51 protein-coding genes and 1 rRNA gene (1 of these 52 cut by a window edge) are annotated in these 56,815 nt (G+C 72.2%); 19 read left to right on the top strand and 33 right to left on the bottom strand.

Features of this window, described 5'->3' with window-relative positions; translation table 11 throughout:
* Positions 1-14: the end of a hypothetical protein gene (locus ABTZ99_RS23405; RefSeq protein ID WP_499613888.1), read on the top strand. 157 nt of this gene lie to the left of the window's left edge; the window shows 14 of its 171 coding nt (coding positions 158-171); the start codon falls outside the window, past its left edge; its stop codon occupies positions 12-14.
* A 429-nt stretch (positions 15-443) separates the two neighbouring features.
* On the opposite strand, the gene ABTZ99_RS23400 is transcribed toward ABTZ99_RS23405, so the two are convergent.
* On the bottom strand, positions 444-3,338 hold the full coding sequence (locus tag ABTZ99_RS23400) for an AfsR/SARP family transcriptional regulator (RefSeq protein WP_499613885.1): 2,895 nt from the start codon (positions 3,336-3,338) through the stop codon (positions 444-446).
* A 161-nt stretch (positions 3,339-3,499) separates the two neighbouring features.
* Here ABTZ99_RS23400 and ABTZ99_RS23395 point away from each other — a divergent pair, with 161 nt between their 5' ends.
* Positions 3,500-3,964: a hypothetical protein gene (locus tag ABTZ99_RS23395; RefSeq protein WP_498785845.1), complete on the top strand. Its 465-nt coding sequence runs from the start codon at positions 3,500-3,502 to the stop codon at positions 3,962-3,964.
* Between the two features lie 196 nt (positions 3,965-4,160).
* Here ABTZ99_RS23395 and ABTZ99_RS23390 read toward each other — a convergent pair whose 3' ends face one another.
* Positions 4,161-4,607, bottom strand: coding sequence for a peptidase inhibitor family I36 protein (locus ABTZ99_RS23390; RefSeq protein WP_498785843.1), 447 nt, complete (start codon positions 4,605-4,607; stop codon positions 4,161-4,163).
* 162 nt (positions 4,608-4,769) lie between these two features.
* Complete coding sequence (locus ABTZ99_RS23385; RefSeq protein ID WP_499613881.1) at positions 4,770-5,720, bottom strand: helix-turn-helix transcriptional regulator; 951 nt, start codon at positions 5,718-5,720, stop codon at positions 4,770-4,772.
* Positions 5,721-5,821: 101 nt separating this feature from the next.
* Here ABTZ99_RS23385 and ABTZ99_RS23380 point away from each other — a divergent pair, with 101 nt between their 5' ends.
* On the top strand, positions 5,822-6,556 hold the full coding sequence (locus ABTZ99_RS23380; protein WP_499613879.1) for an alpha/beta fold hydrolase: 735 nt from the start codon (positions 5,822-5,824) through the stop codon (positions 6,554-6,556).
* 199 nt (positions 6,557-6,755) lie between these two features.
* Positions 6,756-7,271 (top strand): lytic polysaccharide monooxygenase auxiliary activity family 9 protein, encoded by a 516-nt coding sequence (locus ABTZ99_RS23375; RefSeq protein ID WP_498785837.1) that lies wholly within the window; start codon positions 6,756-6,758, stop codon positions 7,269-7,271.
* Positions 7,272-7,389: 118 nt separating this feature from the next.
* Here the strand turns inward: ABTZ99_RS23375 and ABTZ99_RS23370 are convergent, their stop codons facing one another.
* From ABTZ99_RS23370 to ABTZ99_RS23360, 3 genes are all read right to left on the bottom strand, one after another.
* Positions 7,390-8,118: an SDR family NAD(P)-dependent oxidoreductase gene (locus ABTZ99_RS23370; protein ID WP_498785835.1), complete on the bottom strand. Its 729-nt coding sequence runs from the start codon at positions 8,116-8,118 to the stop codon at positions 7,390-7,392.
* Positions 8,119-8,450: 332 nt separating this feature from the next.
* Complete coding sequence (locus ABTZ99_RS23365) at positions 8,451-9,089, bottom strand: UdgX family uracil-DNA binding protein (protein WP_499613876.1); 639 nt, start codon at positions 9,087-9,089, stop codon at positions 8,451-8,453.
* Positions 9,073-9,255: a CsbD family protein gene (locus tag ABTZ99_RS23360; protein ID WP_053719160.1), complete on the bottom strand. Its 183-nt coding sequence runs from the start codon at positions 9,253-9,255 to the stop codon at positions 9,073-9,075. Before ABTZ99_RS23360 ends, ABTZ99_RS23365 begins: the two co-directional genes overlap by 17 nt.
* Before the next feature lie 73 nt (positions 9,256-9,328).
* On the opposite strand from ABTZ99_RS23360, the gene ABTZ99_RS23355 reads away from it, so the two are divergent.
* The gene (locus ABTZ99_RS23355; protein WP_499613873.1) at positions 9,329-9,688 is read left to right on the top strand and encodes a VOC family protein; all 360 of its coding nucleotides are present in this window, start codon (positions 9,329-9,331) and stop codon (positions 9,686-9,688) included.
* Positions 9,689-9,922: 234 nt separating this feature from the next.
* The gene (locus ABTZ99_RS23350) at positions 9,923-10,438 is read left to right on the top strand and encodes an ANTAR domain-containing protein (protein WP_499613870.1); all 516 of its coding nucleotides are present in this window, start codon (positions 9,923-9,925) and stop codon (positions 10,436-10,438) included.
* On the opposite strand, the gene treZ is transcribed toward ABTZ99_RS23350, so the two are convergent.
* From treZ to ABTZ99_RS23320, 6 genes are all read right to left on the bottom strand, one after another.
* Entirely contained in the window at positions 10,398-12,143 is a 1,746-nt protein-coding gene (gene treZ / locus ABTZ99_RS23345) for a malto-oligosyltrehalose trehalohydrolase (protein ID WP_498784193.1), read from the bottom strand. The genes ABTZ99_RS23350 and treZ overlap by 41 nt on opposite strands.
* 77 nt (positions 12,144-12,220) lie before the next feature.
* The gene (treY, locus tag ABTZ99_RS23340) at positions 12,221-14,419 is read right to left on the bottom strand and encodes a malto-oligosyltrehalose synthase (RefSeq protein WP_499613941.1); all 2,199 of its coding nucleotides are present in this window, start codon (positions 14,417-14,419) and stop codon (positions 12,221-12,223) included.
* A 125-nt stretch (positions 14,420-14,544) separates the two neighbouring features.
* The gene (gene glgX, locus ABTZ99_RS23335; protein WP_498784195.1) at positions 14,545-16,668 is read right to left on the bottom strand and encodes a glycogen debranching protein GlgX; all 2,124 of its coding nucleotides are present in this window, start codon (positions 16,666-16,668) and stop codon (positions 14,545-14,547) included.
* A gap of 49 nt (positions 16,669-16,717) precedes the next feature.
* A complete protein-coding gene (locus ABTZ99_RS23330) occupies positions 16,718-17,056 on the bottom strand; it encodes a hypothetical protein (protein ID WP_499613866.1) in 339 nt (112 codons plus the stop codon).
* Positions 17,057-17,144: 88 nt separating this feature from the next.
* Positions 17,145-19,052 carry a 4-alpha-glucanotransferase gene (gene malQ, locus ABTZ99_RS23325; protein ID WP_499613864.1) on the bottom strand — a complete coding sequence of 636 codons (1,908 nt, stop codon included), beginning with the start codon at positions 19,050-19,052 and terminating at the stop codon, positions 17,145-17,147.
* A 121-nt stretch (positions 19,053-19,173) separates the two neighbouring features.
* Complete coding sequence (locus ABTZ99_RS23320; RefSeq protein ID WP_499613938.1) at positions 19,174-20,097, bottom strand: LacI family DNA-binding transcriptional regulator; 924 nt, start codon at positions 20,095-20,097, stop codon at positions 19,174-19,176.
* Positions 20,098-20,206: 109 nt separating this feature from the next.
* Here ABTZ99_RS23320 and ABTZ99_RS23315 point away from each other — a divergent pair, with 109 nt between their 5' ends.
* Positions 20,207-20,671 (top strand): peroxiredoxin, encoded by a 465-nt coding sequence (locus ABTZ99_RS23315; RefSeq protein ID WP_499613861.1) that lies wholly within the window; start codon positions 20,207-20,209, stop codon positions 20,669-20,671.
* A 9-nt stretch (positions 20,672-20,680) separates the two neighbouring features.
* Here the strand turns inward: ABTZ99_RS23315 and ABTZ99_RS23310 are convergent, their stop codons facing one another.
* From ABTZ99_RS23310 to ABTZ99_RS23280, 7 genes are all read right to left on the bottom strand, one after another.
* On the bottom strand, positions 20,681-21,262 hold the full coding sequence (locus tag ABTZ99_RS23310; protein WP_498784204.1) for a TetR/AcrR family transcriptional regulator: 582 nt from the start codon (positions 21,260-21,262) through the stop codon (positions 20,681-20,683).
* 2 nt (positions 21,263-21,264) lie between these two features.
* Positions 21,265-22,215 carry an LLM class F420-dependent oxidoreductase gene (locus tag ABTZ99_RS23305; RefSeq protein WP_498784206.1) on the bottom strand — a complete coding sequence of 317 codons (951 nt, stop codon included), beginning with the start codon at positions 22,213-22,215 and terminating at the stop codon, positions 21,265-21,267.
* 279 nt (positions 22,216-22,494) lie between these two features.
* Positions 22,495-23,436, bottom strand: coding sequence for a M23 family metallopeptidase (locus ABTZ99_RS23300; RefSeq protein ID WP_498784208.1), 942 nt, complete (start codon positions 23,434-23,436; stop codon positions 22,495-22,497).
* Between the two features lie 291 nt (positions 23,437-23,727).
* Positions 23,728-25,842 (bottom strand): transglycosylase domain-containing protein, encoded by a 2,115-nt coding sequence (locus ABTZ99_RS23295; RefSeq protein WP_498784210.1) that lies wholly within the window; start codon positions 25,840-25,842, stop codon positions 23,728-23,730.
* Between the two features lie 431 nt (positions 25,843-26,273).
* On the bottom strand, positions 26,274-27,347 hold the full coding sequence (locus ABTZ99_RS23290) for a PfkB family carbohydrate kinase (protein WP_499613856.1): 1,074 nt from the start codon (positions 27,345-27,347) through the stop codon (positions 26,274-26,276).
* A gap of 22 nt (positions 27,348-27,369) precedes the next feature.
* Positions 27,370-28,068: an RNA polymerase sigma factor ShbA gene (gene shbA, locus ABTZ99_RS23285; protein ID WP_498784214.1), complete on the bottom strand. Its 699-nt coding sequence runs from the start codon at positions 28,066-28,068 to the stop codon at positions 27,370-27,372.
* Between the two features lie 178 nt (positions 28,069-28,246).
* The gene (locus ABTZ99_RS23280) at positions 28,247-29,494 is read right to left on the bottom strand and encodes a class I SAM-dependent methyltransferase (protein WP_499613853.1); all 1,248 of its coding nucleotides are present in this window, start codon (positions 29,492-29,494) and stop codon (positions 28,247-28,249) included.
* Between the two features lie 221 nt (positions 29,495-29,715).
* Between ABTZ99_RS23280 and ABTZ99_RS23275 the strand changes: the two genes are divergently transcribed.
* From ABTZ99_RS23275 to ABTZ99_RS23265, 3 genes are read left to right on the top strand one after another with little or no spacing between them, the layout of a single operon-like run.
* Positions 29,716-30,561 carry an alpha/beta fold hydrolase gene (locus ABTZ99_RS23275; protein WP_498784216.1) on the top strand — a complete coding sequence of 282 codons (846 nt, stop codon included), beginning with the start codon at positions 29,716-29,718 and terminating at the stop codon, positions 30,559-30,561.
* A 37-nt stretch (positions 30,562-30,598) separates the two neighbouring features.
* Positions 30,599-30,784 carry a helix-turn-helix domain-containing protein gene (locus tag ABTZ99_RS23270; RefSeq protein WP_498784218.1) on the top strand — a complete coding sequence of 62 codons (186 nt, stop codon included), beginning with the start codon at positions 30,599-30,601 and terminating at the stop codon, positions 30,782-30,784.
* A gap of 4 nt (positions 30,785-30,788) precedes the next feature.
* Positions 30,789-31,379: a nucleotidyltransferase family protein gene (locus tag ABTZ99_RS23265; protein ID WP_499613850.1), complete on the top strand. Its 591-nt coding sequence runs from the start codon at positions 30,789-30,791 to the stop codon at positions 31,377-31,379.
* A 73-nt stretch (positions 31,380-31,452) separates the two neighbouring features.
* On the opposite strand, the gene ABTZ99_RS23260 is transcribed toward ABTZ99_RS23265, so the two are convergent.
* Entirely contained in the window at positions 31,453-32,076 is a 624-nt protein-coding gene (locus ABTZ99_RS23260; RefSeq protein WP_498784222.1) for a hypothetical protein, read from the bottom strand.
* A 22-nt stretch (positions 32,077-32,098) separates the two neighbouring features.
* A complete protein-coding gene (locus ABTZ99_RS23255; protein WP_499613848.1) occupies positions 32,099-32,917 on the bottom strand; it encodes a lysozyme in 819 nt (272 codons plus the stop codon).
* Positions 32,918-33,220: 303 nt separating this feature from the next.
* Between ABTZ99_RS23255 and ABTZ99_RS23250 the strand changes: the two genes are divergently transcribed.
* A complete protein-coding gene (locus ABTZ99_RS23250; RefSeq protein WP_499613846.1) occupies positions 33,221-33,610 on the top strand; it encodes a hypothetical protein in 390 nt (129 codons plus the stop codon).
* Between the two features lie 134 nt (positions 33,611-33,744).
* A complete protein-coding gene (locus ABTZ99_RS23245; RefSeq protein WP_498784228.1) occupies positions 33,745-35,877 on the top strand; it encodes a transglycosylase domain-containing protein in 2,133 nt (710 codons plus the stop codon).
* 726 nt (positions 35,878-36,603) lie between these two features.
* Here the strand turns inward: ABTZ99_RS23245 and ABTZ99_RS23240 are convergent.
* The gene (locus ABTZ99_RS23240) at positions 36,604-37,368 is read right to left on the bottom strand and encodes a DeoR/GlpR family DNA-binding transcription regulator (protein WP_498784230.1); all 765 of its coding nucleotides are present in this window, start codon (positions 37,366-37,368) and stop codon (positions 36,604-36,606) included.
* Between the two features lie 103 nt (positions 37,369-37,471).
* Here ABTZ99_RS23240 and ABTZ99_RS23235 point away from each other — a divergent pair, with 103 nt between their 5' ends.
* Together ABTZ99_RS23235 and ABTZ99_RS23230 are read left to right on the top strand one after the other, a co-directional pair.
* Positions 37,472-38,212 carry an SIS domain-containing protein gene (locus ABTZ99_RS23235; RefSeq protein ID WP_498784232.1) on the top strand — a complete coding sequence of 247 codons (741 nt, stop codon included), beginning with the start codon at positions 37,472-37,474 and terminating at the stop codon, positions 38,210-38,212.
* Between the two features lie 86 nt (positions 38,213-38,298).
* Positions 38,299-39,843 (top strand): penicillin-binding transpeptidase domain-containing protein, encoded by a 1,545-nt coding sequence (locus ABTZ99_RS23230; protein WP_499613842.1) that lies wholly within the window; start codon positions 38,299-38,301, stop codon positions 39,841-39,843.
* Positions 39,844-39,880: 37 nt separating this feature from the next.
* On the opposite strand, the gene ABTZ99_RS23225 is transcribed toward ABTZ99_RS23230, so the two are convergent.
* The 4 genes from ABTZ99_RS23225 to ABTZ99_RS23210 all read right to left on the bottom strand — a co-directional run bounded on the left by ABTZ99_RS23225 (position 39,881) and on the right by ABTZ99_RS23210 (position 45,032).
* Positions 39,881-41,761 (bottom strand): ABC transporter ATP-binding protein, encoded by a 1,881-nt coding sequence (locus ABTZ99_RS23225; RefSeq protein WP_499613839.1) that lies wholly within the window; start codon positions 41,759-41,761, stop codon positions 39,881-39,883.
* A 373-nt stretch (positions 41,762-42,134) separates the two neighbouring features.
* Positions 42,135-42,950 carry an enoyl-CoA hydratase/isomerase family protein gene (locus ABTZ99_RS23220; protein WP_499613836.1) on the bottom strand — a complete coding sequence of 272 codons (816 nt, stop codon included), beginning with the start codon at positions 42,948-42,950 and terminating at the stop codon, positions 42,135-42,137.
* Positions 42,951-43,016: 66 nt separating this feature from the next.
* Positions 43,017-43,226: a helix-turn-helix domain-containing protein gene (locus ABTZ99_RS23215; RefSeq protein WP_015103570.1), complete on the bottom strand. Its 210-nt coding sequence runs from the start codon at positions 43,224-43,226 to the stop codon at positions 43,017-43,019.
* Positions 43,227-43,403: 177 nt separating this feature from the next.
* On the bottom strand, positions 43,404-45,032 hold the full coding sequence (locus tag ABTZ99_RS23210; RefSeq protein WP_498784239.1) for an ABC-F family ATP-binding cassette domain-containing protein: 1,629 nt from the start codon (positions 45,030-45,032) through the stop codon (positions 43,404-43,406).
* A gap of 143 nt (positions 45,033-45,175) precedes the next feature.
* Here ABTZ99_RS23210 and ABTZ99_RS23205 point away from each other — a divergent pair, with 143 nt between their 5' ends.
* Both ABTZ99_RS23205 and ABTZ99_RS23200 read left to right on the top strand, forming a co-directional pair.
* Positions 45,176-45,949, top strand: coding sequence for an SDR family oxidoreductase (locus tag ABTZ99_RS23205; RefSeq protein ID WP_498784241.1), 774 nt, complete (start codon positions 45,176-45,178; stop codon positions 45,947-45,949).
* 128 nt (positions 45,950-46,077) lie between these two features.
* On the top strand, positions 46,078-46,425 hold the full coding sequence (locus tag ABTZ99_RS23200; RefSeq protein ID WP_498784243.1) for a hypothetical protein: 348 nt from the start codon (positions 46,078-46,080) through the stop codon (positions 46,423-46,425).
* 111 nt (positions 46,426-46,536) lie between these two features.
* Here ABTZ99_RS23200 and ABTZ99_RS23195 read toward each other — a convergent pair whose 3' ends face one another.
* Genes ABTZ99_RS23195 through ABTZ99_RS23180 form a run of 4 tightly spaced genes read right to left on the bottom strand, consistent with a single transcriptional unit; the run spans position 46,537 to position 48,817 of the window.
* Complete coding sequence (locus ABTZ99_RS23195) at positions 46,537-47,052, bottom strand: SigE family RNA polymerase sigma factor (protein ID WP_498784245.1); 516 nt, start codon at positions 47,050-47,052, stop codon at positions 46,537-46,539.
* 4 nt (positions 47,053-47,056) lie between these two features.
* Positions 47,057-47,467, bottom strand: coding sequence for a hypothetical protein (locus ABTZ99_RS23190; RefSeq protein ID WP_498784246.1), 411 nt, complete (start codon positions 47,465-47,467; stop codon positions 47,057-47,059).
* Between the two features lie 50 nt (positions 47,468-47,517).
* The gene (locus ABTZ99_RS23185) at positions 47,518-48,228 is read right to left on the bottom strand and encodes an acVLRF1 family peptidyl-tRNA hydrolase (protein WP_498784248.1); all 711 of its coding nucleotides are present in this window, start codon (positions 48,226-48,228) and stop codon (positions 47,518-47,520) included.
* Positions 48,229-48,241: 13 nt separating this feature from the next.
* Complete coding sequence (locus ABTZ99_RS23180; protein ID WP_498784250.1) at positions 48,242-48,817, bottom strand: hypothetical protein; 576 nt, start codon at positions 48,815-48,817, stop codon at positions 48,242-48,244.
* Between the two features lie 308 nt (positions 48,818-49,125).
* On the opposite strand from ABTZ99_RS23180, the gene ABTZ99_RS23175 reads away from it, so the two are divergent.
* Complete coding sequence (locus tag ABTZ99_RS23175) at positions 49,126-50,103, top strand: helix-turn-helix domain-containing protein (RefSeq protein ID WP_077005242.1); 978 nt, start codon at positions 49,126-49,128, stop codon at positions 50,101-50,103.
* Positions 50,104-50,164: 61 nt separating this feature from the next.
* On the opposite strand, the gene ABTZ99_RS23170 is transcribed toward ABTZ99_RS23175, so the two are convergent.
* Both ABTZ99_RS23170 and ABTZ99_RS23165 read right to left on the bottom strand, forming a co-directional pair.
* On the bottom strand, positions 50,165-52,954 hold the full coding sequence (locus tag ABTZ99_RS23170) for a S8 family serine peptidase (protein WP_498784252.1): 2,790 nt from the start codon (positions 52,952-52,954) through the stop codon (positions 50,165-50,167).
* 144 nt (positions 52,955-53,098) lie between these two features.
* Positions 53,099-54,667: a deoxyguanosinetriphosphate triphosphohydrolase family protein gene (locus tag ABTZ99_RS23165; protein WP_498784254.1), complete on the bottom strand. Its 1,569-nt coding sequence runs from the start codon at positions 54,665-54,667 to the stop codon at positions 53,099-53,101.
* Between the two features lie 93 nt (positions 54,668-54,760).
* On the opposite strand from ABTZ99_RS23165, the gene ABTZ99_RS23160 reads away from it, so the two are divergent.
* Positions 54,761-55,075, top strand: a complete 315-nt coding sequence (locus ABTZ99_RS23160) for a hypothetical protein (protein WP_498784256.1) — start codon at positions 54,761-54,763, stop codon at positions 55,073-55,075.
* Between the two features lies 1 nt (position 55,076).
* Positions 55,077-56,672, top strand: coding sequence for a WXG100-like domain-containing protein (locus tag ABTZ99_RS23155; RefSeq protein ID WP_499613825.1), 1,596 nt, complete (start codon positions 55,077-55,079; stop codon positions 56,670-56,672).
* Between the two features lie 49 nt (positions 56,673-56,721).
* Here ABTZ99_RS23155 and rrf read toward each other — a convergent pair.
* Positions 56,722-56,815: ribosomal RNA gene (gene rrf / locus ABTZ99_RS23150) — 5S ribosomal RNA — on the bottom strand; the annotation flags it as partial.

The raw sequence follows: 56,815 nt of genomic DNA, 5'->3' as shown, positions 1-56,815 counted from the left end.
CGCGAACCGGCTGAGCCCCGGACCGGCAGGCCGCCACCACGATCAGGTGCCACCCGAGGCCGCGGCCAACGCAAGTGGACTGCGACCGCGTCACCCGCCAGGCACCATGGCCGCATGTCGGATCTTCACTGGGACGAGGTCTGGAGCTTCTTCGATCCCGACCTGATGGGGTCGCTTCCCGACGTGTTCGTCCTGGATGCGTCGGTGGAGGACTGGCAAGCGGTGTTCGACCTGGTCCAGGCGCGTGGTTGGCGGTGGGAGTTCGTCCAGGGCGGCACAGCGCTGCCGCTGCCCCCGGCCGCCGAGGCACTCTCCCGCCCGGCCGGTGCGGAAGTGGTGGAACTGAAGGTCTGGCCGGTTCCGGGGGTGCTCGCGATCTTCCGCCCCACATCGGTGAGCTGCGCCTTGCGGCCGAGCCGCTGTGCCGTGGTGCGCTCTCGACCTCACGCGAACCGGATCCGCAGTTCGTCTCTGCCGGTCGCGCTGTCGGTGGAGCTCGACCGGTCGAGCTCGTCGAGTTGCTGCTGGACGCGGTCGGCGTCGGCGGTGCGGCCCTGTTGCCGGTAGAGCTCCAGGGCCTCCTGCCAGGACGCGCGGGCTTGTTCGCGCAGGCCGACGGCGGTCTGGGGGTGGCCCAGGTTGTCGAGGTTGTGGGCGACCTCGGCGGTGTTGCCGAGCTCGCGGAAGAGCGGGATGGCCCGCTGGTAGTGGTCGATGGCCTCGTGGTGGTGGCCGGCGTGGTGCTCGATGTACCCCAAGGCGTCCTGGCTGTACGCCTCGCCCTCGGCGTTGTGGTGGCGCCGGTGCAGGTCGAGGGCGGTGCGGCAGTGCTCGCGAGCGGTGTCGTGGTCGCCCAGGCGGGCGGTGTACCACCCCACCGCGTTGAGCAGGAGGGCTTCGCGCAAGGACTCGCCGAGGTCCCGGTAGAGGGACAAGGCGCGGCAGGCGTGTTCCAAGGCTTCGCGAAGGTCTCCGCGTCGCTCTAGAGCGCGGGAGAGGACGTGGTGCGTGTGGGCCTGTTGGACGCGGTCGTCGTGGTGTTCGGCGAGGGTGAGTGCCCGGCGCAGGTGTGCGGCAGCGTGTTCGTGCCGATCGAGGTTGGCGTGGGCGAAGCCGAGCAGTCGGTGGGCGAGGATGCCCGCGGTGGGATCGGGCAGGTGGTCGGCGGCGTCGACGGCGGCCTGCCACGCGGTCAGGTCGTCATGGCGGTGCCCGCGCTGCCGGTAGAACTTGCTCGCGGCCCAGGCCAGGTGCCACACGGCACCGTGGTGGCCGAGGGAGGCGGCGGTTCGCTGGGCGGCCGACAGGTGTGGCCGGTGGGCGTCCAGCCAGGCCGTGGCCGCCGGGCGGTCCCGCAGCGGGCGGGGGTGGGAACCGGGTGCGGGCGGGTCGAGCCGGATCGGGAGGCGGTTGGTGTTCAGGAGCTGGGCGGCGGCGTGGGCGGTGTGCCGGTAGAAGTCCACGAGCCGTTCCAGGGCGGCCTGGCGCGCTCGCTCCGGTGATTCGTCACGGGCGGTGGAGGCCGCGTAGGCGCGGATCAGGTCGTGCATGGCGTAGCGGTCGCCGGGTGCGCGGGTGAGCAGGGACGCGTCGACGAGCGCGCGCAGCGCGGCGCGGGTGTCGCGGACGGGCAGTCCGGTCAGGGCCGCGGCGGCGGGCGGGTCGACGTCGGGGCCGAAGGCGGTGCCCAGCAGGCCGAAGGTGGTGCGCTGCCGTTCGGTGAGGTGGCGCAGGGACCAGGACAGGACGGCGGGGAGGCTGACCGCCGGGTCGTCGGAGTCCAGGGCGCCCGGACCCAGCTCGCGCAGCTCGGTGACGAGGTCGTCCAGCAGTTCGGGGTCGGTGCGGATGTGCGCGGCGACCAGGCCGAGCGCCAACGGGAACCCGCCGCACAGGCCGATCAGCTCGGTCACCGCCCGTTCGGCCGTGGCGCGGACGTCGCCGAGGGCGGCGTGGACCAGGGCGCGGGCCTCCGTCTCGGACAGCACGTCGAGCCGGACGGGACGGGCGCTGTGCCGGGTGAGCAGCGCGGGCAGCCGGTGCCGGCTCGTGACCAGGACGGTGCAGGCGCTCCCACCGGGCAGGAGGGGGACGACCTGCTCGGACGTGGCGGCGTTGTCCAGCAGGACGAGCAGGCGCTTGCCGGTGCTCCGGGTGCGGTAGAGCGCGGCGAGGGCGTCGAGGTCGCGCGGGTGGTGGTCGCGGTCCACACCCAGGGCGGTCAGGAAGTCCGCGAGGACGTCGGTCACCTGCTTGGGGTCACCGGGGCCGAAGCCGCCGAGGTCGACGTGCAGCTGCCCGTCGGGGAAGCGGTGCAGGTTTCGGTGGGCCCAGGTGAGGGCCAGCCAGGACTTGCCGATGCCGCCGGAGCCGCTGATCACGCAGGTCACGGCCGTCCCGAGGTCGGCGAGCGCGAGGTCGAGCTCGACCAGCTCGGCGGTGCGACCGGTGAACAGCGCGGGCGCGGCGGGGAGTTGGTGCGGTGTCTCCCGCGTCCCGCTGGTTCCCGCCGCTGTTCCGGACAGGGGCGGGCCGGACGGTGTGGGGCCGGGCAGGATTGGGCCGGGTAACGCAGGACCGGGTAAAGCGCCGGGTAACGCAGGACCGGGCAGCTCGGGGTCTGCGGCCAGGATCCGCAGGTGCAGACCCCGCAGCGGTGGTCCGGGGTCTGCACCCAACTCGGCGACCAGCCGCTCCCGCAGCAGCCGGTAGTGCTCCAAGGCGTCGGACGTGCGGCCCGCTTGGTGCAGGGCCAGCAGGTACTGGCCGGCGATCCGTTCGTCCAGCGGGTGTTCGGCGACGCGCGTGGTCAGCCCCGCCACCAAGTCGTCCCCGCGCCCGAGCCGCAGCAGCACGTCGGCCAGGTCGCACTCGGCGTCGAGGCGTTCCCGGTGCAGGCGGTCGCGTTCACCCTCGGACCAGTCGCCGACCAGACCGGTCATGGCGTCCCCGCGCCACAGCCCCAGGGCTTCCCCGAGCAGTTCCGCCGCCCGGCGGTCGTCCTCGGCGCGGGCGCGTGCGCGGAGGTCGCGGAAGCGGTGCAGGTCGACCGTCGACGGTGCGACCGCCAGGACGTAGCCGCCCGAGCGCCGCACGAGGGGCGCGGTGCTCGCGGCCAGCACCTGGCGCAACCTGGACACGTAGTTCACCAGCGTTTCGCGGGCCCGCAGCGGCGGCTGCTCGCCCCACACCCGGTGGATCAGCCGGTCGACCGAGACCACCTGGCCCGCGTCCACCGCCAGCGCCGCCAGCACGCACCGCTGTCGAGCCGGCCCGAGGTCGACCGGTTCGCCGTCCACGAGCGCGAACACCGCGCCAAGAAGGCGGAACTCCGCCATCCGCCGCTCCTCCCCCGTGCAACCGCTCGGCGGTGCATGGCTATCGCGCTGAGCAGCGCATTGTGGGGAATCACGGGCAATTCACCCGAACGGCCCCGCACGATCGCCGACGTGCCGTCCGGGCCGCGGGCGACACGTCAGAGGACGAGGAGAGGGGCACGATGAGGAAGACGAACATCCTGGCGCGGGGCCTGGCGGTGCTGTTCCTGTCGGTGGTCGCCGCGATCTCACTGGTCGCACCCGCGAGCGCCGCGCCGACCGCCGACGCGGTGGACGCGGGCGGCCCGGTCCCGGCCGCCGGTTCCACCGTCGCGCCGCTGCAGTTGATCAGCTACATCAGCAACGAGACCTCCATCTCGATCGGGGTGTCGAAGGACAACGTCGCCGGTTCCTACCAGGCGCTCCTGCCGGCTCACCGGCGCACGGACGGCAGTCCGCTCTACTGGAGCCGCGCCCTGTCCTTCTACGTCGGCGCCGGCGGCTACTGCGCGGACGCGTGGTTCTACGACGCGGGCGCCTGGCACCCGTACGTGACGGTCAAGGGCCCCTTGGAGTACTTCGTCCCCCAGACCGTCATCGGTGAAAGCGTCGCGCGGTGGGCGGTGCGGAACCACCGGCGCTGCTGACGCCGCCGCTCCGGGGGTGCGGGTGGTCTTCCCGGTGGACGCCGGGAAGACCACCCGCCGCGCGATCGGCGGCCGGCTCGACATGGGTGCCGCTGTCCGCCCTGACCGTGCGGACTGGCAGATCGTCTACCTGCGACCCGAAAGCCGGTCCCGAACCGCGGTTCGCCGAACGGGCGACCTCCCGGATGGCGGTCGGTCAGCACGTTCCTGACGACGCCACGCTGTGCGACTGGTTCCGGTTGGCGTGGACGCCCAGATCCGGGACTTGCTGTCCCGGTTGGATGACCCACCGCTGCTCTCCCTCACAGCCCGGGAGGATGTAGAGGCGGACGGTTCCGGACCTGCGGTTCCAGGCCGACACCGCCTCCTGCTTGACGCACACGCCACTACCGGTGCCGGTGCCCTTGAACTCCCAACAGGTGGGCTGGCTGGAACCGTACTCCGGGATGGATGTGGTGTGGTCCGACACCGCCGAGCCCGTGGCCCAGCCATAGGAGAGGTAGTACAGGCAGAACTCGCCTACCTCGCACACCCCGTTGCGGGTGGGTGCCGCGTTCGCGACACCTGCCGGCGGGACCACCATCAGGGCTCCCATCACGACGGCGACCAGCGCGCGGGCGAGTCTCTTCCCCTTGCCACCCATGTCTCGTTCTCCCCTCTGCGATCCGGGCCCCCTGGCCCGGGCGCTCGATCGTCGTGCACGACCGGCGGGCAGGGCGGTCGAACGGGCCGCTGTCACTCGTACGCCGCGCGGACAGGACACCCGCTGTCCTGTGCGGTTGTCCCAGCGAGCGTTGGCGCCGAGTTACGGCTGCGGTTCTGCCGGTTCTCGTTGTGCTGCTTCGGCGAGCTGGTCAGCCAACGTCTTGAGAGCGTGCCGCAGCTCGTCGGGTTGGTGGATGGTGAAGGGCCATTGGAGGGAGGCGAGCAGGTGAGCCATGCCGTCCAGTCGTTCCGCTCGGGCGCGCATGAGGACGCCGGTGGTGTTCGCGGTGAGGGTTGCCGCCGAGCGAGGCAGTCGGCGGGCGATGGCGTCGATGGGTCCGTGGATGGTCACCTCGACTTGCCAGTGGTAGGGCACTTGCGCCAGGGCCGAGGCCAGGTGGGCGGCGGCGTCGAAGCTGTCCGGGGCGGTGAAGTCGCGGGCTTGGGGGGCGACGGACGTGATGCGGTCGATGCGGAAGGTTCGCAGGGTGCCTCGGAGGTGGTCGTGGCCGACGAGGTACCAGCGGCCGCTGTGGAAGACCACGCCGTAGGGGTCGACTTCGCGTTCGGTGTGCTGCCGGCGCCACGACTGGTAGCTGATGCTGACCGCGGTGCTGGTGCGGGTGGCTTGGGCCAGGGCGAGCAGGATGCCGGTGCCCGGAGCCTGCCCGATCACGGCGTTGGCGGTGAACGCGACGGATTCGCGGATCGCGTTGAGCGGTTCGCGCAGTGTCTGCGGCAGTACCCGCTCGATCTTCGCCAGCGCGCCTGTGGTGGCCACTGTGGTGCCGATGCCGACGCGTTCCGCGGCGACCAGGCCCAGGACGACGGCCAGTGCCTCGTCGTTGGTGAGGACCAGGGGTGGCATCCGGTATCCGCGGGCCAGTCGGTAGCCGCCGTGGCGGCCGCGTTCTGCTTCCACCGGGATACCGAGGTCGCGGAGGTGCGCGGTGTACCGGCGCACTGTGCGGACATCGGTGCCGAGGCGGTCGGCCAGCTCGGCTCCGGTGAGTCGGACGTGGGACTGGAGGAGCTCCAGCAGCGTCAGCACGCGAGTGAGCGGATGCGACATGGATCACCGACCGTTTCAGGGCAGATTCTGTCCTGTATCGACCTTACGCTCCCGCGGACATCGCACTTCAGGGAGATCACATGGCTACTTTCGTATTGGTTCCCGGCGCCTGGCTCGGGGCGTGGGCTTGGGACGAGACTGCTCGCCTACTGCGGGAGCGCGGCCACACCGCGGTGGCGGTGACGCTGACGGGCCTGGCCGACCGGGCCGACCTGGGCGGTCCCCAGACGGATCTGGACACCCACATCCGCGACCTCACCGATCTTGTCGAAGGGCAGGACCTGCGCGACGTCACGCTGGTGGCCCACAGCTACGCGGCCGCCCCGGTCACCGGGGCCGCAGGACGTCTCGACGATCGGCTGGAGCGCGTGGTGTACGTCGACAGCGCCCCGTTCGCGGCGGGAATGTGCATGCTCGACCTCATGCCGCCGCAGGTCGCCGACCAGCTGCGCGAGCAGGTCACCGCCTTCGGGGACGGGTGGCGGCTGGCGATGCCGCCGATCGACGTTCTCGGCATGTCCAGCAGCCTCGACGGGCTCGACGAAGGCCGGCGGGAGCGCCTGCTCGGGTGCGCCACTCCTCAGCCGTTCGGCACCTTCACCCAGCGCCTCGCCGAGGCTGCCGACCCTGGTCCGGGAGTGGACCGCGTCCTGATCGCCTGCCACGACTTCAAGGCCCTGCTCGATGCCGGGATCCCGATGCTGGCCTTCCTGAACCAGCCGCCCTGGCGACGCTTCGACCTGCCCACAGGGCATTGGCCGATGCTCTCGGCACCCGCCGAACTCGCCGACGTCCTCGACTCGGCCGTCTCCTGACCCCACCGGATCCGGTACAGCCGCATGTTCGCCCGGACAGGACAACCCGCCCAGTCCGTGCGCGGTTGACGGTTGTCATCGGGCAATCACAGAGAGTATGGTCTAGACCTGCCGCCGCGTTTGGGTGAACGCTCCACCCAGCGCACTCGGGTTGGCGTTCGCCACAAGCGTTTCCGCCCATCCGATCAGAGGAGTCCACATGTCACTCCGCCGAAGGATCGCCGCGGTGGCGGCAGGCGTGCTCGCCGCGCCCCTCGTGACGGTCGCCCTGCCCTCGGCGCCCGCGTACGCGCACGGGTACGTGTCGTCACCGGCCAGCCGTCAGGCGCAGTGCGCCCGAGGCGTCGTCTCGTGCGGCGACATCAAGTGGGAGCCGCAGAGCGTCGAAGGCCCGAAGGGCCTGCGCAGCTGCAACGGCGGCGTCGCCCGGTTCGCCGAGCTGAACGACAACAGCAAGGGCTGGCAGGTCGCGAACACCGGCCGGACCGTCACCTTCACCTGGACCTTCACCGCACGGCACCGCACCGCGAACTACGAGTACTACGTCAGCGGCAGGCGGGTCGGCTTCGTCGACGGCGGCATGCAGCAGCCCCCGGCCACCGTGTCGCACACGGTGAACCTGGGCGCGTCCGGCCGTCAGACGGTGCTCGCCATCTGGAACATCGGCGACACCTCCAACGCGTTCTACGCCTGCATCGACGTGAACGCGAGCTAACGACCGCAGAAGTCCCGGCACGCGGGAGTCCTGCGTCCACGCACCCCGGGTTCGACGCCCGCCGACCCTGCGCCGAGCGTCGACTCCGGGGTGCGCCTGAACGCAGGACTCCCGGCTGTCAGACGGTGAAGCCGCCGTCGACGTGCAACTGCGCGCCCGTCACGTAACGCGCCTCCTCGGACGCGAGGAACGCCACCGCCGCCGCGATCTCCGACGGCTCCGCGTAACGCCCCACCGCCGTGAACCCGCGCACGACGTCGGAACCGGCGCCGTCCGCCGGGTTCGAGGCGGTGTCCGTCGCACCGGGGTGCACCAGGTTCACCGTGATCCCCCGCGGCCCCAACTCCCGCGCCAACGCCTTCGTCATCCCCACCAACGCCGCCTTCGACGCCGCGTACAGCGAGAACCCGGGGAACACCGCCCGCTCGGACACGTTGCTGCCGATGGCGATCACCCGACCGCCGTCGCCGAGGTGCGGCAGCGCCGCCTTGACCGCCACGAACGCCGCCCGCACGTTCACGTCGAACGTCCGGTCGAACTCGGCCACCCCCAGCTCCTCCACCGGCCCGACGATGAACTCGCCCGCGTTGTTCACCAGCACGTCCAACCGCCCCAGCACCGCGACGGTCTCCTCCACCGCCGCGACCACCGCGTCGGCGTCACCGCTGTCCGCCCGCACGGCCACTACCCGCCGCCCCAACTCCTTCACCCGGTCGACCACGTCACCCGGACTGGTCCGGTAGGTGATCGCGACGTCCGCGCCCAACTCCGCCAACCGCACCGCGGTCGCCGCGCCGATACCCCTGCTGCCGCCCGTGACCAGGGCGACCTTGCCTTCGAAGTTCATGCCACGATCGTGTCGCGCCGGCGCATTCCAGTCCGGCGGGAATCGGACGCCGCGCTGCACGCCCCGGCCGAGCCCGAATATCCGTTGCACGCGTCGCGCGCCCTCGCATAGGTTCGTGGCACACGAGGAAGGAGGTGGTCCGAAGTTGAATAGCTATAGGACTCGTCGTGAGGTGGCTGTCCGCTAGGACCGACCTTTCCCAGGTGGTCTGGGCGAATCCCAGGCAGCCACCCGGCCCCCGTGACCCCGAGCCCAGTCCAGCTCGGCCCGCACCTGGTGCGGGAAGCGGTCAGGGGGCCGTTTCACTTTCCCCGGCACGTCGGCACCGGCACTCAGCCCAGGTGGGCGCGCACGACCTTCAGGTCGGCGAGGAAGCCCCGGTACGCCTCGTCGCGGTCGGGGGCGCGGAGCACCGCCGACGGGTGCACGGTCGCGATCACGTCGTAGTCCTCGACCCGCTCGACCCGGCCACGGCGTTCGCTGACCTTGAACGCGCTGCCCAGCACCGCCTTGGCCGCCGTCGCGCCCAGGCACACCACCAACGTGGGCCGGACCTGCGCCAACTCGGCGTGCAGCCACGGCAGGCAGGCCACCACCTCGCCGCGCGACGGCGTCTTGTGGATGCGCCGCTTCCCGCGCTCGGCGGGCACGAACTTGAAGTGCTTCACCGCGTTGGTCAGGTAGACGCCCTCACGGGCCAGGTCGGCCTCGTCCAGCGCCTTGTCCAGCAGTCGGCCCGCCGGCCCGACGAACGGCTCGCCCCGCCGGTCCTCAACGTCGCCGGGCTGCTCGCCCACGAGCACCAACCCGGCGTCGCGCGGCCCCGCGCCGAACACGGTCTGCGTGGCCGGCTTGTACAGCTCGCAGCCGCGGCACCCGGCCGCGGCACGGCGCAGCGCCGCCAGGTCCGCGCCCTCGGGCACGAACTCGGCGGCGCTGGAGGCGCCGGTGCGACTAGCGGTCGTCGCCACGGAAGGCGTCCTTGACCTTCTCCCCCGCCTGCTTCAGCGAGCCCTTGGCCTTCTCGGCGCGGCCCTCGGCCTGCCACTGCTCGTTGTCGGTGGCGTCGCCGACCGCTTCCTTCGCCCGGCCCTTGAGTTCCTCGGCCTTGTTGCTGACCTTGTCGTCGGTCCCCATGACCGTTCCTCTCGTCGGGACTTCTCCGTCCCCCGACGGATACCCGTCGCCCGAACGGGGAAACTCCGACGGCATGACCGCACACATCCTCGCCATCGCCGTCGACTGCCCGTCCAAGCTGGTCAGCGTCGTGGAGGACTTCTGGTGCACGGCACTGGGGTACCGCGTCGAACGCCGCTGGAAAGACCCGAAAGGGGTCGAGTACACCGAGTTGAGGGGCGCCGGTCCGATGCTCGTGCTACAGCCCGTCACGGAGCCGAAGCAGGCCAAGAACCGGCTGCACCTCGACCTCGCCGCCGACGGCGACCGGGACGAGGAGGTGGCACGGCTCACCGGCCTCGGCGCGCGCGTGGTCGACGCCGACCCGGCACTGCCGTGGGTGGTGTGCGCCGACCCGGCGGGCAACGAGTTCTGCGTGCTGCCGCCGAGCTGAAACCCGCCGCGCGCCACGCGGAAAACCCCTGCCAGTTGCACCGCGCCACCCGTCCTCTACTACGGTGATCGTCTACGCGGTTGAAAAGCCAGCCGCAAGCCACCCGGCGCCCGCGAGGGCACCAGGGTCAGCGAGAGCTGTCGGGCTTGCCGGGTGCTGGCACCCGCGTGTCCGGACGCTCTCGCACCGCTGGCCTGGCTGACCGGTACCGACGTGCGAGAGAGGAGCCCGACCGTGGTCGGGGACAACGGGCGTGACGATTCGCTGACCGCGCGGATCGCCAGCCTCGAGGCCGAGATCGTGGGACTGCGCAAAGCGGTGCAGACGCGCACTGTGATCGGGCAGGCCACCGGCCTGATATCCGCGGTGCAGGGCTGCACGCCCCAGGAGGGGTTCCAGCTGCTCGTGCGGATGTCGCAGCACCACAACGTGAAGCTGCACACGATCGCGCTGAAGCTGCTCGACCTCTCCACCGAGCTCGGACCAAGGCAGGCCGTGCGCGCCGTCCACGCGTCCGCCGAGCCCGAACCCGAGCCCGGCGACGGCCAGGTCGCCGCCGCCGAGTGGCCCGGTGTCGAGGTGGTGAACGCGGCACGCGGGCTGGTCGCGGCCTACGACGCGGCCCAGCACTCCGGCGACGACCGGCCGGAGGTGCGAAGACAGCTGGCCGACCAGGTCGAGTCGGCCGGTCGGCTGTTGGCCGAGAAGCTCACCGAGGTCGGCTGGCTCGTCCCCGACCCGGGTGCGTGACCGACGCGCCGTCGACGACGGCGAAGGAGTCGGCGGGCAGGTGCACCGCCTGCCCGTCCACTTCCACCTCCGCCGACGCGAGCAGCACCTCGCCCGCCTCGACGTCGAGCCGCACCACGGCGTCCTCCCCGAGGTTGCACAGCACCCGCAGCGAACCCCGGTGCAGCACGAGCACCGAGCCCTCCTCGCGCACCGCGAACCGGTCCAGCCGCGGGTCCGCGAGCTCCGGGCGCGACCGGCGCAGCGCGATCAACGCCCGGTAGAGGTCGAGCAGCTCCCGGTGGCCGGGCTCTGACACCTCGTCCCAGCGCAGCGTCGACCGCCGCACGGTCTCCGGGTCGATCGGGTCGGGCACCTCGGACTCGCCCCACCCGTGCCGGCCGAACTCGCGCCGCCGCCCCGTGCGCACGGCCTCGGCCAGCTCCGGGTCCGGGAACGACGCGAAGAACTGCCAGGGCGTGCTCGCCGCCCACTCCTCGCCCATGAAGATCATCGGCGTGTACGGGGAGCAGAGCACGATCGCCGCGCCCACCGCCTGCCGCCGCCACGGCACCGTCGCCGACAGCCGGTCGCCGGTGGCGCGGTTGCCGACCTGGTCGTGGTTCTGCAGGTAGGCGAGGAACCGGTGGCCGGGCAGCCGGTCGCGGTCCACCGGACGGCCGTGGCGCCTGCCCCGGAACGACGACCACGTGCCCGCGTGGAGGAACACCTCGCGCAGCGTCCTGCCCAGCGCGCCCTCGAAGTCCGGGTAGTAGCCGAACGTCTCGCCGCTCAACGCCACGTGCAGCGCGTGGTGCAGGTCGTCGTCCCACTGGGCGTGCAGGCCGTAGCCGCCGCCTTCCCTCGCGGTGACGAGCTTGGCATCGTTCAGGTCCGACTCGGCGATCAACGTCAGCGGCCGGCGCACGGCGGCCGACAGGGCGTCCACCTCGACGGCCAGCTGTTCCAGCAGGTGCAGCGCGCTGCGGTCCACGAGGGCGTGCACGGCGTCCAGCCGCAGCCCGTCCACGTGGAAGTCGCGCAGCCACCCCACCGCGTTGTCGATCACGTAGCGGCGGACCTCGTCGGCGCCCTCGCCGTCGAGGTTCAGGCCGGGTCCCCAGTCGTTGCTGCCCGCGAAGTACGGCCCGAACCGGTCCAGGTACGCGCCGGAGGGCCCGAGGTGGTTGTAGACCACGTCCAGCAGCACGGCGAGGCCGCGCGCGTGGCAGGCGTCCACGAACCGCTTGAACCCGTCCGGCCCGCCGTACGGCTCGTGCGCCGCGCCCCACAGCACGCCGTCGTAGCCCCAGCCCGCCGTGCCGTCGAACGAGTTCACCGGCATCACCTCGACGTGCGTGACGCCGAGGTCGACCAGGTGGTCCAGCCGCCGCACCGCGCCGTCGAACGTGCCGGCGGACGTGAACGTGCCGATGTGCAGCTCGTAGACCACCGCGCCGGGCAACGCGCGCCCGGTCCACGCCTGGTCGGTCCACTCGAACGCCGCGTGGTCGTAGACCCGGGACGTCCCGTGCACGCCGTCCGGCTGCCACCGCGACCGCGGGTCGGGCAGCACGTCGTCGGAGTCGCCCAGGAGGAACCCGTAGTCGACCCCCTCGGCGTCCGAGTGCCACCACCCGCCGTCACCGGCCGTCATCTCGTGGTCCCGACCGTCGACCCGCACCCGGACGCGCTCGTGCGCCGGCGCCCACACCGCGAAACCCACAGCTCTCCTCAGTCCGTGCGTCGGCCCAGCCGACCCAGTCCGCTCGTCGGCCCAGCCGACTCGATCCGTCCGCCGGCTCAGTCCGCGACCAGCAGCGCCACCGGGTAGCGGTCCAGCAGGTCCGCCAGTCGAGGGGCGGCCGGGCGGGAGGTGAGCACGTCGGTCCACTCCCCCGGCGGCAGCGGCAGCACCGTGTCGCCCCAGCCACCCGCGTTCGCCAATCCCACCGGAAGCCGGGTGGCCACCGCGACCAGCCCGGTCCGCTCGAACGCGACTACGTGCGGTGCGGCAGGCCCCGACGCCGCCAGCGGCCGGTAGCCGCGGAACAGCTCGGGCCGTTCCCGGCGCAACCGCAACGCGCGCTGCACGACGAGCAGCTTGGCCGCGCCCGAGTCGTCCACGTCCGGCAGCCAGCCGTCCTCGATCCGCGCCAGCAGCCGTCGCCGCACCTCGTAGTCCACGGGTCGCCGGTTGTCCGGGTCGACCAGCGACAGGTCCCACAGCTCGGTGCCCTGGTAGACGTCGGGCACGCCGGGCGCGGTGAGCTGCACGAGCTTCTGCCCTAGCGCGTTGGACCAGCCCGGCGCGACGATCCGCTCCACGAACGACGCCACCTCGGCCGCCACCGGACCGGACAGCACCTGCTCCGGCCACGCCGCCACGGCCGCCTCGAACGCCTCGTCGTGGTCGACCCAGGTGGTGCGGACCTTCGACTCCTTGGCCGCCTTGTCCAGGTAGGCGCTCATCCGCTCGGCGGTGATGGGCCACGCGCCGACCAGCGACTGCCACGCCAGCATGTTCAACGACGGCTCGTCGATCGGGTGCGCGGCGGTCCACCGGCGCACGAGCTCGCCGAACTCCTGCGGCAGCTCGGCCAGCACCGCGAGCCGGGCCCGGACGTCCTCGGAGCGTTTCGTGTCGTGCGTCGACAACGCCGTCATCGCCGCGGGCGAGCCCGCTTCACGTGCCGCCGCACGCGCGTGGAACTCGGTGGGCGGCACCCCGAACCGGTCCGGCGCGCCGCCGACCTCGTTGAGCGCCACGAAGCGGGTGTACCGGTAGAACGCGGTGTCCTCGGTGCCCTTGGCGACGACCATGCCGGACGTCTGCTGGATGCGGGTGGCCAGCTCGCCCTGCGGCTCGGCCCGCACCTGCCGGTCCAGCGCCCGCACCGCCGGCGACGTCGCCGCGGTCACCGCCGCCGTCCACGCGTCCAGCCCTTCGGGCAGGTAGGAGCGGTAGACGGGGAAGTTGACCATGACCTCGGCGACGGCCCGTTCGGCCTCCGCCTGGTCGGCGTCGCGCACCAGCGCCGCGATCCGGCGGACCTCCGCGCGCAGGATCGTGCGGGTGACCAGCTCGCGGCACTCGTGCTCGACGGCGGCGAAGTCGGTGGGCACGCCGAACTCCTCGGCCAGCGCGGTGAACGCCGCCTCGCCCGCCGGGTCCACGAACAGCCCGCACACCTCGCGCAGCGCGTCATAGCCCGTGGTGCCGTCGACCGGCCAGCTCACGGGCAGCCGCTCGTCCGCGCCGAGGATCTTCTCCACCACCAGCCACACGCCGGCGCGCTCCCGGAGCCGCCGCGCGTACCCGCCGGGGTCGGCCAGGCCGTCGGGGTGGTCGACCCGCAGGCCGGTCACCTCGCCCGCCGCGACCCACCGCAGCACCTCGCCGTGGGTCGCGTCGAACACCTCGGGGTCCTCGACCCGCACCGCGGCCAACGTGGTGATGTCGAAGAACCGCCGGTAGTTCAGCTCGGTGTTGCCGCGCCGCCAGAACACCAGCCGGTAGTGCTCGTGCTCCTCCTCCGACGCCTCGTCGCCGGCGAACGGCAGCAGCAGCGGCCCGGAGTCCCAGTCGACGTCGAAGAACTTCGCGTACCGCGACCCCCGGCCGTGCCGGAGCACGTCCCACCACCACCGGTTGACGTCGTCGTGGCCTACCGCCATGTGGTTGGGCACGATGTCGAGCACGAACCCGAGCCCGGCCCGCCGGAGCGCCTTGTGCAGCGCCACCCGCCCCGACTCGCCGCCGAGCTCCTCGCGGGCCCGGGTCGGGTCGACCATGTCGTAGCCGTGCGTGGAGCCGGGCACGGCCTCCAGCACGGGCGAGGCGTACAGCGCGCCGACGCCCAGCGCGTCGAGGTAGTCGACCACGGCCTCCGCCTCGGCGAAGGTGAAGTCGGGCGTGAACTGGATCCGGTAGGTCGACGCCGGCGCCGCCCCGACCGCATCGCTGCGCAGGCGTCCCCCCTGGGGGTCCCCTGCTTCGATTTTACCGGCGGGGTCCGACAATTCCGGCGGTTCCGGGCGGTCCGGCCGGTCCGACAGGTCCGGCGGATTCGGCGGTCCCGACAGGTCCGGCGGCTCAGAGAGCTTCGGCGGTTCAGGCAGCTCCGTCACTCCTGCTCCAGCCGTTGCAGCACGACCAGCGACCGCGCGACCAGCGTGAGCGTGCCGCCCCCGGCGACCACCTCGCCCTGCTCGGGCGGCGTCACCTCGCCCGTCGCCGTGTCGATCACGACCGTCCACCTCGCGCCGTAGCCCTCCTCGGGCAGGGTGACCTCGATGTCCTCGTGGTGCGCGTTGAACGCGAGCAGGAACGAGTCGTCCAGCACCCGCATCCCCCTCGGGTCGAGGTCGGGGATGCCTTCGCCGTTGAGGAACACCACGACGCAGCGGCCGAAGTCGTCGCCCCAGTTCTGCTCCGTCATCTCTTCACCCGAAGGTGTGAACCAGGCGATGTCGCGGAGCTCGTCGCCCTTGCGGATCGGCTTGCCCTGGAAGAACCGGCGCCGCCGCAGCACGGGGTGCTGCCGGCGGAACTCGGTCAACGCCGAGGTGAACTCGACCAGGTCCCGGTTCTTCTCCGCCAGCGTCCAGTCCACCCAGGACAGCTCGTTGTCCTGGCAGTAGGCGTTGTTGTTGCCCTGCTGCGTCCGCCCCAGCTCGTCGCCGTGCAGCAGCATCGGCACGCCCTGCGAGAGCAGCGTCGTGGCCAGCAGGTTGCGCCGCTGCCTGGCCCTCAGCTCGTTCACCTCGGGGTCGTCGGTCGGCCCCTCGACCCCGCAGTTCCAGGACCGGTTGTCGTCCGCGCCGTCACGGCCGTCCTCACCGTTGGCCGCGTTGTGCTTCTCGTTGTACGAGACGAGGTCGTTGAGCGTGAACCCGTCGTGCGCGGTGACGAAGTTGACCGACGCGTACGGCCGCCGGCCGTCGTCCTGGTACAGGTCCGACGACCCGGTGATGCGGGAGGCGAACTCGCCCAGCGTGGCCGGCTCGCCGCGCCAGAAGTCGCGCACGGTGTCGCGGTACTTGCCGTTCCACTCCGTCCACAACGGCGGGAAGTTGCCGACCTGGTAACCACCCGGGCCGACGTCCCACGGCTCGGCGATCAGCTTCACCTGCGAGACCACCGGGTCCTGCTGCACCAGGTCGAAGAACGTCGACAGCCGGTCGACGTCGTAGAACTCGCGGGCCAGGGTGGCGGCCAGGTCGAACCGGAACCCGTCCACGCGCATCTCGGTCACCCAGTACCGCAGCGAGTCCATGATCAGCTGCAACGTGTGCGGGCTGCGCACGTTCAGCGAGTTCCCGGTGCCGGTGTAGTCGGTGTAGAACTGCGGCTCGTCGTCCACCAGCCGGTAGTACGCCTGGTTGTCGATGCCGCGCATGGACACCGTGGGACCGAGGTGGTTGCCCTCGGCGGTGTGGTTGTAGACCACGTCGAGGATGACCTCGATGCCCGCCTCGTGCAGGGCGCGCACCATGCCCTTGAACTCCTGCACCTGGTTCGCCGACTCCGGCATCGCCGCGTAACCGGAGTGCGGCGCGAAGAACCCGATCGTGTTGTAGCCCCAGTAGTTGCGGAGGCCTTTCTCCACCAGCCCGTGATCGGTGATGAAGTGGTGCACCGGCATGAGTTCGAGCGCCGTGACGCCGAGCCCCTTGAGGTGGTCGATCACCACGGGGTGCGCCAGGCCCGCGTACGTGCCGCGCAACCGTTGCGGCACTTCGGGGTGCTGCATGGTCAGGCCGCGCACGTGCGCCTCGTAGACGACCGACTCGTTGTACGGCGTCTTCGGCGGCCGGTCGTTCGCCCAGTCGAAGAACGGGTTGACCACGACCGACAGCGGCACGTGGCCCGCCGAGTCGAGGTCGTTGCGCGCGTCCGGGTCGCCGAACCGGTACCCGAACAGCGACTCGTCCCAGTCGACGTCGCCGGTGATCGCCTTGGCGTACGGGTCGATCAGCAGCTTGTTCGGGTTGCAGCGCAGGCCGCGCTCCGGGTCGTGCGGTCCGTGCACGCGGTAGCCGTACTTCTGCCCGGGGCCGACGCCGAGGAGGTAGCCGTGGTGCACGAAGCCGTCCACCTCGGGCAGCCGCACGCGCGTCTCGGCGCCGTCGTCGTCGAACAGGCACAGCTCGACGTAGTCCGCGACCTCCGAGAAGAGGGTGAAGTTGGTGCCGACGCCGTCGTAGGAGGCGCCGAGCGGGTAGGGGGTTCCGGGCCAGGGCCGCACAGGGTTTCCTCCGGACGAACTGGAACGAGCCGATCCCTACCGTTCTAGGTCACGTCCGGCCGGCGTGCGACCTGACGAGCTCGCCGCGCGCGGCGACGAGGAGCAGCCTCGCTTCCTGCAGCTCGCCGTAGCGCAGGTGCTCGCAGGCGGCCTCGGCGCAGGCCACCGCCTGGGTGAGCGCGTCGTCCGACCCGGCGTCGGTGCGCCTCAGGGCGTCCTTCAAGGACTCTTCGGCGGCCCGGACCCCGGCGAGCGGGTCGGCCAGGTTCGACGGCCGGACGTCCACCAGGACCTTCTCGACGGCCGCCTCCAGGACGCCCACCGGGTTGCTCTGGGGAACCATCTGCTCGGGCACGAGCCCGGTGCGGGACATCAAGTCGGTGTTCACGGGTGACTACTACCTCCAACCATGGCGCGGGTGACTGGCTGACGATACTCCGCGGCCGGGCCGCGCGCTGTGACGTGCACGTTGCGCTTCACCGCGCACCGGACCCGCCCGCCGCGGACGGGCGGGAGCCCGCCAGCGCGCCCGCCACCCGCCGCACGCCCGGGTCGTCGAACAGGTCGGCGAGCGCCAGGGGCAGCGGGATGCGCCAGTTCGGGTACTGGTCTGTGGTGCCCGGCAGGTTCGGCTGGCGCGTCTCGCCCAGCGCGTCCTGCGGCGATGTCAGCACGAGCACGGAACGGACCTTCGCGAGCAGAGCGTGGAACCCGGTAACCAAGTCATCGGCAGGCACACCTTCCTGCTTGAGGAGTTCGAGCAACTCGGCCCGCTCTCGCTCGGCTGCCTGATATTCCCCGTCCACCGGCCCGTCAAACTGCCCCAGCTCGGCTCGCACCCGAACGTGTTCGGCGGCGAGGAACCCGGCCACCGTCGGCAGGTCGTGGGTGGAGATGCTCGCCATCGCCGACGCGGTCCACTTCTCCGGCGGGATGAGCGGGTGGTCCGGCAGGTCGTACTCGCGCTGGAACCACAGCACGGCCGAGCTGAGCATCCCGTGCTCGTGCAACGCCTCGGTGACCTTCGGCTCCACCGTGCCCAGGTCCTCGCCCACGACGACGGCGCCCGCCCGGTGCGCCTCCAGCGTCAGCACGGCGAGCATCGCGTCCGGGTCGTAGTGGACGTACGTGCCGCGCCCGGGCGCCTCGCCCGGCGGGATCCACCACAGCCGCCACAGGCCCGCGACGTGGTCGATGCGGATGCCGTCCGCGTGCCGCAGCACGCTGCGCACCACGGCCCGGAACGGCTCGTAGCCCTGCTCGGCGAGCCGGTCGGGCCGCCACGGCGGCAGGCCCCAGTCCTGGCCGAGGCGGCTGAACGCGTCCGGCGGCGCGCCGACCGTGACGTCCGCGGCGAACGCGTCCCGCACGGCCCACGTGTCCGCCCCGCCGGGGTGCACGCCGACCGGCAGGTCGTGCACGACGCCGACGGGCATGCCCGCGTCGCGCGCGGCCCGGCGCGCGGCGGCCAGCTGCTGCTCGCACAGCTCCTGCAACCACGCGTGGAACGCCACCCGTTCGGGGTCGGCGGTGGCCGTGGCCGGGTCGCGCTGCGCCGGCGGCCACTCGCGCCAGTCGGGGCCGTGCGCCTCGGCCAGCGCGCAGAACCGGGCGAAGTCCAGCAGGTCGCTCTCGGGCGCGCGGTGCTCCTCGTGCCGCCAGAGCAGTTCGAGCGCCTTGGCCTTGGCGGTCCACACGGCGTCGTAGTCGATCAGTTCGGTGTCGTTGGGCGGGCGCAGCGCGTCGATCTCCGCGCGGGTCGCGGCGTCGGCGGCCCGGTAGGCCGGGATGTCGGAGATCCGCAGGTAGAGCGGGTTGGCGAAGCGGCGGCTCGACGGCGAGTAGGGCGAGCGCTCCACCGGCAGGGTGGGGCTGATCGCCTGCACCGGGTTGACCAGCAGCACGCCCGCGCCGAGCTCGGTCGCGCTGCGCCGGGCCAGGGTCGCCAGGTCGGCGTAGTCGCCCATGCCCCACGACTGCGCCGAGCGCATCGCGTAGAGCTGGAGCATCCAACCCCACGCCCGGGGGACGGGCGGGAGCTTGCGCGGCGCGACGATCACGGTCCGCGCACCGAGCCGGTGGTAGCCGAGCGGCAGCGCGGCGGGCAGCTCGACCCGGCCGCCGTCCTCCAGCTCGACCGTGCGGGTTCCTTCCGGGCCGCTCTCGTCCAGCACCTCGCCCTCGCGCAGGACGACCGTGCTCGGGGGTGGTTTCGGCGCGGCGAGCGCGCGTCGCACCGCCTCCGGCGTCGAGGCGTCCACGTCCAGCTGCGCGAGCACCGCGACGACCACGTCGGGGTCGACGTCCGCTCGGCGTTGGTTGGCGTCCTCGTAGTGGGTGGCCACGCCGTGGGCCTCGGCCAGTGCCGCGAGCTCGTCGTCCACGTCGGACAGCTTCGCCTTCCCCGTCGGTTCGAATCCAGACCGGTGACAGGTGGTCACCCGAAGGTTGCAGGAGGTTGCCCGTGGTTGATAACCCAGCCGAGTGACGTCCAAACCTCGACGGTCACACTTCGCGCGCCGGACCGGTCGATTCGCGCACCACGAGCCGCACCGACGGCGGCTCGGTCTCGTCCCGCTCGCCGCGCAACCGGGTCAGCAGCACCTCGACGGCGTGCTCGCCGCGCTCGCGCCACGCGCCCTCCACCGCCGTCATGCCGACGGCGCGCGCCAGGTCCGTGCCCTCCAGGCTGACGATCGACACGTCGCCGGGCACGTCGCGCCCGTCGCGGCGCAGCCGCAGGAACACGCCGAGCGCCACCTCGCCGCTCGTGCTGATCACCGCGGACGGCAGGCGCTCGCCGTCCAGCAGCGCGTCCACCACCTGCTCGCCGCCCGCCACCGTCGAGGACGACCACAGCGTCCACTCCGGACGGAGCGCCAGGCCCCGCTCGAGGAGCACTTCGTCGTAGGACTCGTCGATGTCGCCGGCGAGGACCAGCGCGACGTCGCGGTGGCCCGCCGCGGTGAGGTGGCCGACGGCCAGCCGCAGCGCCTCGCGCAGGTCGTCGTCCCACACCGCGACCACGGGCACGTCCAGGCCCGCCAGCGCGGCGTCCTCGGCGTCGGTGAGGTTGACCGCCAGCGCCAGCACGCCGTCGACCCGCCGGGCCAGCGGCAGCTCCTCGAAGAACCGCTCGCGCGCCTCGTCGTCGCGCAGCACGTAGAGCAGCACGTCGTACCCGGCCTGCCGCAACGCGCCCTCCGCGCCCGCGAGCAGGTCGCCGCGGCCGACGTCGGCCGTGAGCACCGCGACGGCGTACCGGCGCCCGCCCGCGAGGCTGGAGGCGTCCCGGGCGATCGCGTACCGCATGCGCTTGGCGACCTCGGTGACGTACCGGCGGGTCGCGTCGGACACGCCGGGCTCGCCGCGCAGCGCGCGCGACACCGTCGCCGCGGACACACCGGCGGCCCGCGCCACGTCGGACATGCTCGTCAACTCACACCTCCCGGCCTGGTACGAGATTAGCGAGAACCGTACGGTTGCCTCGTCGCGAGCACCCTGCGAGACGTGATCGACACCCTGCGGAAGGACTGCCATGAAGGCCGGCGACCAGGCACCCGACTTCACCCTGCCCGACCAGGACGGCACGTCGCGCGCGCTGTCCGACCTGCTCGCCGACGGGCCGGTGGTGCTGTTCTTCTACCCCGCCGCGATGACCTCCGGGTGCACCGCGGAGAGCTGCCACTTCCGCGACCTGGCGACCGAGTTCGCCGAGGTCGGGGCGCAGCGGGTGGGCATCAGCCCGGACTCCGTGCAGCGGCAGAACCAGTTCGCCGCCCTGCACGACTTCGACTACCCGCTGCTGTCGGACGTCGACGGCGAGGTGGCCGCGGCGTTCGGCGTGAAGCGCCGCTTCGGCCCGCTGCCCGTGAAGCGGCACACGTTCGTCATCGACACCGACCGCACCGTGATCGAAGTCATCAAATCCGAGTTCGCCATGAACGCGCACGCCGACAAGGCGCTGACCGCGCTGCGCGAACGGGCCAACCGCGCGGGCTGACCCCCGCCGTCACGGCCGCAGCCCGGCGAGCACGAAGTCGGCGATCTCGGCGCCGAGCCGCGCCGGCGACTTGGGCCCGTCCGGCCGGTACCAGGTCGGCAGCTGGTTGACCACGCCCAGCGCGATCAGGACCACCGTGTCGGCGGGCACGGCCGAGCCGAACTCGCCGTCCCGCTGGGCCTGCTCGACCACCGACCGGAACGTCTCGTGGTAGCGCCGCCGCTCGGACCGGAAGGCGGCCATCCGGTCCGCGTCGAGCCGGTGCATCTCGCGCACGAACACCGCGGTCTCGTCCACGCTGTCGGCCGTCGTCTCGACCAGGCTGACCACGATCCGCCGCACCGTGGTGGCCGCGTCCAGCCCGGCCGCCACGATCGCGTCGAGGTCCGCCATCTGCCGCCCGATCAGGGAGCGGTAGATCTCGAACAGCAGGTCGTCCTTGGAGCCGAAGTAGTGGTAGAGCGCGCCCTTGGTGACCGAGGCGGCCTCGACGACCTCCTGCACGGTCGTCGCGTCGAACCCCTTGGCGGCGAACAACCGCACGGCCGCGCCCACGATCCGCTCGGGCGTCGCCCCGGTCCGCCGCGCCACGGTCAGGCCCCCGGCGCCAGCGCGCGCACCAGGTCGAACTGGTCCGCGCCGGTGGGCAGCAGGGCGATGACGGGCGTGTCGACGCCGTTGGACGCGTATTTGGCCACGCGCGCGCGGCACTCGTCCACGCTGCCGTGCACGATCAGCGCGTCCACCACCTCGTCCGGGATGAGCGCGGCGGCGCCACGCCGGTCGCCGGACGCCCACGCCTCGTGCATCGGGCGCAGCGCCTCGCCCCGGCCGAGCCAGTCGTGGAACGCCGCGTAGACGGGGACGGTCAGGTAGGTGCTGATCAGCATGCGGCCCAGCGCGCGGGCGGCGTCGGCGTCCTCGGTCGGGCACACGAAGATCCGGGCGGCCAGCTCGCCGCCGCTCATCTCGGCGCGCACCTTGGGCACGTCGTCGGCGGCGAGCCAGTTCGTGATGGCGCCGTCGGCCTCGCGGCCGGCCAGCCGCAGCATCCCGGGGCGCAGCGCGGCCAGCATGATCGGCACCGGCTGCTCGGGCGCGCGCTCCAGCTTGAAGCCGCGCACGGCGAACGTCTCGTACTCCTCGGACACCTTCTCTCCCGCCAGCGCGGCCTTGAGGAACCGCAGCGTGTCCCGGGTGCGCTTGAACGGCTCGCTGAACGGCACGCCGTTCCACCGCTCGACGATCGCGGGCGAGGACGACCCGATGCCCAGCACGAACCGCCCGCCGGACACCTCGGCCAGCGTCGCGGCGGTCATGGCCAGCGTCGCCGGCCCGCGCGTGTAGACGGGCGCGATGGCGGTGCCGAGCCGGACGCGGTCGGACCACTGCGCGGCGAGCGCCAGCGGCGTGAACGCGTCGGTGCCCGCGGTCTCGGCCGACCACACGTCGGTGTAGCCGAGCTCGGCGAGTTCGGCCACCAGCGCGCGGTGGTCGAGCACCGGCACGCCCGTCAGCGGCAGGGTGATTCCCCAACGACCCACGATCGCCTCCCTGAAGGTGTCCGGCCGCCACCGTACCTCAGGTACCGACCAGTCGGTATGCCATGGCCGCACGGCCGGGTGACGCAGCACACGTGCCACCCACCCCCGGGTCGGGTACCCGGACGGTGCGCAGACCGCCCCGAACGCCGTTCTGCCCCGCCGGAGTGAGCCCGGCGGGGCAGAACGTGGTACGCGCCGACAAGCCCGTCGTGCGTGGTGGCCCAGGCGCGGGGTTCGCGCGTGTCTAGCGTCAGCGCGCTTGCCGCGGTGCGCGAGGTCTCAGAGGGAGATGCCGCGCTCGCCCAGCCAGCCGACCGGGTCGATCTTCTGCGAGCCGTTGATCCACACCTCGAAGTGCAGGTGGGGTCCGGTGGACTGGCCGCGGTTGCCCATGGTGGCGATCTGCTGGCCCGCGTGGACCTGCTGACCGGCCGACACGAGGGTCTCGTTGACGTGGCCGTAGACGGTGATGGTGCCGTCGTTGTGCTGCACGCGCACCCACAGGCCGAAGCCGGACGCCGGGCCCGCCTCGACCACGACGCCGTCCATCGCGGACAGGATCGGGGTGCCGATGGAGTTCGCGATGTCCACGCCGTAGTGCGTCGTGCCCCAGCGGGCGCCGAAGCCGGACGTGAACGAGCCCTCGGCGGGCTTGGCGACCGTCGGACGCCGTGCCGCGGCGGCAGCGGCCTCCTCGGCGGCCTTCTGCTCGGCCGCCCGGGCCTGCTCCTCGGCGATCCGGGCGTTCTCGGCGTCGACGCGGGCCTGCTCGGCCGCCGCGGCCTCCTGCTGCCGCTTCTGCTCGGCCTGCCGGGCGACGAAGCCCTCGGACGCGTGGCGGATCGCCTGGTCGACGTGCTGCCGGACGAGGAGCCCTTCGGAGCGCATCAGCTTCGCCGCCTCGAACGCGGGGTCGACGGCGTGCACCGTGCGGACGTCGGCCTGTCGGGGTGCCGAGCTGTGGACGAGCGCCGCCGCCAGGTCCGAGCTGGCGCCGACCGGGAGGAACCGGGTGTCGCCACCGTCGAACCCGCCGCCGGCGGCGCCCACGCCGGTGGCGAGGGCGCCTGCCGCGACCACTGCGGCCGCGACCCGGCCACTGACGGGCTTCCGATCGCACTCGGCGCGATGGGAGCGGTTGCGGGACGGGGTGCGGGGCGCGAGGAACGCGCGTCGACCGTCCGCTTTCGTGTGCCGTGCCAAGGTAGTGCCTTCCTGCATCGGGGAGCACGGCCCGGCCACAGGGACACCTGGCGGGGGATCCAGGCTGGCGGCGCTTTCGGGGAGCGACGCCGTGTCCCTATGGTGACCGAACCGTGACATGCGGCGGGGACCGTAACCCGATGTAACAAGAAAGGGCAAGCCTCAGCACTACGACTAGTGCTTTTTGGTGACACACCCCACTGATCGTCACACTACGTGTTCGAGTAACCGTAAGTTCCGTATCAGGCCGTTATAAAAGCCCAGGTCAGAGGCAACTTTGGGCGTGACGTAACCCGTGACGAAGGTCGACTACCGGTAGCGCGGGTTCACCGGCGGCAGGTCGGCCGGGGGCTTGCCCTCGTGGATCACCCGCATGGCGTTGAACCACGTCGGCGCAGCCACCTGACCACCGTAAACACCGCCGGCGTCGTTCGTGCCGCACAGCCTCGGCGGGGTGCCGTTGCAGATCACCTGCGGCGCCACCCCATCGGTGAACGTCATGACCGCCCCGGCGAACTGCGGAGTGGCGCCCATGAACGCCACGGACCAGTGGTTCTCGGTGGTGCCGGTCTTGCCGATCATCGGCCGGTTCCAGCCGGACGCCGCGCCCGCCGCCGTGCCGCCGGGCTTGGTGTCCGCGCTCATGCCGACGGCCAGCGCGTTCGCCACCTCGGGCGCGACGGCCTGGTCGCACGGCGCTTCCTTCAGCTGCACGGGCCGGCCGTTGCGGTCGACGACCTTCTCCACCGGCGTCGGCGGGCACCACTTGCCGCCGCTCACGATCGTCGCCGCGACGTTCGACAGCTCCAGCACGCTGGTCGGGCCCGCGCCGAGGGTGAACGAGCCGCTGTTGTCCCGCTTGTAGACGTCGCCCTGGGACGGGCCGTTGGAGCCGTCGGCCTTGAGCGGGTCGCCGCGCCAGTCGACGCCCTGCATCGACTCGCGCAACCCGAGCCGGTAGGCCATGTCGACCACGTTGTTCAGCCCGGCCTTCTCCTCCAGGATGATGAACGCGGTGTTGGGCGACTGGGCCAGCGCCTCGGTCAAGGTCATCTTTTCCTTGTAGTCGCCCGCGTTCTTGACCGTGTAGGGCTTGCTGCCGTCCTTGTAGACCTTCGAGGTGTAGGTCTTCGGCACGTCGATCTGCTTGTCGATGCCCGTGACGCCGCGCTCCAGCGCCGACGCGGCGGTGAACACCTTGTAGATCGAGCCCGCGCCGAACTTGGTCACCTCGGCGGGGATGGAGTAGGCGCTCTGCCCGGCGTCGGCGTTGTTGCCGAAGTCGCGGTTGGCGGCCAGCGCGCGCACCCGGTGCTTGTCCGCGCCCGGCTCCACCACGGCCATCGCGTTGGCGATGCCCGGCTGGGTCTTGGGCACCTGCGCCATGGCCGCGTCCTTGGCCGCGCGGGTCGCGACCGGGTCCATCGTGGTGGTGATCGTGTACCCGCCGCGCAGCAGCTCCTCGGTCGGGAGGCCCGCCTTCTCCAGGTAGTCGACCAGGTAGCGGCAGAAGAAGCCGTAGACCGGGCCGTCGCCCGCGCCGACGCAGCCGTTGGGCAGCAGCTTCAGGTCGGGGACGACGCCGATGTCGGTGGCCTTGTACTCGGCGGCCTTCTCGTCGGCGACCTTCGCGTCGGGGCCGAACGCGCCGTTGTCGCGCATCCGGTCGATCACGGTGTTGCGGCGCTTGATCGCGGCGTCCACGTCGGAGCCCGGGTTGAGCCTGCTCGGCTCGTTGACCAGGCCGGCGAGCATCGCGGCCTGCGGCACGGTCAGCTTGTCCGGGGTGGTGTCGAAGTAGGTGCGGGCGGCCGCGCCGACGCCGAACGCGCCGTTGCCGAACGGGACGACGTTGAGGTAGGCGGTGAGGATCTCGTCCTTGCTCATCTTCTGCTCGAGCTGGGTGGCGATCCGGGCCTCGCTGATCTTGCGGCCCAACGTCACCTCGGTCGCCTTCTCGTAAGCCTCCTCCGAGCCCTTGCCGACCACGAAGGCGAGGTAGTTCTTCACGTACTGCTGGGTCAGGGTCGAGGCGCCCTGGGTGGTCTCGCCGTCGACGCCCGCCTTGGCGGCGGCACGGGCGATGCCCTGCCAGTCCACGCCCTTGTGCTCGAAGAACCGCTTGTCCTCGATCGCGATGATCGCGGCCTTCATCGTGTCCGCGATGCCCTCGGACGGCACGGGCACCCGGTACTGGTCGTAGAGGTAGGCGATCGGCTGGCCGTGCATGTCCAGCACGGTCGTCACGAGGGGCAGCTCGGCCTTGGTCAACTCACCGGAGGTCTGGTCCACCGTGTCCGCGGCCCGGTTGGACGCCAGGCCGAGACCCCCGACCACCGGGAACAGCACCGCCGCGACGAGCACGCCCGCCATCAGGCACAACCCCACCAACTTGACCAGACCTGTCGCGCGCGCGGCGAACACCGACCAGCAACCCCTTCCACAACCCCGCGGGAACCCCCACTGACTAAGTCGCACGAAGAGCACCGCGGGTTGCTCCGCGAGGAGCAGAAGTTTCGGGCGCGATCTTCGACGACGGTTGTCGAAGTTACTCCTGCCCACCGGAGCCCGTGGTCAAACCCCACTGGGCCGGACGGCGGAGCCCGCCAGGCACGGCGAGGTGATCAGCCTCACGCCCACCCGGCGGCACGCCCACCCCCGTCGGCGCCGGGTCCGATCGGTGCGGCGACAGGTCCATGATCGAACAGGTGTTCGCCGCCGGCAAGATCACGATCGGGTGGTTCCGGCGGGCTTTCCGGCGTGTCGGCGGCGGTGCTCGGTCGGCGGTCCTCAGTCGGCAGCGGCAAGGCAGCGGCGGGCGGTCCGGCGGTGGCGGGCGGCGCGGGTGGTGGTGGTCAGTCGGAGGCGCGTAGGCGGATGGTTGCGCTGGCCCGGCGGACCTCGACCCCCGTGTGGTTCGGCAGCACGTCCTCCAGGAAGCCGTAGCCCTTGAGCTCCTCGTCCGGCCGCCGCGACACCGTCCGCCACCACGTGGCGATGTCCACCCACCCCGGCGCCGACAGCGACCCGCCGAAGTGCTGCACCGACAGCGCGGCGCACAGGTTCGCGAAGCGCACCCGGTCCGCCAGCGGCCAGCCCGACAAGGTCCCGAGCACGAACCCGGCGCCGAACACGTCCCCCGCGCCGGTCGAGTCCAGCGGCGCGACGTTCAGCCCCGGCACGTCCACCACCTCCCCGGTGGCCGAGTCGACCGCCACCGCTCCCCCACCACCCCGCGTCACCACCACCACGGGCACGTGCTCGGCCAACGCCATCGCAGCGCGCTCAGGCGTGTCGCTGCGCGTGTACCGCTGGGCCTCGGCGTCGTTGGGCAGGAACACGTCGTAGTGCTCCAGCCGCCGCAGCAGCTCGGGCGCCCACAGCTCGGTCCGGTCCCACCCGATGTCGGCGAACAGCAGCGCACCCTGCTCCTTCGACTGGGTCACCCACCGCTCGTCCTCGGCGCCCACGTGCACGAAGCACGCCCGCGTCCGCGGCGGCGGGTTCAGGATCTCGTCGGCCGACACCGGCGGCCGGTGGCCGTGCGTCACCATCGACCGGTCGCGGTCCATCGCCATGGAGACGGTCACCGGCGAGTGCCAGCCGTAGTACCGGCGGCAGTAGGTGAGGTCGACGCCCTCCTGCTCGGCCAGCACCTCCCAGCAGAAGTCGCCGTAGGCGTCCTCGCCGAACGCGGCGGACAGCGCGGTCCGCAGTTGCAGCCTGCTCAGCGCCACGGCGAGGTTGGCGATGCCGCCCGGGCACGACCCGAGCCCCTCGGCCCAGACCTCCGTGCCCGGCGCGGGCGGCCGGGGCAGGCCGGTGAAGATGATGTCGAGGAACACCGTCCCGGACAGCAGCACGTCGAACACCGGTTCCGACGCGGGGGGTGAAGCCGACGGAGTCACGAGCGGAGGCGTGGCGGCCATGACCCAACGATGCCAGGCCGGGTCAGCCGTCGACAGCCGCGAACATCTCGCGCATTCGGGCCAGCGCACGGTGCTGCGCGACGCGCACCGCGCCGGCGGTCGAGCCGACGGCCGCCGCCGTCTCCTCCGCCGACAGCCCCACCGCGACCCTGAGCACCAGGATCTCCCGCTGCCGCTCCGGCAGCTTCTGCAGCAGCTGCGCGACGTGGCCGATCAGCTCACCCGTCATGGCCCGCTGCTCCGGCCCGGCCTCCAGGGTCGGCGTGTCCGGCAGCTCGGGCACGACTTCGGCCCGGCTGCGCACCGCGCGTCTTCGCGCGTCGGCCACCTTGTGCGCGGCGATCCCGTACACGAAGGCCAGGAACGAGCCCGGCTCGTAGCGGTACGTGCCCAGCGCCGACACCACGGCCAGGCAGACCTCCTGGGCGATGTCCTCCGCCGAGACGAGCGTGCGCTCCCTCGACCCGACCCTGGCCCGGCAGTAGCGCAGCACCAGCGGCTGGATGCGCGCCAGGAGCTGGCCGATCGCGCGCGGCTCCCCGAGCAGCGCCTCGTCGACCAGCTCGGACAGCTCGGCCTCCGCCAGCCACTGGGCGGTCACCTGTCGCGGGCCCTCGCCGACGACCAGCCTGACCTCGGGCCGACCGGGCACGTCAGCGGCGTAGCGGACCGCGCCGACCCCCACCTCGACGTCGGCCCGCACGGACGCTTGCTGCACCATCCGGCGACCTCCTCACCCTCTGTCGGACCTCCGGCCATCCCGGCTCACTGATGAGGAGCACGCAGCGGGGCTCCTGATACCGCACAGGCCAAAGCCGACCACGATCCGACGCAGCGTGGTCAGGACAGCACCCGACCGTGACGGCGGACGAGCCGTTCGGCCCAGTGACGGTGATCGGCTACTTCACCGCGGCGAACTGGCGGACACCCAGGTAGCCCACCCGGAAGCCCGCTTCGGAGTAGGCCAGGTAGAACTCCCACATCCGCCGGAACGTCTCGTCGAAGCCGAGCGAGGCCACCTCGTCCCACCGGGACAGGAACCGCTCCCGCCACCGGCGCAGGGTCTCGGCGTAGTCGCGGCCGAACTCGCGGCTGTCGACCACCCGCATCGAGGTGTGCTCGCGCACGGCGTCCTCGATCGCCCGGACGGACGGGATCAGGCCGCCGGGGAAGATGTACTTGTGCATCCAGGTGTAGCTGGACGCGCTCGCGAGCATCCGGTCGTGCGGCATGGTGATGGACTGCAGCCCGAACCGGCCGCCGGGGGCCAGCGCCCGGTCGACCGCGGCGAAGTAGGCGGGCCAGTGCTCCGCGCCCACGGCCTCGATCATCTCGACCGACACCACGGCGTCGTACCGGCCGCGTTCCTCCCGGTAGTCGCGCAGGTGGACGGTGACGCGGTCGCCGACACCGGCCTCCTCCGCCCGCCGCACGGCCAGCGCGCGTTGCTCGGCGGAGAGGGTCAGGGAGGTCACGGTCGCGCCGCGCCGCGCGGCCCGGATGGCCAGCGCGCCCCAGCCGGTGCCGATCTCCAGCACCCGGCTGCCCGCGCGCACGCCCGCGTAGTCCAGCACGCCGTCGATCTTGCGCAGCTGCGCGTCGGCCAGCGTGCCGCCGGAGCCGTCGAACCAGGCCGACGAGTAGGTCATCGTGTCGTCGAGGAACACCCGGAACAGGTCGTTGGACAGGTCGTAGTGCCGGTGGACGTTCCGCCGCGCGTTGACGACGTCGTTGCCGTCGGAGGCGGGGTGGCGGCGTTCGACCCAGCGGCGCAGCGGCTGCAGCCCCGGCGGGATCAGGGTGGTCAGCTTCGCCGCGAACGCGGTCAGCAGGTCGGCGAGCGCGGTGGACGTCCAGTCGCCGACCATGTACCCCTCGCCGAACCCGATCTTGACGTCCACGCCGAGCCGGCGGAAGAACGCCTCGGGCCGGTGCACGCGCAGGTCGGGCGCGCCCGGACCGCCCGCGCCGAGCACCTGCCCGCCGGGCAGCAGCACGCGCACCGGCAACGCGCGCACGGCGCGGCGGAACAGGACCTCGGCGATCCGCGCCCGCACGACGGACCGGGGCGGGCTCCACAGGCCGGGCCAGACGCCCTCGCCCGGGCGGGGCAGGTCGAGGGGACGCCGGCTGGTTCTGGGCATCATGTCGGCCACTCCTGGGGCTGCCGGCGCGCGGTGCCCACAACGCCGTGGATCGCCGGCGGCCGTCGGACGGGTGGTGGCGCCGGCCCACGCGTGGCCGGCGCCCTTTCATGGTGGCACCGCCGGTGGTGCGGGCAAGTCGGTGCCGGAGCGGCGGCCCGGCGCGACTTCGGCCCGCCACCGCGCGCGAGAATGCGCACCGGAACACGTGGACCGGTCGAGGGATGGGACTGAAGATCACCGTGATCGAACAGCTGAGCGTGCGGACCGACGAGGGCGACTTCGACGCGATCGCGGCAGGCCCCGAGGACGGCCGGCCGGTGTTGCTGCTGCACGGCTTCCCGGAGGCCGCCGTCGAGTGGGAGCACCAGGTGGCGGTGCTCGGCCGCGAGGGTTTCCGCGCGGTGGCGTTCGACCAGCGCGGCTACTCCCCCGGCGTGCGGCCGGAGCGGGCGGCCGAGTACGGCGTCGACGCGCTGGTCGGCGACGTGCTGGCGGTGGCGGACTCGTTCGGCTGGTCGACCTTCGACCTGGTCGGCCACGACTGGGGCGGCGCGGTGGCGTGGTGGACCGCGGCCGAGCACCCCGAACGGGTGCGGAAGCTCGCCGTGGTGTCCACGCCGCACCCCGGCGCGTTCGCCGAGGCCCTGCGCACCGACGAGGACCAGCACCTGCGGTCCGGGTACATGACCGACTGGCGCAACGGCGGCACCGAGCAGCGGATGCTGGCCGACGACGGCGCGGCGCTGCGGCAGATGTTCGAGTGGCGGGTGCCGCCGAGCCGGGTGGACGAGTACGTGCGGCGGCTGTCCGAGCCGGGCGCGCTGACGGCCGCGCTGAACTGGTACCGCGCCGGGCGTCCGGGCGGCAAGGCCGGGAAGGTGTCCGTGCCCACGATGTACGTGTGGAGCACCGAGGACGTGGCGTTCGGGTCGACGGCGGCGTTGAGCACCGGCGACTGGGTCACCGGCCCGTACCGGTTCGAGATGCTGGAGGACGTGTCGCACTGGGTGCCGGAAGAGGCGCCGGAGGCGTTGACGGCACTCCTTTTGGAGCATCTCGCGTCCTGATTGAACCGCTGCCGCGCCGCCGCACGTGTTCTCGCGTATGACGGAGTTGACCTACTCGGAGCGCAGGGTCGCGACCCTCGCCGCGTGTGGCCACAGCAACCGGGCGATCGCGATGCGGTTGCACATCACCGTGAGCACGGTGGAACAGCACCTGACCAGGGTCTACCGCAAGCTGGCGGTGGCCAGCCGGGCGGAGTTGAGGGGGCACGAGGCCCTAGTGTGACCGCATGCCGGTCGCGGGGTTGCTGCTCGCCGCGGGCGCCGGGCGGCGGTTCGGCGGGCCCAAGGCGCTGGTGACGCACGGCGGCGTGCTGTGGGTCGACCGGGCGGCGGCGGTGCTGCGGGACGCCGGGTGCGCGCCGGTCGTCGTGGTGCTCGGCGCCTCGGCGTCGTCCGTGCGCGCGCGGGCGGCGCTGGACGGCTGCGTCGTGGTGGACAACCCCGACTGGGCCACTGGCATGGGCTCGTCGCTGCGCGCCGGGCTGGCCGCGCTGACCGGTGGCGAGGTCGGTGCGGTCGTCGACGCAGTGGTCGACGCGGTGGTCGTGCTGCCGGTGGACACGCCGGGCGTCACGGTGGCGGCGGTCGAGCGATTGGGGGCGCTGGCGTCGCCGACGGCGCTGGCGCGTGCCTCGTACGGCGGCACGCCCGGCCACCCCGTGCTGCTCGGCTCGGCGCACTGGGCGGCGGTGGCCGCGTCGGCGGTCGGTGACGCGGGCGCGCGGGACTACCTGCGGGCGCACGGTGCGCTGGACGTGCCGTGCGGCGACGTGGCCGACGGCGACGACGTGGACCACCCGCGCGACCTGCCCCGGTGAAGCGCGCCGCGCCCGGGTCGGCTTCTCCGTGCCGGGCCGCTCGCGGTGGCGGTCGGGCGCGGCGGCAGTTCCTTCAGGCCGACGTCGGGCGTTGCTCCTCGGCGTCCGGCTGCACGACGGGCAGCGGGCCGGAGATGATGCGCGGCATCGGCACGTCGAGCGGCGGCTCGGTGTCCGCGGTCCAGCGGTCCGGCCCGTCCACGTGGGTCGCGAGCAGGGCACGTGCCTCCGCGGTCGCCTCCTGCACGATCTCGCGGGCGCGCTGCTCGGCCTCGGCCAGCCGCCGTTGCGTCTCCTGCTCGGTCTCGTCGAGCAGCACGGCCTGCTGCCGCGCCACCTCCTCGGCCCGCTTGAGCATCTGCTCGCTGCGCTCCCGCGCGTCGGTCTCGAAGGCGTCCGCCTTCTGCCTGGCCACGTGCATCAGGTAGCGGATGCAGCCGGACACCGCGTTGTCCTTCGCGTAACCCGCGTGCAGCACCCGGTACTCGCCGAGCTCGCTGCGCGCGTCCTCCAGCTCCCGCATCAGGTCGTCGGCGGTGGCCACGGCGCCGTCCCGGTCCGTCCGCAGCACCTCCAGCTCCTCCCGCAGGCGGGCCAGCTCCCACCTGGTGCGGATCAGCTCCTCGTCCACTTGTCGCCGGTCGTAGCCGCGCCACCGCACGGGGAAGGGCGTGCCCTGGGACTTGTCGATGTGCATGGCTGCCGCCGTTCCGGACGACTCAGCCCCGGGCCAGCGCCACGAGGTCGTCCATGGTGCCGTTGAACAGGTTCTGGTCGATCGGGGTCGACGTGTGCTGCCAGATCGCGTGCGCCGACCAGCGGTGCGGCAGCGGGCCCACGCTGTCGGCGTAGCGGGCCACCCACACCGGGTTCGTCGCGGTGAAGTCACCGAGGCGGCCCGTGCACAGGTCCCACCACGTGGTGGACGTGTAGATCACCGGCCAGCGGCCGGTGCGGAAGTGGTAGGTGTCGCTGAACTGGCGGATCCAGGCCACCATCGCCTCGGGCGCGAGGCCGTAGCACTTGTCGTCGCCGTACGGGTTGTACTCGACGTCGAGGGCGCCGGGCAGCGTGCTGCCGTCGGCGGCCCAGCCGCCGCCGTGGTCGACGAAGTAGTTCGCCTGCGCCGCGCCGTCGGACTTGTCGGGCAGCGCGAAGTGGTACGCGCCGCGGACCATGCCCACCTGGTGCGAGCCGCCGTACTGCTGGCCGTAGTTCGGGTTGACGTAACCGGTGCCTTCGGTGGCCTTGACGTAGGCGAACCGCATCCCCTGGTTCCACCAGTGCGGCCAGTCGACGTCGCCCTGGTGGCTGCTCACGTCCATGCCCGGGACGGTCGGGCCGGTGAGCACGAGTTCGTCCGCGTCGACCGGGTTCGCGCCCTCGTGCTTGGCGATCTGCGAGCCCGCGGCGTGGTCGGCGGCGTCCTCCGCGCCCGGCTCCGCCCCGGTCGCCGGCACGTGCAGGGCGGCGAGGCAGGCGAGCACCACCGCCGACGCGGTCGCGAGGGACGGCCACTTGTGGGATCGCGCCGGCATTGGACTTCCTCCCCGTCACCCCGCCTCGGCGGAGCCGTGCTCGACTCGGCGACTCGCGGCGGCTCGGCGCCGGCTCGCGGCCGTGGCTTTCTGCTCGAACGGCTACCACCGCTGGTGCCCGGACAACCTGAAGAAGTCGTTTACACCTGAACGAATGACAGAAGCCGTCTTTCGCGGCACGCCACGTGATCGAATGGTGTGCGTGGGTGACGATCAATTCGTCGACCGCCGGGGAAAGCCGGCATGAAGTTCCACTTCCGGGGGCACTCACCCGGTGAGCGCGACGCACAGAAGGTGAGAACCATGACCTCGACCTCAGTGGATTGGGAGCCGTTCATCGAGTCACTGCACGAGGCGGCCGGCCTGTGGGACCGCGGCCTCGCGTGCCGGGCCAGTCGACAGCAGGTCGACGAGGACGTCGACGCCGACCCGCCGCGGGTCGTGCCGATCACCGAGGCCGAGGCGGAACGGCTGATGAGGGCCGTGGCGTTCCTCGCGCGGCGGCTCAGCGTGGCCGCCGAGTGCGTCGTCTACGTGACCGCCGAGTCGAGGCTGGAACCCACCGAGGGCGATCCGGGGGCGCAGGCCGACGCGCTGTCGCTGACCGCGCTGCACGCCGCCGCGATGCGGCACGCGGCCGACCTCGCCAGCGCCGCCTTCAACCGCTCCGACGCCCACTACGACGCGGCGTAGCACCACCGTGCGTAGAATCGTCCACGAACGGGTGAACAATGCGGTGTTAAACGTCGGACCGCGATTGTCCAGACGTTGCGGTGAACCCGACTCCGCGGTGTTTCCGCCGCCCGTCCGAGCGTAACTCCCCAGTCATGCGCACCGCCTCCCTCGCGAAACTCATGGGCCTCTGCCTCGTGGCCGGGTTGCTGCTCGCCGGGATGGCGATCCCGGTCGTCGGAGCCGCCGGCCTGGTGTCGAACCGGATGAGCGACCACGTCGCGGCCACCACGGTCAACATGCTGGACTCGCCGCCGCCGCTGATGACGACGATCACGGACAAGGACGGCGTCCCGTTCGCCTACCTCTACGACCAGTACCGCGTGCTCACGCCGCCGGACAAGGTCGCGCAGGTCATGAAGGACGCGCTGGTGTCCGCCGAGGACCGCCGGTTCTACGAGCACCACGGCGTCGACTGGCTGGCCACGCTGCGCGCCGCGATGCGCAACCAGTCCGAGGGCAGCACCACGCAGGGCGCGTCGACGATCACGCAGCAGTACGTCAAGAACCACCTCGTGCACGTGCTGGAGCGGGAGGACGTCAGCGGGCAGAAGAAGGCGCAGGAGCAGACGATCGCCCGCAAGCTGCGCGAGGCGCGCATCGCCGTGCACGTCGAGTCCCAGCTGAGCAAGGACGAGATCCTGTCGCGGTACCTGGACGTGGTGCCGTTCGGCGGCACGATCTACGGCATCGCGGCGGCGTCCCAGGCGTACTTCAACACCACGCCGGACGTGTTGACCGTGCCGCAGGCGGCGATGCTCGCCGGGATGGTGAACAGCCCGACGTTCCTCGACCCGGAGGCCCGGCCGGACAAGGCGGTCGAGCGGCGGAACATGGTCATCGACCTGATGGTGGAGAACGCCAAGCTGTCGCACGAGCAGGCCGAGGTGCACAAGCGCGCGCCGCTGGGTTTGGCCACGCCGGTCCGTCCACTGTCGACGGGGTGCGTCGGGTCCGGGGTGGAGTTCGGGTTCTACTGCTCGTTCGTGGTCAATCACCTGACCCGCAACGGTTACTCGTTGAACGAGTTGAAGATCGGCGGCTACACGATCCAGACCACCCTGGACCGCGACCTCACGCGGCAGGCCAAGCAGGCGGCCGAGGCGCAGGTGCCGAAGACGACGGAGGGCATCGCGAACACGGCGGCGGTCGTGCGGCCGGGCAAGGAGCGGCACGAGGTGGTGGCGCTGGCGGCCAACCGCGACTACGGGCTGCACAAGGACCAGTTCCAGACGCAGTTCGACCTGCCGAGCGCGGTGGAGAACAAGTTCGGTGCCGGGTCGGTGTACAAGGTGTTCACGGCCGCGGCGGCGTTGGAGAAGGGCGGGCTCGGGATCGAGAGCATCGTCGAGTCGCCCGGTTCGCACACCTCACGCGTGTTCCGCGGTGGCGCGCCGGGGTGTCCCGGCACCGGTGAGCCGTTCACGTACTGGTACTGCCTGCGCAACCACGACGGCAGCTACCCGCCCCGGATGCCGTTGAAGGAGGCGTTGGCGACCTCCCCCAACACGGCGTTCGTGATCCTGGAGGAGCGGGTCGGGTTGGACTCGGTGGTCGACATGGCGTACCGGCTGGGGATGCGGGACACGTTGGCGACGAACATCGCGGGCGTGCCGCCGGACCCGAAGTCGAAGCAGAAGGAGTTGAGGGTGACGCAGGCGGACTTCTACAAGGGGTCCGGGAACGCGTCGTTCACCCTCGGGCCGGCGCCGACCAGCACGCTGGAACTGGCGAACGTGGCGGCGACCCTGATGTCGGGCGGCGTGTGGTGCCCGCCGACGCCGATCATGAAGATCACCGACCGGCACGGGAAGGACACGGGGTACGCCGACCAGCCGTGCGAGCAGGCCGTGGAGGAGCCGTTGGCGAACGCGCTGGCGGTCGGGCTGAGCGAGGACGACCAGGGTCGCGGCACGGCCGCGGCGGCGGCGAAGGATTTCGGGTGGACCCGGCCGGCGCTCGGGAAGACCGGGACGACGGAGGAGTACAAGTCAGCCGCGTTCCTGGGTGCGACAGCCGACTACGCCGGGGCCGTGCAGGTGTTCAACGACAGCACGTCGCCACGGGGCATCTGCGTGAAGGCGGGCCCACCCCGCCTGTGCGGCGAGGGTGACATCTACGGCGGCACCCTGCCCGCGAAGACGTGGTTCGACTTCATGACCAAGGCCCACGCCAACCTGCCGGAGAAACCACTGCCCCCGGTAGAACCCCGCTACCGCCGCCCCTGACGGGCCGCCGACCACCACACCCGCCCCGGTCCCCACCCCCGGCACCCGCCACGCCCGACCCGTCACCCCGCCACGCCCGCCCCGGTCCCCACCGGCACCCCTCATGCTCGTCCCGGTCCCCGCCCGTCACACCATCGAGTGATCATCGCCCGAAAATGTACGGAAACACTGTTACCGCCCCTCGGTTGATTATGCCGAGCGCCGAACCACCCCGCCGTCCCTCACCACCCCGACCCCACCCGACACACCACCAGGGCCCCACGACCAGGGCCCCACCACCACGCCGCCGCCCCCACCGCCCACCGCCACGCCTCGCACCCGCCTCCCACCGCCCACCTGCCGCCGCCCACCTCCCGCCGCCCACCGCCCACCTCCCACCGCTACGCCTCGCACCCACCGCCCACCTCCCACTGCCACGCACCCGCCACGCCTCGCACCCGCCTCCCAACGACTCCCTGCCCGCCGCCGCCCCAGCGATCCAGCCCCGCCCGGGCGACCCACCCGCCTCCCAGCCATCCCCGATCGACGCGACCCGGCCCGCACATGCATCCTGACGACGCCCGGCCGGCACGGGTCGCCCCGGCGACGCGGGCCCGAACGGATTGCCCCTTGCAGCGCACCCCTTGCAGCGCACCCCGAGCGACTACCCGCCCGCACCCGGCCCACCCCGGTGCCGCCCGGCCCGTCGCGACCCGCGCGCGACGCGGCCCCACGCGCACCCCGGCGTCAGACAAGCCTCACCTCCACCCCTGCCTCACGAATCCGGCTCACCTCCTCCTCCGGCGCGTCCGAGTCGGTGACCAGCACGTCGATCTCCTCCACCGGGCACACCCGCCCGAACGCCGTGCGCCCGAACTTCGAGCTGTCGATCGCCGCGATCACCCGCGCCGACGCCTCGACCGCCGCCCGCTTCACCGCGCCCTCGCCCAGGTCGTGCGCCGACACCCCGTTGCGCGCACTCAGCCCACAGCTGCCGAGCACCATCGTGTCGAACCGCATCACGCGGAACGCGTGCTCCGTCAACGGCCCCACGAACGCGAGCTCACCGGGCCGGATGTCGCCACCCGGCAACACCATCCGCACCTGCTCCGCGCCCCGCAGCTCGTCCGCCGAGTGCAACGACAGCGGCAGGACGGTCAGCCGCCGGTCGACCAGCCACCGCGCCACCTCCACCGCGGTGCTGCCGCCGTCGAGCACCACGGTCTCGCCGTCGTCCAGCAGACCGGCGACCGCGCCACCGATCCGCCGCTTCGCCTCCAACCGCTGCCGCGCCCGCGCCGCGTAAGGCGTCTCCTCCCCCGTCAACATGCTCACCGCCGCACCGCGCACGCGCCGGAGCAGCCCTTCCCGCTCCAGCACGTCGAGATCGCGCCGCACCGTCATCTCCGAAGTGCCCACCAGGTCCGCCAGGACACCGACGGACACCCGCTCGCCGCCCCGCAAGCGGTGGAGGATTTTCTCGTGACGCCAGGACACATCCATGGCGTTCATTTGAACACCGGAGATGTTCGAGGGTCAACACCCTGGCGAGTGATGGGACGATCCGGTAGGACTTGGCACCGGCACCGTTTGGTATAGACCACTGGAGGACCGCATGACGACCGAGCCCGTGACCGACACCGACTACGGCGACGTCGTGCGCACCCACCTCACCAGGGTGGAGCAGCAGAACGCGGCGGCCCTGGACGACGTGGCCGAACTGGTGCTGGCGAGCGTCCGCGCGGACGGCATGGTGCTCACGGCGGGCGCGGGCCACTCCCTCGCCGCCGTCGCCGAGACGTTCTACCGCGCCGGCGGCCTCGCCTGCGTCCGCCCGATCTACCACCCCGAACTGCTGCCCATGCACGGCGCGGTGAGCAGCACGTCCGCCGAACGCCGCTCCGGCCTCGCCGCCGAGGTGCTGCGCGAAGCGGGCCTGGCCGCGCACGACGTGCTGTTCGTCTTCTCCACCTCCGGCGTGAACCCGTACCCGGTGGAGCTGGCCGTGCTCGCGGCGGACGCGGGCTGCCCCGTGGTCGCGGTGACGTCGGTCGCGGCGAGCGCGCTCGCACCCCGCCGTGCGGGCACCACGCTCGCCGAGAACGCCACCGTGGTGCTGGACAACATGGTGCCGCCGGGCGACGCGACCTACCCGCTCGCGAACCCCGTCACCGCCGCCGTGTCCACGATCGCGACCGCGTTCCTGTGGAACCTGCTGATGGTGCGCCTGTTCGACAAGGCCGCCGAGGCGGGCGTGCCGCTGCCGCTGTGGCGCAGCGCGAACGTCGAGGGCGGCGACGCGGCCAACGCCGACCTGCTGCGCAAGTACCAGACTCGGGTGCCGCAGCTGGGCTGAGTCGGCTTTCACGAATTCTCCACACGTCCGGGTTAATCTCCGGACGCCAAGGGGGGAATTTCGTGAACAAGAGGATGAAACGCTGGGTGTTGGCAGGTGGGGGCGCCGCGGCGGTCACGGTGATCGTCTCGGGCGTGCTCGTGCTGTGGTCGGGCGACGAGCCCTCAGCCAAGAAGCCCGAACGGGTGGCTCCGGGCGTCGTCGCCCAGCAGTTCTTCACCGCCATGACGTCCGGTCAGGCGGGACAGGCGGCGGCGGTCACCGACGCGGCGGACGCGGCCGGCGCGGTGATCGCCCGCACCCGGCAGGGCATGCCGGGCGCGTCGTTCCAGGCGCAGCTCGGCCGGCTGCCGCAGGTCGCCGACGGCGTCACGACGGCCGAGGTGGACGCGAACGTCACGTGGACGTTGCCGGGCGGCGTGCCGCTCGAGTACGCGACCAAGGTCGAGCTGCGGCTGGTGGACGACCGGTGGCTCGTGCACTGGTCGCCGTCCGTGCTGCACCCGCAGCTCGCGGAGGGCCAGAGCCTGGCCTACACCACGACGCCCGCGGACGGCCAGTTGTTCGACCGCACGGGTCGGCCGGTGCCGGCGGACTTCGCGCCCGTGGTGATGAACTCCGTGCGGCAGGCCGTCGGCACGTTGAAGGGCACGCCGGGGTGGCGGGTCGCCGTCGTGGACGCGGCGGGGACGGCGGTGGCCGTGCTCCAGGAGCAGAAGGCGCAGGCCGCGCGGTCGATGACGGTCACGCTGGACCCCAAGACGCAGGCCGCCGCGCAGGCCGCGGTCGACCAGGTCGGCGGTCAGCAGGCCATGCTGGTGGCGGTCCAGCCGTCGACCGGCGAGATCCTTGCGGTGGCGCAGAACGCGGCGGTCGGGAACGACCCGCTCGCGCTCTACGGCCACTACGAGCCGGGGTCGACGTTCAAGGTCGTCACGGCGACCGCGGCGTTGACCGGTGGCCTGGCCACGGCGGACACCCCGGTGGCGTGCCCGGGCAAGGCGACCATCGGCACCCGGCAGATCACCAACGACGACTCGTTCGAGCTGGGCACGGTGCCGCTGCACCGGGCGTTCGCGGCGTCGTGCAACACCAGCTTCAGCCGGCTCGCGGCGGACCTGCCCGCGACCGCGCTGCCCCAGGCCGCCGCCTACTTCGGGCTCGCGTCGGACTTCACGGTCGCGGGCATCACCACGAACACCGGCAAGATCCCGCCCGCCGAGTCCGTGCCGGCCAGGGTGGAGGCGGGCATCGGCCAGGGTGAGACGCAGGTGACGCCGTTCGGCATGGCGCTGGTCGCGGCCACGGTCGCCAACGGCCGCACGCCCGTGCCGCAGCTGATCCGGGAGATCCCGACCGAGGGCCAGGCGCCGGCGGCGTTGCCCGGTGGGGTGACGGGCGCGTTGCGCTCGATGATGGCCGAGGTCGTCACCGGCGGCACGGCGCGCGAACTGGCCGGGTACGGCGCGGTGCGCGGCAAGACCGGGACCGCCCAGTTCGGTGACGGCACGCGGTCGCACGGCTGGTTCATGGGCTACCGGGGTGACGTCGCGTTCGCCGTGCTGGTGGTGAACGGCGGCTCGTCCAAGGTCGCGGTGGCCGCCACCAGCACGTTCCTCGGCGCGCTCTAGCGGCACCTTCCGCGTGGCGCGCCCGGACGGCACGCGGTCAGACGGCCGACTCCAGGTCCGCGGCGGGCGCTTCGTCGAACTGCGTGCGGTACAGCTCGGCGTAGCGCCCCTCGGCCGCCAGGAGTTCGGCGTGCGTGCCGCGTTCCACCACGCGCCCGGCCTCCACGACCAGGATCTGGTCGGCCGCGCGGATCGTGGACAGCCGGTGCGCGATCACCACCGCCGTCCGACCGCGCAACGCCTCGGTCAGCGCGACCTGCACCGCGGCCTCCGACTCGGAGTCCAGGTGCGCGGTCGCCTCGTCCAGGATGACCACGCGCGGCCGGGCCAGGAGCAGCCGGGCGATGGTGAGCCGCTGCCGTTCGCCGCCGGAGAGCCGGTAGCCGCGTTCGCCGACCACGGTGTCGAGGCCGTCGGGCAGCGATTCGACGAGGTGGTCCAGGCGCGCGCGGCGCAACGCGTCCCACAGCTCGTCCTCGGTCGCCTCCGGTCGCGGGTAGGTCAGGTTCGCGCGGATCGTGTCGTGGAACAGGTGACCGTCCTGGGTGACGACGCCGACGGTCTGCCGGATCGAGTCGAACGCCAGCTCGCGCACGTCCACACCGGACAGCCGGACCGCGCCGGAGTCGGTGTCGTAGAGCCGCGGGACGAGTGAGGCGATGGTCGACTTGCCCGCGCCGGACGAGCCGACGAGCGCCACCATCCGACCGGGCTCGGCGCGGAAGCTGATGCCGTGCAACACCTCCTCGCCACCGCGTGTGTCCAATGTGGCCACTGATTCCAACGAGGCCAGTGAGACCTTGTCCGCCGCCGGGTAGGCGAAGCGGACGTCGTCGAACTCGACGGAGACCGGGCCGTCGGGCACGCGGCGCGGTTGGTCCGGTTCGGCGATCATCGGTTTGAGGTCGAGGACTTCGAAGACGCGTTCGAACGACACGAGCGCGGTCATCACGTCGACCCGCGCGTTGGCGAGGGCGGTGAGCGGCGAGTAGAGGCGGGTCAGCAGGAGGGCGAGCGACACGACGGTGCCGGCGGCCAGGTCGCCGGTCAGCGCGAGGTAGCCGCCGAGGCCGTAGACCAGGGCTTGGGCGAGGGCGGAGACCAGGGTCAGGCCGGTCATGAACCAGCGTGTGGCCATCGCCGTGCGGACGCCGATGTCGCGGACGCGCGCGGCCCGTTCGCCGAACTCGGCGCTCTCGTCCTCCGGTCGGCCGAACAGCTTCACCAGCGTCGCGCCCGGTGCGGAGAACCGCTCGGTCATCTGGGTGGTCATGCCCGCGTTCAGGGTCGAGGCTTCGCGCTGGAGGTCCGCCATCCGGTTGCCCATGCGCCGCGCGGGGATCACGAAGACGGGCAGCAGCACCAGGGCGAGCGCGGTCACCTGCCACGAAAGAGTGAACATCACGCCCAGGGAGAGCCCCAGTTGGATGACATTGGTGACCACGCCGGAGAGCGTCGAGGTGAACGCCCGCTGCGCGCCGATCACGTCGTTGTTCAACCGGCTGACCAACGCGCCGGTGCGCGTTCGGGTGAAGAACGCGATGGGCATGCGCTGCACGTGCTCGTACACGGCGCGCCGCAGGTCGTGGATGAGGCCTTCCCCGATCCGCGCCGACTGCCACCGCTCGACCAACCCGAGCCCCGCGTCCACCACCGCGATGACCGCGATCACCACGGCCAGCCACACGACGACCGACACGTCCCGGCCGCCGACGATCGCGTCCACCACGCGTCCCGCCAACACCGGCGTGCTGACCGCGAGCACCGCCGACACGACCGTGAGCAGCAGGAACACGACCAACTTCGCCCGGTGCGGCCCGGCGAACGCCAGCACTCGCCGGAACGTCCCACGTCGCACCGCCGTCGGCGCGTCCGACGCACGCATCGCGCTGCGCATCAATCCCCAGGATCCGTCCACGCCAGACGGTAACGCCACCGGCCCTCTCGACGTTCCCGCACCCGCCGGCGACACGCGGTCAGGGAAGCGTTTGCGTAGGGCTCCGGCTCCGGCTCCGGCTCCGGCCCCGGCTCCGGCTCGGGCTCCGGCTCCGGCTCCGGCTCGGGGTCGGGGTCGGGGTCGGGCTCCGGCTCGGGGTCGGGCTCCGGCTCGGCTGCGTGGGCGGGGTGGCGGTGGGCGGGGCGGGGTGGCGGCGGAGCGGGGTGGCGGCGGTGGGGCGGAGTGGTTCGGGGTAGGCGGGGTGGTTCGGGGCTCGGTCATATCAACCGATGTACGGGAACAGTGTTTCCGTACATTTTTGGCCCGATCTCACCCGATCGTGTTCGGCCGCACGTCAGCTCTGACCGCCGAGCAGGGCGGTCAGCTCACCGAGGCGGCGCAGCTGGGCCTCGCGCTCGGCCCGCAGCTGCTCCTCCTCCGAAGCACCATCGGCCGCAGACGCCAGCAGCGCCAACGTCTCCCGCACGGCGCCGGGCATCGGCTGCAGCAACTGCCCGACGAACGCGTCGACCGCGCCGTCCAACCCGTCCACGGGCACGACGGAGTTCGCGAGGCCGATCCGCAACGCCTCCTCGGCGCCGACCCGCCGCCCCGTCAGGCAGATCTCGGCCGCGCGCGAGTACCCGACCAGGCGCACCAGGGGCAGCGTGCCGCCGAGGTCGGGCACCAGGCCGAGCGAGGTCTCGGCCATGCAGAACTTGGCGTCGTCGGCGGCCACGCGGAAGTCGCACGCCAGGGCGAGCTGGAAGCCCGCGCCGATCGCGTGCCCGCGCACCGCGGCGATCGTCACCCGAGCCGGGTCGCGCAGCCAGCGGAAGCCCTCTTGGAACTCCGCGATCAGCGCGGCGCCTGCTTCGGGTCCCCGTCGCGTGATCTCCGGCAGACCCGGTTCGCCCTCCACCGGGGCGCCCGTGAACATGCGCCGGTCGAGCCCGGCGGAGAAGGCGCGACCGGAACCCCGGACGACCACGACGCGGACGTCCGGGCCCAGCTGTTCACCGATCGTCCGCAACGCCACCCAGGTCGACGGCGTCTGTGCGTTGAGCACGTCGGGACGGTCGAGCGTGATCGTCGCGCGCGGTCCGTCCACGACGAGCCGCACGCCTCCGCGTTCCAGCAGGTCGGCGTCGATGGTGGTCGGTGCCGACATGCGTGAACCTCCGGGTTTCGTCAGGCGTCGTCTCTCCCCGACGCCATGTGGTTACCGGAGGGTAGCTTACTTCTTCTTCGTGCGGGTGGCGCCACCGCGACCGCGCAGCTGCACACCGGACTCGCTGAGAACCCGGTGCACGAAGCCGTAGGAGCGCCCGGTGGACTCGGCCAACGCCCGGATGCTCGCGCCCTTTTCGTACTTCTTCTTCAGGTCAGCGGCCAGCTTGTCCCGCGTGGCGCCGGTGATCCGGGCGCCCTTCTTCAGGTCAGCCACCTTGTCCCGCCTTCCGTAGACAGCAGGTCGGGCCTTCGAAAGCCCCTGTCGTCGCAATGATCGAACACGAAGACCAAGAACGCCAGGTGATCAAGCGAAATGATCTGCGAGCGGTCGTTTGATCACGCAGAGTCGATCAGTGCTCACGTTCGGGTGAGAGAGGCGAAACCCCTTGCCTCAGGCCAACTGCACGAGCTCCAGGTACTCCTGGGACCAGTGGTCCTCGGTGCCGTCGGGCAGCAGGATCACCCGCTCGGGCTCAAGCGCCTCCACCGCGCCCGGGTCGTGCGTGACGAGGACGACCGCCCCCTCGTACCGCCGCAACGCGTCGAGCACCTGCTCGCGGCTGGCCGGGTCGAGGTTGTTCGTCGGCTCGTCGAGCAGCAGCACGTTCGCCGCGCTCGACACCAGGCCGGCCAGCGCCAACCGGGTCTTCTCGCCGCCCGACAGGGTGCCGGCGGGCTGGTCGAGCTGCTCACCGCTGAACAGGAACGTGCCCAGCAGCGAGCGCAGCTGCTGCTCCGGTGTGTCCGGCGCGGCGTGGCGGATGTTCTGCCACACCGTGGCCTCGTGGTCGAGCGTCTCGTGCTCCTGGGCGAAGTACCCGAGCTTGAGGCCGTGACCGGCGATCACCTCGCCGCTGTCCGGGCGTTCCATGGAGCCGATCAGCCGCAGCAACGTGGTCTTGCCGGCGCCGTTCAGCCCGAGGATGACCACGCGTGATCCGCGGTCGATGGCCAGGTCGACGCCGCTGAAGACCTCCAGCGAGCCGTACGACTTGCTCAAACCCTCCGCGGTCAACGGCGTCCGGCCGCACGTGGCGGGCTGCGGGAAGCGGATCTTCGCGACCTTGTCCGCCTGGCGGGTGTCGTCCAGGCCGGACAGCAGCTTCTCGGCGCGGCGGGCCATGTTCTGCGCGGCGACCGCCTTGGTGGCCTTCGCGCGCATCTTGTCGGCCTGCGCCATGAGCGCGCCGGCCTTCTTCTCCGCGTTGGCGCGCTCGCGCCGGCGGCGCTTCTCGTCGGCGGCGCGCGCTTCGAGGTACTTCTTCCAGCCCATGTTGTAGATGTCGACCTCGCCGCGCGTCGCGTCGAGGAACCACACCTTGTTGACCACGTCGTCGAGCAGCTCGACGTCGTGGCTGATCACGACCAGGCCGCCCTCGTGCGACTTGAGGAACCCGCGCAGCCACGCGATCGAGTCGGCGTCGAGGTGGTTCGTCGGCTCGTCGATGAGCAGGATCGTGCTGGACTTCGCGCCGACACCGCCCTCGGAGGCGGCGAACAGGATGCGGGCCAGCTCGACGCGGCGGCGCTGACCGCCGGACAGCGTGCGCAGCGGCTGGGCGAGCACGCGGTCGGCCAGGCCGAGGTTGGCGCAGATGCGGGCGGCTTCGCTCTCGGCCGCGTACCCGCCGAGGGCGGCGAACCGCTCTTCGAGGCGGCCGTACTTGCGCACGGCGGCCTGCAGCTCGGCGTCGTCGACCAGCTCGGCCATCGTGGACTGCATCTTCTCCAGGTCGCGGAGCAGCTGGTCCAGGCCTCGTGCGGACAGCACGCGGTCCTTGGCGATGACCGACAGGTCGCCCTCGCGCGGGTCCTGCGGCAGGTAGCCGAGCTCGCCGCTGCGGCGGATGTCGCCCGCGTACGGCTGGCCCTCGCCCGCGAGGACGCGCAGCGACGTGGTCTTGCCCGCGCCGTTGCGGCCGACGAGGCCGATGCGGTCGCCGGCCTGGACGCGGAGGGTGGCGTCGGACAGCAGGATGCGCGAGCCCGCGCGCAACTCGAGATCGGTTGCGGTGATCAAGTTCTACTCCGGGTGTGTGGTCATGCGAGGTCAACGGCGCGGCCGGCGCGGGACCTACTCGATGAGGATGACCACGAGCCCCAGTCTACGGGGTGGGCGCCACTGGATTAGCAGTGTGTGTCCACCGGCATACATTGCGCGGTATGACTTCGGACTTCACGGGCAGGGCGGCCCTGGTCACGGGCGCCAGTCGGGGTATCGGGCACGGCATCGCGCTGGAGCTGCTGTCGCGCGGCGCGTCGGTGGCGATCACGTCGCGCAAGGCGGAGGCGGTCACGGCGGCGGCCGAGTCGCTGGCGGTCACGGCCGGCGTTTCACCTGATCGTGTGCTTGCGGTGCCGGGCAACGCGGGCAACGCCGACGACCGGGCGCAGGCCGTCGAGTCGACCCTGGAGCGGTTCGGGCGGCTGGACGTGCTCGTGAACAACACCGGCATCAACCCCGTGTTCGGCGCTCTGATGGACGCCGACCTCGACGCGGTGCGGAAGATCTTCGACGTCAACGTGGTCGCCGCGCTCGGGTTCGTGCAGCTGGCGTGGAAGGCGTGGATGAGCGAGCACGGCGGCGCGGTGGTGAACGTCGCGTCGGTGGGAGGGATCCGGTCGACCGGGGTGATCGGGGCGTACGGGGCGAGCAAGGCGGCGCTGATCCGGTTGACGGAGGAGCTGGCGTGGCAGCTCGGGCCGAAGGTGCGGGTGAACGCGGTCGCGCCGGCGGTGGTGAAGACCCGGTTCGCCGAGGCCCTGTACACGGGACGGGAGGAGGAGGCGGCGGGCGGATACCCGATGAAGCGGCTCGGGACGCCGGAGGACGTGGCGCGGCTGGTCGCGTTCCTGGCTTCGGACGCCGCCGAGTGGATCACCGGTGAGACCGTGCGCGTGGACGGCGGGCTGCTCGCCACGGGAACGTTGGCGTAGGTCGGCCTCACGGCGGGTCGACGGCGGGGCTCCTCACGGACGAGTCCCGCCGCTGGTGCCAGTGCGTGGCGAGGGCGGGCCGCACGTTGCGGGCGGTGCCGGCAGGTCGTGGGGCCGGTGGTCAGCGGGTGGTGGTTCGCAGGGGTTCGGTGCCGGTGGACTGGGCGGTGGTGCCGGGGCTCGTGGTCCTCACGGTCGTGGTGGTCGTCGTCGAGGTGGAACTGGGGCTGGTCGTGGTCCCGGTGCGGCCGGGTCTGGTCGTGGTGGTGGGGGTCGTGGACGCCGGGATCTCCGCCGACGACGAGACGCCGGGGTCCGTGGTCGTGGGAGAAGGGCTGGACTGGGTCGAACTGCTCGTGGTGGGGATCGGCGGGCCCGCCGGGCTGTTGTCGTCCTGCCTCGGGGGCTGGTTCAGGGCGAAGGCGACCACCACCGCGACCACGGCGGTGCCGGTGCCGGTCGCGGCCACGGCGTAGGTGCGCCGGCGGCGTTTGACGGCGGCGCCGCGGTGGACGATGTCCACGGCCCCGAACGTGCGTGGCTGCGGCTTGATGTTCAGTTGTTCGAACGTCTTCTTCAGCTCGTCCTCAAGCACCGCGCGACACCTCCTGCCACAACTCGCCGAACTCCGGTCCCAGCCTTTGCCGCAACGCCTTGAGGCCGCGGCTCGTGTTGCTCTTCACCGTGCCCACGGAGCAACCGAGGGCCGCGGCCGTCTCCTCCACCCCCAGGTCGTGCCAGTACCGCAGCACGAGCGTCGCCCGCTGCTTCGCGGGCACGGCGCCCAACGCCTGCCACACCACCAGCCGGTCCTCGCTCAGCACCCCGGGCTCGGGCACCTCCGGCATCGCGTCGGTGAGCTTCTCCCGTTTCCACCGCACGCGGCGGCGCTCGGCCAGGAACGTGCGCACCACGATCTGCCGGAGGTAGCCGTCGAGCCCGTCACGCCGCACCAGCTTCGGCCCGGCCAGGTAGAGCTTGAGGAACGCGGACTGCACCACGTCTTCGGCCTCGTGGTGGTTGCCGCACAACAAGAACGCGGTGAAGCGCATCGAGTCGGCACACCGGTCGAAGTAGTGGGTGAACTCCGCGTCCCAGCTCACGCCGTCAGCGCCTCGTGGTGACGGTCGTGGTCGGCAGCGGCGGCCTGGTGGTCGTGGTCGTCGCCGGGAACGACGCGCCCGGCGACGTGGTCACCGTGGTCGTGGTCGCCGGCGGCTGGGACGAGGTCGGCTCCGGGCGCAGGGTGGTCGTCGTCGGCCACGGCCCGGGGCTGGTGCTGATCGGCGGCTCGGTGACCGTCGACTGCGGCGTGGTCTCGATCGGCGCGGTGGTCGGCGGCGAGGTGGCGATCGGCGACGTGGTGATCGGCGACGTGGTGACCGAGGTGACGGGAGGCGTGGTCGTGGTCGACGCGGGCGCTTCGTCGCCACCGCCGGACGCCAGCGCGGTCCCGGCCACGGCGATGCCGCCGAGCACGACGGCCCCGGCCGCCAGCGCGAGTCGTTTGCGCAGCAAGACTGCTCCTCGGGTTCGCGGGGCCACCGCGGTTCGGCGCCCCCTCACCCTTATGAATGCGGTCGGGTGCGGCGGGGGTTGTCACGAGTTCCGGGAGTTTCCCGGACGACGATCTCCACCGCCCGGGCCCGGACGGCGGCCTCGTCCAGCACCGCCCGCCGAGGCTCCGGCACATCCAACACGCGCGGCGACGCCAACGCGAACACGTCGCTCAGCCGTGGGTCACCCCGCAGGGCGTCCAACGCCTGACGGTCACCACCGAGCACGACCGCGTCCAGCTCACCGAGCCGTGGCGCCAACACCCTCGCCGCGTCGTCCGCCGCCGCCTGGAGCGCGACCCGCGCCTGCCCCTCCCGACGCCGCGCGAACCGCTGCTGCGACCACCCGCCCGCCTTGTTGCGCCCGTGCACCTGACGACTGTCCGTGGTCGACACCAGCACGACGCCGTCCTGCGCCACGCCGATGCTGTGCCCGCCGAGCCGCACCAGCAGCAGCCCTATCCGGCGCGGCGCGAGCGCGTACGCCAGCAACGCGTCCAGCACCAGACCTTCAGCCTCACCTTGAGGGGTGAATTCACCGAACGCGGCCGACACCGAGGCCGTGGCCCCGTCCACCGCCGTGACCAGGCAACGACCAGGCGTCACCGACGTCGAGACCACCCCGCCGTGCCGCGCGGCGAACCGCGAGAACCACCCGTCCAGGCGTTCGGGCGGCACCTCGACCGCCCGGCCGCCGCCGGAGACCGGGCGGACCTTGGTCACGGCGGCGCGGCGTTCATGCCGGCGCGACCGCGACCCAGACCGGCAGCGGGTGCCCGCACTCGGCGGGCGAGAGCCGCTGCACGGCGCCGAACCCGGCGTCGGTCAGCGAGGCGGAGATCTGCTCGGGCGACAGCACGCGGTGCCGGGTCGACACGGTGTTCGCGACCTCCCACGTCTCCGCGCCGCGCACCAGCCGCACGACCTCCAAGGCGTAGGACTCGCCGTCGGCCGACCAGTCCCACAGCTGCACGGTCACCTGCCGCTCCGGACCGCGCCCGGACACCTTCGGCGGCGGCGCGGTGGGCCGGAGCCGGCCGAGTTTGTCCAGCTCGGGGACGGCGGCGACGAACAGGCCGCCGGGCCGCAGCGCCTGGCGGGCGAGCAGCAGCGCCTGGTCGAGCGCGTTCTCGTGCGCCAACCGGGGCAGCAGGTCGTCGCCCGCGCGGACCACGTCGACGGGCGGCCCACCGCGGTGGCGCACGACGTCGAGCAGGTCGAGCACCACGTGGTGGCCGTCGCCGAGCACGGCGGCGGCGACCTCCGTCAACGGGTCCTCCGGCAGGGGCACGAGGTCCTGGGCGGCGGTCACCGGGCACACAGTAGGCCCAACGGATCAACGACCGCCAACGGCAGGTGGCCGGTGGGGCGACTCCGCGCGCGGTCGCATACCAGTACCGAAGGGGCCGGTGCCAGGACCCCGAAGCCGCCGTTGCACAATGTTACCGGTGGGTTTACAAAGGGGAGAGCACGGATGTTCACCACTTGACAGAACGATGCCCATCCCAGTGAACTCGTAACCCGTATGGCCCAATCAATGACTCCACCTGGAAGGCACCAACGCCCTGCGTTGGCGGGTAGGGTCACTGGGGCGTGATCTCATGACAGCGGGGAGTCACAATGACCAACGCTGCCGGTCGACCCAACCTGTCCGTCGACGAACTCGACTCGACGGGCCACGGCAGTCTTGCGCAGCTTCTCACCACGGGACCGTTCCCCGAGGCGCTGAGAGCCGCGATCAAAGCCAGCAGGCTGAGTCTCGACCGCATCCAGCACCGGCTCGCGCTGCGCGGGGTTACGATCAGTGTCGCCACGCTGAGTTACTGGCAGTCCGGCCGACGCCGACCCGAGCGACCCGAGTCGCTGGAGGCGCTGCGCCACCTGGAGACCGTGCTCGGCGTGCCGCAGGCCGGCCTGTCGGCGCTGCTCGGCCCGCCGCGCCCGCGCGGCAGGCGGTCCCGACCGACGACGATGATGCCGATCGACGCGCTGTGGGCGCGGCGTGAGCGGGTGGCGAACCTGCTCACGAAGGTGGACACGTCGTCGGACGTGAAGCTGGGCCGGATCAGCCAGCACGACCGGATCGAGATCGCCGCGGACGGCGGTCAGCGCTCGGTGTGGGTGCGCCAGATCCTGCGCGCGGAGCAGGACGGCCCGGACCGGTGGGCGCTGGTGTTCGAGACCGAGCAGGCCAACGTGCTGCCGCAGGTGGTGAACCTGCGCAACTGCCACCTCGGCCGCGTGGTCGAGGACACCGAGGCCAACATCATGGCCGCCGAGATGATGTTCGACCGACCCCTGACCAGGGGCGAGACCATCATCATGGAGTACGAGCTGCTGTTCGCCGAGGGTCACTACCCGGCGGGCAACAACACGTTCGCCCGCAAGTTCCGGCTGCCGGTGCGCGAGTACGTGATCGAGGTGCGGTTCGACCAGTCGAACCTGCCCGCCCGCTGCCAGCAGTTCAGCGTGCCCGCGGGCGACGACACCCCGTCCCGGCGGCGCAACCTGGCCCTGGACGCGGCGGGTGGCGTGCACGCCGTGGCGCTCGGTTTCGGGCCCGGCGTGTTCGGCATCCGCTGGGAGTGGCCGAAGTAACACGTGAACAAAAGGGCCCCGGGAGCGTGCTCCCGGGGCCCTTCTCACACTCGGGCGAACCCTAGACGTAACCGTTGATCTTCAGCGAGACCGAGCGGATCGAGCCGCGGTCGGACGAGGCGCCGTCCACGACCTTGAACGTCCACGTGCCGTCCACCGGCTCGGCCAGCAGCGCGCCCAGCGGGGTGATGGGCCGCCACGTGCCGGTGAACGGCGCCAACGCGCTGGTCACCGACGAGAACGGCTGCGCCGCGGTGTCGTCGAACACGACCTGGCACAGGTTGTTGCCGGTCGCGCCGTTGCGCTGGAACACCGTGGCCGTCGCGCCGGACGGCGAGGTCAGCGTGCCGACCAGGTCGCCGACGAACGAGTGGTCGATGCCGACCGTGGTCGCGCCCGTCGTCGCGCTGCACGTGTCGCCGTCCACGGAGAACACGATCCGGGAGCCGCGGCCGATGCCGCTGACCGGGATCTCCACCGCGACGCCGGTGGCGTCGTTGTCCGGGATGGCCACGACCGGCCCGGCGTAGGCGAACGTCTTCGTGTCGCGGGACGGCTCGCCGACGTTGAGCGTGAACGTGCCCGTGGTCGGCGAGGTGGAGCCCGCGAACGTCACCCGGGCGTCCAGCCGCACGGCCGAGCCGACGCCCATCGACGCGGGCACGGTCACCTTGAACGTGTTGGTGACCGTCTGGCCGACCTCGATGTTCCCGTAGGACTTCGACCGAGGCGCGATCGTCACGCCCGCGGTGGGCGTGGTGAGCACGAGGCTGGTCGACGCGGCCGTGCCGTCACCGGAGTTGACCACCGGCACGGTGACCGTGGCCGTGGTGCCCGGCTTGAGGTACTGGCTGCCGTCGGCGTCGTTGACCACGGACGGCTTCGCCGCCTTCGCCAGCGGCTGCGGCGAGGCGCCGGTGTAGGCCAGCACCAGGTCGGCGCGCACGACGCCCGCGCCGGTCCGGTTGTCCACGCCCGCTTCGACGATGTCGATCGCGGTGGCGGTCATCGCCTCCCGCACCTCGGCTGGCGACAGGCCGGGGTTGCCGGACAGCACCAGGCCCGCGATGCCGGCCGCGTTCGGCGCGGACGCCGACGTGCCGAAGAACGGGTTGAAGCCGCTCACGCTGGTCTGCACGCCGTCCGCCGCGGTCAGGTCGGGCTTCTGCCTGACCTCCTCGCGCGGGGTGCCGTCGGGCGCGAAGAACACGCGACGCGGACCGTCCGAGGTGAACCGCTCGGGCTTCTGCGTGCCGTCGAACGCGTTCGGGAACGGGCCGCGCGGGTTGGCCGGGTCGCCCGGCTCCAGGTCGAACGGCAGCGGGTCGTTCGCCGGCGCCGCCGCCACGCTGATCGCGCCCTTGGCCGCGGAGTGGCCGCGGGTCACACCCGGCGTGGCGAACTTCTTGAGCCCGTCGGAGGAGTCCTTGAAGCGACCGCCCAGCGCGGTCAGCGCCAGGTACTTGTCCTCACCGCGGAACTTGACCACGGCCAACCGCAGGCCGAACGCGGACGCGGGCGTGTTGAGCCGCTCGTACGGGTCCTGGCTGCCGTCCTGCACGCCCTGGCTGAACGCCACCACGTTGCCCTGCGAGTTCGCCAGGTACAGGTCGTAGTCGTTGAACGACGAGGTCAGCGGGTCGGACCAGAACAGCGTCACGGGCACGTTGGCCGAGCTGTCCGACAGCGGGTTGAACACCTGCTTGGCGTCCGGCGAGGGGTTGAAGTCGTGCGCGGTGCCGGCGAACTTGCCGACGCCGACGCCGGAGTCGACGAACTGGCCCTCCCAGTGGCCCGAGGTGCCGTCGGCGACGTTGCCCTCGTTGCCGGCGGAGGAGAAGAACAGCGCGCCGTCGGCGGTGACCGCGTCCACGGCCTGCGCGATCACGCCGTCCTGGAAGGGCGACTCGTTGAAGTAGAGGATGTCGTCCACGATGACGTCGCAGCCCAGCTGGAAGCGCAGGGCGCGGATGTTGTCGGCGAAGCTCGCGTCGCCGTTGACGGCCGTGGCGAAGCCGAGGCTCGCGTTCGGCGCGATGTCGTGGAGGATCTCCAGCATCGCGGTGCCCTCGTTGCCGGAGCCCTCCTGGCCGGCCAGGACCTCGACGGCGGCGGGCAGCTCGCCGGCGGTCTGCGAGAGCCTCAGCGAGTCGACGCCGTCGGACAGCGCGCACAGCTTCACGCCCGTGCCGGTGACGCGGAAGTCGTCCCGGGCGGTGTCCGCGGCGTGCGCCCGGTCGCCCTCGCCGGTCCGGATCGCCTGCGGCGCGATCAGGGCCTCGCGGGTGCGCGCCTCGATCTCCCTGGCCTTGTCCTCCTTCGAGGGCGCCGGGTCGGCCTTGCGGTCCCGCTGGTTGAAGGTCTTGTACTCCACGGCGGTCTCGACGCGGCGGATGTCGCCGCGGGCGGACAGCTTGGCCAGCGAGCCGAGCGGCAGCTGGGCGCGGACCGTCCTGCCCTCGGTGGAGACCGAGCGGATCGCGCCGCCGGCGGCCTTCACGGCGGCCACCAGGTCGTCGGTGACCTCGAACGCGCGGATGTCCACCACGACGGTGTTTCCGCTGTGGACCTTCACGCCGGTCTGGAGGGCGGGGAGCTTGCTCAACGTGGTGGCGTTCGACCGGCGGCGCTGCTCGACGACGAGCGCGCTGTCCACTTTGGACTCGGCTTCGGTGAGTGACCGCTTGATGTCCTGCAGCGCGGCGATCTGCGCCGCGGTCTTGTCCTCGACGCCCTTGGACGCCTTCGTCGGATCGGCGGAGGCGGGCGACACCGCCCCCAAGGTCAGCAGCACGGCGGCACCCGCCGCGATCAGGGCGTTTCTTCGCAAACGACGTTTCGGTGAGCGCACAGGCGTCTCCCCCAGATCTTGCGTGCCCCCGACGCACGCGGCCTGCGGTCGGATGTCTCCGACCGAGGGGTCAACGTATTGCGCACGGACAAGTACCGTCTGCCACCGTTCGGCCTACTTCTCAGACGGTAGATCCATCACATTTCACAGTACAAAAGCATCTGTCCACAGCTGACCGGTTCGTCCGGACAGTGCGTCGAGCAACGCCGCGGCCTGGTTGTCGGTGAGCGAGGCGATGAAGTCGACCACCGCGCGGCCACGCGCCAGCGCCCGCACGGCGTCCGGACCGGACGGCGTCTCCCCCGTCGCGCCGACCAGGACGGACGGGTCCGTGCGCGCCAGCGCCGCGTACTCCTCGCCCGCCAGCTCGACCAGGTCGTGCAGCCGGCGCGGCAGCCGGTTCGCCTCGTGCCGGTCGGTGACCCACTGCTCCAACGCCTCGACCAGCGCCGTGAGCAGCCGCGCCTGGCCGCGCTGGTGCAGCGCGAGGTCGGGGCGCAGCAGCACGAACCGCCGGTGCACGAACTTCAGCACCTGCACCTCGTGCCACTGAGGCACCGCCAGCACCACGTGCCCCGACCTGGTCGTGGGCTCCTCGACCACGCCGACCGAGTCGACCAGGCGGCGCGTCCAGCGGGCGGAGAACCCGGCCACCGCCTGCTCCGCCTCCACCGAGCCGTCGAACGGGACCGCCAGCAGGCCGTCCACCAGCTCTGCGCGCACCTTGGCCACCGCGTGCGCGAACGCGTCGTCGTGCACCGCCCACGAGTCCTTGGCGTGCAGGCGGCGGCGCAGCGCCTCCAGCGAACGGCCCGGTCGGCGTTCCTGGGCGGCGAGGTCGGCCGCGGTCAGGCCCGCCAGCTCCACGGCGTGCTCCAGCCAGGTGTTCAGCTCCGTCGAGACGGCGGCGTGCTGGAGCACGCCCACGCGGTGGAAGTCCTCCAGGTCGTGGATGGCGTAGGCGATGTCGTCGGCCGTGTCCATGACCGACGCCTCGACCGTCTGCTGCCACGGCTCCACCCTGGCCGTGTAGAACGCGCGGGACTGCTCGACGTCGTCCAGCTCGGTGACGTAGGCGGAGAACTTGCTCGACCCGGTGCCCGGCCCGTCGGTCGGTTCGGCGGCGCCGCGCGGCGGGGCGGGGAGGTCCCTCGGGTGCGGCTTCGGGTAGGACAGGCGCGTCCACGGGTACTTCAGCATCGCCGCGCGCACCGCCACCGTCAGGTCGAGCCCGACCGCCGCGGGTCCGCGCACGTCGGTCGTCGTGACGATGCGGAACGACTGGGCGTTGCCCTCGAAGCCGTCCGACAACCCGAACCGGTGCCGGGCCAGCCGGTCGAGGACCTGCTCGCCGAGGTGCCCGAACGGCGGGTGCCCCAGGTCGTGCGCCAGCGAGGCGGCCTCCACCACGTCCGGGTCGCAGCCGCCGAGCTTGTCCAGCAGGTTGGCGATGTCGGGCCGGGTGTTGAGGCGCTCGGCGATGGCGCGGGCGGCCTGGGCCACCTTCAGGCTGTGCGTGAGGCGGTTGTGCACCAGCAAGCCGGAGCCGGTCGAGCTGACGACCTGCGTGACGCCGCCGAGCCGGGCGAAGAACGGCGAGCTGGCGACGCGGTCGCGGTCGACGCGGAACGGGCTCGTGGCCAGGTCCGCCTGGACGGCGGCGGAGTTCCCGCCGGAGCGGCGCTGCGTTCGGGGGTCGGGCTCATGGTGCATGGTCGAAAAATAGTCGCACCCGCGCGGCACGGCGCGTGACCGGTAGCGGCCAGCGCCCGCCGCGCCCGGACGCGCTGCGCCATCTTGGGCGCCATGGGTGGATTCGCACACATGCAGGTCGACGGCGTGGAACCCGCGCTGCACCGCCTCACCGGCGCCGGCGAGACCCTGGCCGCCACCTGGCGGGACGGGCAGTCCGGGCTGGTCGCGGGCGAGGCGGGCATCGGCGCGGACCCGTTGGGACAGGCGTTCCGCGCCGTCTACGACGCCGACGCGGCCAAGGTGCGCCAGGTCGCGGGCCTCGTGCCGGAGCTGCTGCTGACCGACGGCCGGGTCGGTCACGACGCCGTGGTCGACTACCTCGCCGCCGACGTGCGCTCCAGGGGCGCGTTCCCGGGTGGTGGCTGAGGTGGCCATCCCCGAACCGACCTCCGAGCTGTGGACGCGGGCGAAGGCCATGGGCGCCACCTGGCCCCTGTCGAACGAGGAGACCGCGCACGCGCTGGCCGACAGCTGGCGGCGCACCGGCGCCGAGTACGGCAAGGCCGCCGAGCACAGCCTGAACTCCGTGAACGCCGACTGGCCCGACGAGGCGGGTGCCGTGTTCACCGGCCTGGTCCACCACCACCTCCAGCGAGCCGGCACGACCGCCGCCGACATGGCCGAGCTCGCCCGCCGTGCCGACATCTTCGGCAACGAGGTCGCCACCGCCAAGGACGCCATCGTCAAGCTCCTCGACGCCAACGCCGAGCGGTACGCGGACATCACCGGCATCGGGGAGGACCTCCAGCGCAACGCGTTCGCCCAACAACTCGCGGCCGAGGCCACCAAGCTCGTGAACGACGCCGCCGGACGCATCACCGGAGGCCCGCCGGTCGGCCAGGTCCCCGGCCCGCCGCCGGGCGCGACCCCGCAGGAAGTCCACACCTGGTGGCTGTCCCTGGGCCAGGGCGAGCGCGAGGACGTCGTGCGGAACAACCCCGACCTGGTCCGCAACCTCGACGGCATCCCCGCCGAGGTCCGCGACCAGGCCAACCGCGCCGTGCTCGACCGGGAGATCGCCGCGCTGCGCGCCGAACGGGACCGGCTCGCGGCCCTGCACGACGAACGGCTCCGGATGGCGGACGAGTTCTCCAACAACCCGGGCCTGTGGGAGCAGGAGCGCGAACGCCTCATCCAGCTGGACGAGCAGATCGCCGTGCTGGAGCGCTTCCGGCCGGGCGGCGACCTCGCCGCGGCCGACCCCGAGCACCCCGAGAACCGGTACTACCTGCTCGGCCTCGACACCGCGGACGACGGCAAGATCATCGTGTCCTACGGCAACCCCGACACGGCGCGCAACATCGCGACCTACGTGCCCGGCACCTACGCCGAGCTCGGCCAGGCCGGCGGTGACATCGACCGGGCGAGGCGGCTGGCCCTCGACGCGGGCGAGGGATCCGCCGTCATCGCGTGGGTCGGCTACGACGCGCCCGACAGCATCATCCCCGAGGCCGGGAGGTCGATCTACGCGGACAACGCCGAACTGGCACTCGACCGGTTCCAGGACGGCCTTCGTGCGACGGACACCCAGGACCGGGCGCACCTCACCGTCGTGGGTCACAGCTACGGCACGACGGTCGTCGGCCAGACGGCGCGCGACCACGGCCTCAACGCCGACGACGTGGTGCTGGTGTCGAGCCCCGGCGCGGGCGTCCACCACGTCAGCGAACTCGGGCTCGACGGGGTCGACCCCGCGCACGTGGGCGAGCGCGTGCACGCCACCACGTCCCCGGATGATCCGATCAACTACACGAACCCCGAGATCGCCACGATGCCGGCAACACCCCGGAACCCCGAACCACCGACGTTCGACCCGTTCCACGGCCGCACCCCGGCCGATCCGCGGTTCGGCGCACGGGTCTTCGAATCACCCGCCGGTTGGGACCAACCCCACAGCGCGCCGTTCGAACCGGGCCACCCCGCGGTGGACGAGATCGGCGACATCATCGCCGGAGAACGCTGAAACGCCTCAAGGGGGCGCTCGAGATGAGCGCCCCCTTGAGGGAATGATTGTTCGGCGGCGTCCTACTCTCCCACACCCTCACGAGTGCAGTACCATCGGCGCTGGAAGGCTTAACTACCGGGTTCGGAATGGGACCGGGTGTT

The organism is Actinosynnema sp. NPDC002837, assembly GCF_040295345.1.
Taxonomy (GTDB): domain Bacteria; phylum Actinomycetota; class Actinomycetes; order Mycobacteriales; family Pseudonocardiaceae; genus Actinosynnema.
This window is presented reverse-complemented; position numbering and strand designations above follow the sequence as displayed.

Coding starts and splice junctions, on each gene's coding strand:
- ABTZ99_RS23400 (WP_499613885.1), bottom strand. CDS start 3,338: ATGGCGGAGTTCCGCCTTCTTGGCGCGGTGTTCGCGCTCGTGGACGGC.
- ABTZ99_RS23395 (WP_498785845.1), top strand. CDS start 3,500: ATGAGGAAGACGAACATCCTGGCGCGGGGCCTGGCGGTGCTGTTCCTG.
- ABTZ99_RS23390 (WP_498785843.1), bottom strand. CDS start 4,607: ATGGGTGGCAAGGGGAAGAGACTCGCCCGCGCGCTGGTCGCCGTCGTG.
- ABTZ99_RS23380 (WP_499613879.1), top strand. CDS start 5,822: ATGGCTACTTTCGTATTGGTTCCCGGCGCCTGGCTCGGGGCGTGGGCT.
- ABTZ99_RS23375 (WP_498785837.1), top strand. CDS start 6,756: ATGTCACTCCGCCGAAGGATCGCCGCGGTGGCGGCAGGCGTGCTCGCC.
- ABTZ99_RS23370 (WP_498785835.1), bottom strand. CDS start 8,118: ATGAACTTCGAAGGCAAGGTCGCCCTGGTCACGGGCGGCAGCAGGGGT.
- ABTZ99_RS23360 (WP_053719160.1), bottom strand. CDS start 9,255: ATGGGGACCGACGACAAGGTCAGCAACAAGGCCGAGGAACTCAAGGGC.
- ABTZ99_RS23355 (WP_499613873.1), top strand. CDS start 9,329: ATGACCGCACACATCCTCGCCATCGCCGTCGACTGCCCGTCCAAGCTG.
- ABTZ99_RS23320 (WP_499613938.1), bottom strand. CDS start 20,097: ATGTCCGACGTGGCGCGGGCCGCCGGTGTGTCCGCGGCGACGGTGTCG.
- ABTZ99_RS23315 (WP_499613861.1), top strand. CDS start 20,207: ATGAAGGCCGGCGACCAGGCACCCGACTTCACCCTGCCCGACCAGGAC.
- ABTZ99_RS23300 (WP_498784208.1), bottom strand. CDS start 23,436: ATGCAGGAAGGCACTACCTTGGCACGGCACACGAAAGCGGACGGTCGA.
- ABTZ99_RS23290 (WP_499613856.1), bottom strand. CDS start 27,347: ATGGCCGCCACGCCTCCGCTCGTGACTCCGTCGGCTTCACCCCCCGCG.
- shbA (WP_498784214.1), bottom strand. CDS start 28,068: ATGGTGCAGCAAGCGTCCGTGCGGGCCGACGTCGAGGTGGGGGTCGGC.
- ABTZ99_RS23280 (WP_499613853.1), bottom strand. CDS start 29,494: ATGATGCCCAGAACCAGCCGGCGTCCCCTCGACCTGCCCCGCCCGGGC.
- ABTZ99_RS23275 (WP_498784216.1), top strand. CDS start 29,716: ATGGGACTGAAGATCACCGTGATCGAACAGCTGAGCGTGCGGACCGAC.
- ABTZ99_RS23270 (WP_498784218.1), top strand. CDS start 30,599: ATGACGGAGTTGACCTACTCGGAGCGCAGGGTCGCGACCCTCGCCGCG.
- ABTZ99_RS23265 (WP_499613850.1), top strand. CDS start 30,789: ATGCCGGTCGCGGGGTTGCTGCTCGCCGCGGGCGCCGGGCGGCGGTTC.
- ABTZ99_RS23260 (WP_498784222.1), bottom strand. CDS start 32,076: ATGCACATCGACAAGTCCCAGGGCACGCCCTTCCCCGTGCGGTGGCGC.
- ABTZ99_RS23255 (WP_499613848.1), bottom strand. CDS start 32,917: ATGCCGGCGCGATCCCACAAGTGGCCGTCCCTCGCGACCGCGTCGGCG.
- ABTZ99_RS23250 (WP_499613846.1), top strand. CDS start 33,221: ATGACCTCGACCTCAGTGGATTGGGAGCCGTTCATCGAGTCACTGCAC.
- ABTZ99_RS23245 (WP_498784228.1), top strand. CDS start 33,745: ATGCGCACCGCCTCCCTCGCGAAACTCATGGGCCTCTGCCTCGTGGCC.
- ABTZ99_RS23240 (WP_498784230.1), bottom strand. CDS start 37,368: ATGAACGCCATGGATGTGTCCTGGCGTCACGAGAAAATCCTCCACCGC.
- ABTZ99_RS23235 (WP_498784232.1), top strand. CDS start 37,472: ATGACGACCGAGCCCGTGACCGACACCGACTACGGCGACGTCGTGCGC.
- ABTZ99_RS23220 (WP_499613836.1), bottom strand. CDS start 42,950: ATGTCGGCACCGACCACCATCGACGCCGACCTGCTGGAACGCGGAGGC.
- ABTZ99_RS23205 (WP_498784241.1), top strand. CDS start 45,176: ATGACTTCGGACTTCACGGGCAGGGCGGCCCTGGTCACGGGCGCCAGT.
- ABTZ99_RS23175 (WP_077005242.1), top strand. CDS start 49,126: ATGACCAACGCTGCCGGTCGACCCAACCTGTCCGTCGACGAACTCGAC.
- ABTZ99_RS23165 (WP_498784254.1), bottom strand. CDS start 54,667: ATGCACCATGAGCCCGACCCCCGAACGCAGCGCCGCTCCGGCGGGAAC.
- ABTZ99_RS23160 (WP_498784256.1), top strand. CDS start 54,761: ATGGGTGGATTCGCACACATGCAGGTCGACGGCGTGGAACCCGCGCTG.